Source organism: Pseudomonas sp. JAI115 (assembly GCF_014200835.1).
In the GTDB taxonomy this organism is placed as follows: Bacteria; Pseudomonadota; Gammaproteobacteria; order Pseudomonadales; family Pseudomonadaceae; genus Aquipseudomonas; species Aquipseudomonas putida_A.
Genome location: NZ_JACHCY010000021.1, coordinates 1 through 57,430, shown reverse-complemented (window position 1 = coordinate 57,430; position 57,430 = coordinate 1). Strand labels below are relative to the sequence as shown.

The following is a 57,430-nucleotide window of genomic DNA, read 5'->3' as shown; positions in this document are numbered from 1 at the left end:
ATATCGAATCCGGGCGCGATGCCGGCACCAAGACCTGCGCCGTGACCTATGGCTACATCCATCCGGACGACAACCCGCGGCACTGGGGCGCGGATGTGGTGGTGGATCATCCGCTGGAGTTGCGCAAGGTGCTCGACAGCGCGCTGTGCAGCTGCTGAAAACGGCCTTTGTGGCGAGGGGATTCATCCCCGATGGGTTGCGAAGCAGCCCCCGCAATCTTTCAGGTCGATTCGATATGCAGGTTTACGACTGCTTCGCAGCCGGTCGGGGATAAATCCCCTCACCACAAGGAAGCAGGTCTTCATGAATGGATTGTGAGGTTCTTATGTTCGATTACACCGCCCGTCCCGAATTGCTCAAGGATCGGGTCATTCTGGTCACCGGTGCCGGTCGCGGCATCGGTGCGGCTGCCGCGAAAACCTACGCCGCCCACGGCGCCACCGTGCTGCTGCTGGGCAAGACCGAAGCCAATCTGACTCAGGTCTACGACGAGATTGAAGCGGCGGGGCATCCACAACCGGCAATGATCCCGTTCAACCTCGAGACCGCCCTGCCCCATCAATACGATGAGCTGGCGGCGATGATCGAAACCGAGTTCGGCCACCTCGACGGCCTGCTGCACAACGCCTCGATCATCGGCCCGCGCACGCCGATCGAGCAGCTGTCGGGCGAAAACTTCATGCGTGTCATGCAAGTCAACGTCAATGCCATGTTCATGCTGACCAGCACCCTGCTGCCGCTGCTCAAGCTGTCGCAGGATGCCTCGGTGGTGTTCACCTCCAGCAGTGTCGGGCGCAAGGGCCGGGCCTACTGGGGCGCTTACGGAGTATCGAAGTTCGCTACCGAAGGCTTGATGCAAACCCTGGCCGATGAAGTCGATGGCGTGGTCCCCGTGCGCTCCAATAGCATCAACCCGGGCGGCACGCGTACCAGCATGCGTGCACAGGCCTATCCGGGAGAAAACCCGCTGAACAATCCGACCCCGGAAGAGATCATGCCGGTTTACCTGTACCTGATGGGTCCTGACAGCGCAGGCATCAACGGCCAGGCATTCAACGCGCAATAACTGCCATACGTCGCTTTTGTTGCCGTGGCGGATTACCGTCGCGGCACGCAATTGCCGCTTCCCACCGTCACACTTCAGTCAAATATCCGCCACCCGCCCTCAAAGCAAAAAGCCATCCTGTTGATTCATAAAGGTTTTAATAAACATGAACCGAATGGCACGACTTTCGCTCTAATTTTCCTCAAAGCATGCCGTGTGAAGGCACTGGGGCAAGGCCGATTTCGATAGCTGACTAATCGTCATCAGGCAGACTAAACTTACGCCAAATGTCCTACGGGACTGATGGATCAGTATGACGCGCAGCCCATAGCCGCTCTCACCCAGCCTGTAAGACAGACTTACTGCTTAGGGGCTCACGCCATATGAAATCACCCTCCCAGACCAATGCAATTGACTTTGACAGTGCCAAATTGCAACGCCTGGGCTTTGGTCAGCTGCCTCCGCTTCTGGAACGCCCGGCCAGCCTGGCGCAATTGCGCCAGCAAATGAGCCTGCAACTGCAAACCAGTCTTGAGCCGCAACGAATCCTCGGTCTGTTTTTCCGCGAAGTTCAGCGTCTGGTGCCGCTGGATGCCTTGAGCTACGTGCATTCGGGCAGCGACTTGCGCCTGGAGTTCGGTGCCCGCGGTCACCATTCGGTCAGCTACAGCCTCAGCCACGAAGGCGAGCACCTGGGTGAACTGGTCTTCCGCCGCAACCAGCGCTTCAGCGAGCAGGATCAGGGCAACCTCGAATCGCTGCTGTCGTCGCTGTTGTTCCCGATGCGCAACGCCCTGCTCTACCGCGCCGCAACGCAAAGTGCATTGCGCGACCCGTTGACCGGAACCGGCAACCGGATCGCCATGGAGCAGACCCTGCAACGCGAGATCGACATGTCCCGCCGGCACTTGCAACCGTTGTCGGTGCTGATGCTCGACATCGACCACTTCAAACGAGTCAACGACAGCCACGGCCACAGCGCCGGGGATGACGTACTCAAAGCGGTGGCAGCGTCGATCAAGGGCCAGCTGCGCAACGTCGACATGGTGTTTCGTTATGGCGGGGAAGAGTTTCTGATCTTGCTGTGCAACACCGGCCGGGAAGCGGCGGCGATGGTCGGCGAGCGTCTGCGCCATGCCGCGCAGACTGCGGAATACTTCGCGGACGGTCAATTGATCGACCTGACTGTCAGCCTTGGCTGTTCGACGCTGTTGCCGGGGGAATCGGCTGACAGCCTGCTGCGCCGGGCCGACAGTGCGCTGTATGTGGCCAAGCGCGAGGGGCGCAATCGGTTGGCGATGGCTGGCTGAGTCCTTCCAGACACCCAAAAACCACTGTGGGAGCGGGCTTGCTCGCGAAAGCGGTGTGCCAGTCAAACAATTGCTGACTGACACACCGCTTTCGCGAGCAAGACCGCTCCCACATTTGCTTTGGCGTTTTGCCGAGAATCAGCTCTCTACAAGTGCCCGGCGTTCACGCCCGTGCAACGCCCGCTCGGCGGTTTCCAGTTGCATGCAACGCTCCAGAAACAGGTACATGTAGTCGTAGCTCTTGCACACCGCCTGGCGCAACTCGGTCTGCAGCGCCTGGCTCGGATTCATGCCTGCCAGCGTGCAGATGATTTCTAGCGCTTCCCATGGGTGAGCGTCGTCGTACTGGGCATGCATCTTCAGCCACTTCATTGCACGCTTGCGCTCTTCTTCCGGGAACGCTGCCGCGTACACGCCAGTGGAGCAGACCAGCGCCGACCACTCCCCGGTCGCGCCCTCGATGGCGTAGTTGGTCGCAGCGATGGCGACGATCAGCGAATCCGCCGAACTCGTATGCCAGCACCAGTGACTCAGCGCATGCAGTTCCGGCGGTACTTGCTGGGCCTGCAGATCCTTCAGGCTGACGCCATGCGCGCGACTCCAGTTCAGCCAGTAGTCGGCATGATTGAGTTCGACGCGGATGTTGCGCATCAGCCAGCGGCGCGCCATGTCCTCCCCAGGATGGCGGGCAAACTTGGTTTTGGTCAGGTTCTGCGCCATATACAACGCAAACTGTTCAACTACTGGCCAGCCCCCGATCAAGTACTGGCGCATGGTTTTGGCGCTGAGCTTGTTATCGCGCATGCGCAGGTACAGTTCATGTTCGACAACCCGGCGCTTGCTCTCGCTGCAATCTGCAATGAGCTGTTGTGCCCAGGCAGGATAACTTGCAGCTTCCATGAGTGGTCCGGTTCGGTTGAATGTGTCGATCACTGTTCGGCTCCTTTTGATTTGTGATTGTAAGGATCGGCAAGAGATTTCAACGGAACGTGCCAGGCGCCTTGAACAACAGCGGCTGCGGTCTGGCGGGCCGACTTTGCAAACTGTCGCAGGTAAACAACTGCGGGCGTTCGATGACATAACCCTGAGCGTAATCCACCCCGATTTCAAGCAATGCCTGCTCGATCTGGGTTGTTTCAACAAACTCGGCAATTGTCTGCTTACCCATGACATGCCCGATGTGATTGATCACCTCGACCATTGCACGGTTAATCGGGTCGTCCAGCATATCCTTTACGAAACTCCCGTCGATCTTCAGGAAGTCTACAGGCAAATGTTTCAGATAAGCGAATGAAGACATTCCGGCACAAAAATCATCAAGTGAGAAGTAACAACCTAAGCCTTTGAGTTCATTAATAAATCTAATTGCGCTGCCGAGATTGGCAATGGCGCTGGTTTCAGTAATTTCAAAACAAATCATTTCAGGAGGTATAGCGTAATTAACAAACTGTTCACGCAGAAAGTGCAAGAACGCGTCATCTCCGATAGTAATGCCTGAAAGATTAATCGCACACATTGCCAACGGACCTTCATGTTGTTCGGTAATACATTGGGCAATCACTTTAAAAACATTCTCGACGACCCAACGATCCAGTTGACTCATCAGACCATAACGTTCGGCCGCCGGAATGAAACTGTCCGGCAGGATCATCCGTCCGGCTTCGTCATGCAGACGCAAGAGTATTTCGATGTGCCCCCCGCCATGGGCTGTAGCGCCCAACGGAGCAATTTCCTGGGCATAAAGGCAGAAGCGGTTTTCCTCCAGCGCCATGTGCAGGCGCTGCACCCAGGCCATTTCGCCGAAGCGCAGCGACAGCTCGGAGTCGTCGGCATGATAGACCTGCACCCGGTTGCGGCCCTTTTCCTTGGCCATGTAGCAAGCCATGTCGGCGGCGCGCAATGACGCTTCGAGGGTGGTCGGGGTCTGGGCGATGTGCACCAGGCCAATGCTCACAGTGGTCAAAAACGGCCGCCCCTTCCACACGAAATGCAGGTTCTGCACGGTCTGGCGCAGGCTCTCGGCGATTTTCTCGGCGGCATCCGGGGCGCAGTTCTCCAGCAGAATGCCGAACTCGTCGCCGCCCAGCCGCGCGAGGGTGTCGCTCTCGCGCAAGCCCGATTGCAACAGCGTGCAAATGTGCCGCAGCAACTCATCGCCGGCGGCGTGACCGCAGGTGTCGTTGACCAGTTTGAACTGGTCCAGATCGAGGAACATCAGCGCATGCCGACCGGGCTGGCGCGTCAGATTGTGCAGGGCCTGCTCCAGGCGATATTCGAACTCGCGGCGGTTGGCCAGACCGGTCAGGGCATCGTGGGTCGCCTGCCACGACAGGTTGGCGATGTATTGCCGTTCCTGAGTCATGTCATGCAGCACCAGCACCGTACCGATAACCTTCTCGGCGTTGCGGATCGGCGCGCCCACCAGCGTCACCGAGACCGTACTGCCATCCAGGCGCTGAATCAGTTTGGAGTGCTCGCTGCCACCGATCAGTTGCCCGCTGAGAATGTGCTCGATCAGCGTCAGCCCTTCGGTCTGCGCATTGTCATCGAGCAGATTGAACAGCGCTGCCAATGGCAACCCCGCCGCGTGCTCGGACTTCCAGTGCGTCATCGCCTCCGCCGCCGGGTTCATGTAATCGATCGCGCCGTTGACGTCGGTGGTGATCACCCCGTCGCCAATCGATTGCAGGGTGATGTGTGCCCGATCCTTCTCCAGCTGCAGCGCCTGGGCAAAGGCATGCCGCTGCTTGAGCAGTTTGTGGGTGCGCAACAGGGCCAGCACGATCAACCCCAGCGCAGTGGCCAGGTTGGTGAACAGCAGCAGGCGCAGGATCATCCGCGAGCCTTCGCCCAAGGCATCGCTGAACGCCTTGGCCGCCGGCGTCACACCGTCGTTGATGGCAAAAATCTGCGCTTTCCAGTGCTGTATATCAGCCGGCGTCGCGATGTTTTCGCTGATGCCCTGATGCATCTCGCGCGCGACATTGTCCAGTTGCACCAGATAGGCGTCGCCGATGGTCCAGCGGTCGATCGCGGTTTCCAGATAACTGAAATGGCGGAAATTGAGGTACAGCCAGATCAGGCTCGACACATCATCGGGATGGTTGCCGCCCTTGAGGATCCCCTCCCGTGCCGCCTGCAGATCCGGCGGCTGACGATCCAGCGCCAGACGCAACTGGTGACCGCCCTGAGGCACGGCAATCGCTTGCTTGTATTTGAGGAAGATCGCCTCGTCGCGGCTGTCGGCATACAGGTTCAGGTAATAGATGGCGTCTTTCTGGCCCTTGGACCAGAGGCTCTCGCCGGCGACATAGCCGCGAACGGCCGACAGGACGTAAAGACTCACGCCCCCCAATAACGCCTGAAATAACACGACGGCGATAAATGGCCAGACGATGCCCAACAACCGTGGCGTTCCGAGAGTCCTTTTATGCTTCATGAGGTCCTTTGCGCACGCACTGTCATCTTCAAGGGGAGATCGCCAGAGCCAGACAAGGGAGCGACCCCTTCCAGCAAACCAGGACATTTTTCAACCGGCGATACGTATGTACCGCACCCGCTGTTCGCCATGCTTCGACACTGACGGCTTTCAATCATTCCAGAGCCGTTCTCCATGCAGTCACCTTCCGCCACGCTGCAACGCCATACTGCCCAACAGTGCGAATACAGGGCAATGATCACCGCCCTGCGCGCCGTGCTCGACGCATCGACCTCACTGCAGACCTACTACCTCACGCCCCAGACACATTCACGCCTGGGTACTGCACACGACCAGGCGCAAAACCTTCTGCAAGCACTGTTCGATGACAGCGGCGAGCCACAATTGGCGGCCTACCTGCAAACGTCCAGAGGATCATTGCTGCAAGTCGACGCCGCGCCCGGTCACTGCAGCTTTTCCTTCAATCGTCCCGATGGCAGTTGCGCCCGCTTCACCATCGAGGATGTCACCCGGGCCTCCAGCACAATTCAAGAATTTCAGCGAGCGTTGCTGAGTATAGGCGCACACCTGCGTTCCGACAGGCTGCTGCCGTTGTCACAACTGCTGCGTGAGTCCGGGTTCACATTTGCCGACGTACAGGACGCCACAGCACTGGCCCGGCTGATCGGCAAGGTCGAAGAACAACGCGCCAGCCATCGACTGAATCTGCGACATCACCCGGCGCTGACGGGACTGATGAGCGACGATGACAAAGCCGCGATTCACGACCTGATTGGTGACTGGCTTACCGGCAAAACCCTGTCGGCCATCGACAGCCTGGCCAGCGAAGTAACGCCCCCATTCACCCGCCAGCAACTGGAACAGCAGCCTGCCGCCTGCCTGGAACGCCTGCTCGACACCCCCAAGGCGCGTGACCTGGGCCAGCGCTTGCTGCAGAAACTGCAATGGTATGGCGCGCGGCCCGATGAACTGACCGTGCCCGATATCGGCCTGCGTTTACTGCTCGAGGCGTTGTGTCTGTGGTACGAACTGCCCGTCGAAGGCAGCTCGACCGAAGTGGCCGGTTTTGCGCTGGAACAGCGCGCTCACCACGGCGCCAGCTACGCCAGCATTCGCCGGGACTTTTTACAGCACCTGGAGGATTCTCACCGAACCTCGACCCCGACCGAAAAACATGTGCTGGGATGGGTATGCCTGACGCAGTTCGGACTGGATTTTCAAGTGCGCGACATTCCTGACGACCTGCCGTACGCCAGCTCGGTGGTCTGGGTCAATTTCGTGCATGGCGTGCACCTCGCCCATGCCCTCGATCCACAGTTGCTGGAACATCTGAGCTTTCAACAACTGGTCGATCTGCCGCTGCACAAAAGTGAAAACGCCAGCACCGACCTGCAAACCCTGATCGCCATGACCCGAGTGGCTGCCGCACAGACCTGGACACTGGCCACCGGAGCCCAGGCCGCAGCGAACGAGACATCCGGCGATGACGCTGCCCTGCAAGCGCTGGAAGACCACAAGAAGCAAATGAACGCAGCGATCCTGCAACTGGACATCGAGCCGCCACGGCGACTCGCCCTGGCAAAACAGCAACTGGACAAGGCGCTGGCCAACGAGCTGTACGATCACACGACGATTCGCCTCAAACGCCACCATCCTTCAACGCCCAACCGTAGCCGACGCAGCATTATCGACACCCCGGATGTGGTATTGCCGACCTGGCCGTTGCTGGAGGTCTATGCCGCCGGCGGGTTGAGCAGCGACACACGCTGGTACGTCAGCAACGATGGCCGCAGTGCCAGCGAATGGATCAGCCTCAACGCAGCAGGCAAACTGCAAAGCGGTTTTGTCGATACCGGACATCCAGGCCGACGCCTTTCACGGTTTCCGAGCAACTGCACCTTGCCCGAGATCAGGCTCTTGTTCGAGCAGCAGTTCGATGACTATCTGAGCGAGACCCGCGAAGCCTATGAATACCTGATCAAGTCGCTGCTGGTCACACTGCCGTGGCCCGACCGCCGGGCACTGGAGCACGGCGAAGTGCGGATTCACAGCCTCAGGGATCCGACACGGCATATCGAAGCTCACCTGGAGACAGCGGAAAACATCCTGCCGTACCGGGCTCGCATGGGCTTCGTGTTGCAGGCGACGTATCAGGGCCCGCCACAATTCTACGAATGCCTGCCACGCGCCGGCATCCTTCGCAAACGCCCGGATCTGAATGACACACATGTGGGCGGTCTGTTATTGCCACCCCTGCCGCCCAAACGTGGACGGACCAAGGGCCAGAGCATCAGCCGCATCGTCGCCCGCCGCCTGCCGTTCGATCGAAAAGCACACTGGGACGGTTCGACACCTGCCCCCGACGCCAAATGCGTCGCGATCCTCGAACCGCTGGGCGACTCCCTCCCGGTTTCGATGATCCCGGCGGCCCATCACGACAGTTCGCCGAACCTGACCTTCAGCTCACCGCGCACGGCGCACATCGCCTCGTTCATCGCGACCCGGTTGTTCTATGCCGATGAGCAAGCGCTGCGCAGTGAGGCCTGGGGTGATACCCGTTTCGAGCGCGACAGCCGCAAAAAGCACTGGACCCATGCCCTCAAGGGCTTTATCCCGTTCTGGGGCAGTCTCGAAGACCTGCAGTCGGACAGTCCGGGCAAACGCGCGCTGGGCGTACTCGGGCTGCTCCTCGATATCGTCTCGTTCGCGATTCCCTTGGGCAAGTTCGTCGCCGGCAGCATTCGCCTCGCGGCCGTGGCCGGGAAAATGGCGATTCGCGTCGCCCTGCCACGCATGGCGCAATTGTCGAAAAACCTGCTGATTTCGAGCTTGAGAAACCTCAATCCGCTGGACGCTGCGCCTGCTTTGCTCAAGCTCGGTGGTCGAGGCGCGATCGGCGCAGTGCGGGCCGTGGCGCATCTGGAACACCGCGCGGTTGCACGTCTGAAAAGGCTGGCCGGCAGAAGCGCTGACTATGACCTGCTGCACAGTCTGCCCCAGGCACTGGATGCCGGGCGCTGGAAAGCGCTGAACCCTGCCGATCATCTGGCCGTGGTCAGAGGCATTGACGATGTGCCGGTGCGCAACGTCGGCGGCTCGCGGCATCACTTGCTCGATCCGCTGTCCGACCGCCCTTATGGGCCGCAGTTGCTCGCACACGAGCATGATTTTTCGCTGGGGCGTTCGCACTACCGCACCGTGAAAAAAACCGACGATCAGATCGATATCGAAGTAGCGCCGAACACCCGCGTCGAGCTTGTCCCCGAGGCTGGCGGACGCACCACGGTCTTGATCGATGATGTGCCCTATCGACTCGACGGTGATGAACTGCGCCGGGTCGATCTGCTCGATGACAGTCAGCACTGGACGCTGCTGCCGTGTCGGATTCGTCGTGCACCGGGCGCGGGCGACTGCCGCGTCAGCTACATCACCGCAGAACCCGCCCCGACGCCCGCCGTCGGCACCATCGACAAGGAAAAGGGTTACGCACCGTGGTTCGGCGAGCGGGTTTCGGAGCCGGCCATGCTGCCCCATCAAGACGGAATGTTCCTGGCGGTCGATGCCAGGCTTTATCAAATCATCGATAACCGCCCGAGGCTGTTCACCGGTGATCTGCGACTCCTTGGATTCCATCAAGGCAGGCTGGTACCAAGACAGCAGATTCAAGCCACGCTGCAGTTTCGCAAAGGCATTTATGCGCGGATAAAAACCGGCGGCAGCTATGACGGGATCAATGACTCACATCAGGTTGGTGCGGTGCTAATGCCGGCCATCGACGACTCGGCCTCCTACGTGTTCTTCCGAATCAACATCCAGGAGTACTACCTGGCCACCATCGCCAAGGGTAAAAAAGCGCCCGATCAATTGACCTTCAGGCGCCTGGCACCCGCCGAACTGGCCGACGGCACCCTCGGTGCTGAACTGCTGACCGTCTACACCGGCTCGCTACACGCCAACAACATCGTGCGCATCCATGGTCTGGAATCGGTGCAGCGCGCGATGCACACCATGGAACAGATCGCGATCCCCATCGGCACCACGGCCATTCCTGCAAACAATATGAAATGGCTGAAGGTCGACACCAGCCCGGGCGAAGCATTGATGTTCGATAATTCGACACGGATGATCGTCACCCGCCTGCCCGAAGGCGCCACCACCTGGACGCGCAGCAGCGAAGCGCCGGAGCTCTTCCGGCAGAAAACCGCAGAGATTTTCGACACGTTGTTTCTGTCACCGACGATCAACCCGGCCAACACCAACGCGCCCCTGCGTATCAACCGTGCCATGCAGAAACTGCACAAACGGTTGCCCGCGCATCAGCAGTCACACAATCCGCGCAACATTGCCTATGCAGAAGTCACCACGACCAGCGGCAAACGGGAGGTCTACGTCAGTGTCTCCGGCGCTCAGGGCAGCACACAGTGCTTGCCGCTGTTTAGCCGCATCAACGCCGATCACGTGCGGATCGGCGACACCACTTACATCAACATCGACTACAACCCAGACTTCCCGCGCACCTCGCTGGAGGTCACCGAGCAAGGGCAACTGCTGGCCGTACCGCTGACCATCAAGGAGCTGAAAACCTATCAGCCGACGCAAACCAGCCGGCCGACCTCGCTGGACAGCGAAAGCAAACTGATCAGCGTGCTGCGCGAGAAATATCCCGACCCGACAGAGATCCGCGCGGTCGACATCGCAACAACGATGCGCCCGTGCGAATCCTGTTCGGTGGTGATGAAGCAGTTCGGCCATGACGGCGGCGAGGCGGCGTTGCAGGTGCTGTGGGGCTGATTACAGGCGCTGCAGATGGCCGTAGAGTTTGGCGTAGAGGCCGCCATCGGCGATCAGTTGCTGGTGGTCGCCATCCTCGGCCACTTGCCCGCCATCGAACACCAGCACCCGATCCGCCTGCTTCACCGCCGACAGGCGATGGGCAATGATCAGCGTGGTGCGGCCATTGAGGAAGCGCGCCATGGCCTGATGCAGGTTGTATTCGGTAGCAGCGTCGAGGGCTGAAGTGGCTTCGTCGAGAATCACCACTTTCGGCTCGGCGAGGATCATCCGCGCAATTGCCAGACGCTGACGCTGACCACCGGACAGACGCACGCCGGAACGTCCGACGATGCTGTCGAGACCGTCCGGCAGCGCCCGGATGGTCGCCTCCAGCTGGGCGATTTCCAGCGCCTGCCAGCAGGCTTCGTCACTGCGGGTGCGGCCCATGGTCAGATTGGCGCGGACGGTGTCGTTGAACAGCGCCGGATGCTGCAGCACCACCGCGACGTTTTCACGAATCAGCTCCAGGCCGATCTCCTGCTGGGTCGAACCGCCGAAACGAATGGTCCCGGCCGACGGCGTGTACAGCCCCAGCAGCAACTGCACCAGAGTACTTTTGCCGCCGCCACTGGCACCGACAATCGCGACTTTTTCACCGGGGGCGATGGACAGGTTCATCTGATCCACCACCAGCTCATCGCCGTAACCGAAGCTCAGCCCCTGCACCTCGATACCCACGGTTTCGCGACCCTTGAACGGATCGACGCCACCGGGGTATTGCGGCTCGTCGGCCCGCGCCAGCAGTTCGTTGATCCGCGCCAGTGCGCCACCCGCCGCGTAGTAGGCGTATTGCAGATTGAGCAGTTGTTCGACCGGGCCGATCATGAACCACAGGTAACTGAACACCGCGAGCATCTGGCCGATCGACAGGTCGGAGAACAGCACCGTGAGCATCGCCGCTGCGCGGAAGATGTCGATGCCGAACTGGAACAGCAGACCGCTGGCACGGTTCGACGCATCGGTCTTCCACTGCGAGTTGACCGCATAGTTACGCACTTCCTGCGCGCGCAAGCCGAGTCGCCCGAGGAAGAAGCCCTGACGGTTGCCGGCGCGCACTTCCTGGATCGCATCGAGGGTTTCGCTCAAGGCTTGAGTGAAACGCGAGGTGCTGTCGTTCTCCAGTTTCTTCAGGTGCTTGACCCGCTTGCCCAGTTGCACCGTGGCGTAGATCACCAATGGATTGAACAGCAGGATCAGCAGCGCCAGCTTCCAGTGCATCCACATCAGGATGCTCGCGGTGCCGACCAGCGTCAGCATCGCCACCAGAAACCGGCTGAGGGTTTCGCCGACAAACTTGTCGAGGGTGTCGAGGTCAGTGACCAGATGCGTGGTCACGGTGCCGCTGCCGAGGCTTTCGTATTCGCCGAGGGAAATCCTTTTCAGGCGCTCGATCAGCCGCACGCGAATGCGGTAGACGATGTCCTTGGCCAGCCGCGCAAACAGCCGCGCCTGCAACACGCCAAAGCACAGGGCACTGCAACGCAGGGTCAGAGTGACCACCAGCATCAGGCCGATGTAACCCGCCGCTTGTTGCCACATCGACGGCAGCACGTGGTTCATGACTTTCAGCGCAGCATCGCCATGCCCGAGCAGGACTTCGTCCACCAGCAAGGGCAACAGCAACGGAATCGGCACACTGCACAGCGTCGCCAGCACGGCCACGCCGTTGGCGATCCACAGGGATTTTTTGTGATGCAGTGCCAGGCGCCGGACTTCTGCCCAGCTCAGCCGGTCGACACGCTTTACGGCTGGCGTGTCATCGGCCCGGTCAGGCACAGGCGGCGCGCTCTAGCCAGCGACCAAGCAGCGGCGAGAGTTCGCTGAGCGGTTGATAGCCGTTGGTCAACAGCGCCAGTTGGCCGTTGCGCTCGGCGAGCAGGGTCGGGAACCCGGCGATGCCCAGATCCTGCACCCAGCTGAAATCAGCCTGAGTCGCTTTGTGTTGGTCGGCATGATCGAACAAGGCAGCAAATTCGATGCGCGGCACGCCAGCCTTCTCAGCCAGCTCCACCAGCACACTGGCCTGAGTGACATCGCGACCTTCAGCATAAAACGCCTGCTGGATCAGGCCGACCAGCGTCCACGCGCAATCCGGCGCCAGGCTGCGCGCGGTGACGATTGCCCGACAGGCCGGCTCGGTGTCGTAGACAAAACCGTCGGGCAACGCCCCGTCGAACTTGAACGGCTGGCCGGTAGCCTCAGTGACCGCCTGCCAGTGCTCGAGGATGTAGCGACGTGTAGTTGGTTCCAATGCTGCACCACTACCGGTGCGCAACCCGCCGACCACCAGGTGCAACTCCACCCCGGCTGCCTGCGCCTGCTCGACCAATGCCTTGGCAACCGGAGCGAACCCCCAGCACCAGGAACACATCGGATCCATCACATAGAGCAGGCGCGCAGTCATGATCAGGCCTCGGTGGATGCTTGTTTATAGTTGTAGCCGATCGGGTGCGGCATGTTGCGCGCCTTGGCCAGTTCGATCTGCTTCTGCCGATCGATGGCGCTGCGGCGGGTTTTCTCGCTCAGCTTGTCCCAGCAATGCGGGCAGCTGATGCCGGCCACGTAGTGCTCGGAGGCGCGATCTTCAACACTGACCGGTGTGCGGCAGGCATGACATTGATCGTAGTCGCCTTCGCTGAGGTCGTGACGCACGGTCACGCGGTTGTCGAACACGAAGCAGTCACCCTGCCACTTGGTTTCTTCCTGAGGCACCTCTTCGAGGTACTTCAGGATGCCGCCCTTGAGGTGGTAAACCTCTTCGAAACCCTCACCCAGCATGTAGCTGGAGGCTTTCTCGCAGCGAATGCCGCCGGTGCAGAACATCGCGACCTTCTTGTGCACGGCCGGGTCGAAGTGTTCTTTGATGTAGTCGGGGAATTCGCGAAAACTGGTGGTTTTCGGATCGATGGCGCCTTCGAAGGTGCCGATCGCCACTTCGTAGTCGTTGCGGGTGTCGATCAGCAGCACTTCCGGATCGCTGATCAGCGCGTTCCAGTCCTGCGGTTCGACGTAGGTGCCGACCTTTTTGTTCGGGTCCACGCCTTCGACGCCGAGGGTGACGATCTCTTTCTTCAGCTTGACCTTGGTGCGGTAGAACGGCTGCTCGTCGCAGTACGACTCTTTGTGGTCGATGTCGATCATGCGCGGGTCGTTCTTCAGCCAGGCAAGAAGGCCGTCGATGCCTTCGCGACTGCCGGACACGGTGCCGTTGATGCCTTCTTCGGCGATCAGCAGGGTGCCTTTGATGCCATTGTCGACCATCGCTTGCAGCAGAGGCTCGCGCAGGTCAACGTAATCTTCGAGGGTGACGAACTTATACAGTGCCGCCACGACAATCGGTTGTGTCATGGGTATTTCTCCAGGTGGCTACCCTCGCAAAGGGTGAACCGGATTCAAAAAAAACGCGCCGGGTGAGCGGCGCGTTGCGGATTCTAGCAAAAACACGGTGGATTTAGGATCTGTCAAAACTACTGTGGTGAGGGGATTTATCCCCGATCGGCTGCGCAGCAGTCGTAAATCCTGAGAATGCGGTTTAACGGTTGTAAATGGATTGAATGGTTTCAGGGCTACTTCGTAGCCCATCGGGGATAAATCCCCTCACCACAAAAGCCCCTGCCACAACTGCATCCAATATCAGTGTTTGCTACCGCCGGCACAGGTCGGCGACGCCGGGGCGGCGCCCACTTCTGCCCATTCCTGCGGGGTGTAGGTGTGCAGCGCCAACGCATGGAACTCGCCCATCAGCTCGCCGAGCGTGCCGTAGACTTTCTGGTGGCGCTTGACCCGGTTCAGGCCTTCGAACTGCGCGCTGACCACCACTGCCTTGAAGTGCGTCTGTAACCCGCGACTGTGCATGTGGCTTTCGTCCAGCACTTGCAGATGCTCAGGCTGCAGCAGGCCCAGCGTCGATTCGATGCGTTGTTGCATGGTCATCACGAACTCCGCTTACTTCTTCTTGGCCGGCGCAGCGCCTTTCGGTGCCAGCTCGTTGGTCATGTCGTCGAGCAACTTGTTGACGACAGGCACGGCGCTTTCCAGCTTGGCCTGGGTCATCTGGGCCGATTGCTGGGTCAGCTGCGGCATTTTCTCCAGGACTTTCTTGCCCAGTGGCGACTGGTAGAACGCGACCAGGTCTTTGAGCTCCGATTCGCTGAAGTTGCTGGTGTAGAGCTTGACCATGTCAGGCTTGAGCTTGTTCCAGCCGATGGCCTGGTCCAGGGCGGCGTTGGCCTTGGCCTGGTAGGTTTCCAGTACGGCTTTCTTGGATTCCGGGGCTTTGGTCTGTTCAAAACGCTGAGCGAACATTTGCTGCACTTGCATGTACACCGGAGTGCCCAGCTTGTCAGCGTGCGCCAGGGTCAGGAAAGCTTCAGCACTGGCGTTGTGGCTGGCGGTATCGGCAAGCACCTGGCCGCTGGCGCAAACCAGTGCAACCGCGGTGCAGATGGCACGAAGACGAGTCATCGAGTTTCCTTTTCAGCTAGGCGAGGTAAAACCCCAAGGGCGACCATTCTGCGCCTAAAAAACCTCGTGGCTCAACCCCCGAGCCTTGCCGCGCTTGATTGCCCGGGTTTTACCGGTCAACAATCGGTTCGAGGGAACCACCTGGGCCTGACCGGGCCTAAACTGCGCAAACGAACCAACAGGAGTGTGCACGATGAGCCGTATCGAAACCGACAGCCTGGGCCAGATCGAAGTCCCGGACGACGCCTACTGGGGTGCTCAGACGCAACGCTCGCTGATCAACTTCGCCATTGGTCAGGAACGCATGCCGCTGCCGGTACTGCACGCCCTGGCCCTGATCAAGAAAGCCGCCGCCCGGGTCAACGACCGCAACGGCGACCTGCCCGCCGACATCGCCCGCCTGATCGAACAAGCCGCCGACGAAGTCCTCGACGGCCAGCACGACGACCAGTTTCCGCTGGTGGTCTGGCAGACCGGCAGCGGTACCCAGAGCAACATGAACGTCAACGAAGTGATCGCCGGTCGCGCCAACGAACTGGCCGGCAACCCGCGCGGCGGCAAGACGCCGGTGCACCCCAACGATCACGTCAACCGCTCGCAAAGCTCCAACGACTGCTTCCCCACCGCTATGAGCATCGCCACTGCCAAAGCCGTGCAGGAGCAATTGCTGCCGGCGATCGCCGAGCTGTCTGGCGGCCTGGCCGAATTGGCCGCGCGCCACATGAAACTGGTGAAGACCGGTCGCACGCACATGATGGACGCGACGCCGATCACCTTCGGTCAGGAATTGTCGGGCTTTATAGCGCAGCTGGATTACGCCGAACGGGCGATCCGCGCCGCGCTGCCGGCGGTGTGTGAGCTGGCGCAGGGCGGCACGGCGGTCGGCACCGGTCTGAATTCGCCGCACGGCTTTGGCGAAGCGATTGCCGCTGAGCTCGCCGCGCTGTCCGGCCTGCCCTTCGTCACTGCGCCGAACAAGTTTGCTGCGCTGGCCGGGCATGAGCCGCTGACCAGTCTGTCCGGCGCCTTGAAGACCCTCGCCGTGGCGCTGATGAAAATCGCCAACGACCTGCGCCTGCTCGGCTCCGGCCCTCGCGCTGGCTTTGCCGAAGTCAAGCTGCCGGCGAACGAACCGGGCAGCTCGATCATGCCCGGCAAGGTCAACCCGACCCAGTGCGAAGCGTTGTCGATGCTCGCCTGCCAGGTGTTGGGCAACGACGTCACCATTGGCATCGCGGCGAGTCAGGGCCACCTGCAACTGAACGTGTACAAACCGGTGATCATTCACAACCTGCTGCAATCGATCCGCCTGCTCGCCGACGGTTGTAGCAACTTCCAGCAGCACTGCATCGCGGGTCTTGAACCCGACGCCGAAGTCATGGCCAAACACCTGGAACGCGGTCTGATGCTGGTGACCGCGCTGAATCCGCACATCGGTTACGACAAGTCGGCGGAAATCGCCAAGAAGGCTTACGGTGAGGGCCTGACCTTGCGCGAGGCGGCGCTGCAGCTGGGGTATCTGACCAGTGAAGAGTTCGATGCCTGGGTGCGGCCGGAGAACATGATTGAGGCTGGCGCCAAGGGCTGAGATTTGTAGCGCCTGAAAGTCCGTCTTCGCGAGCAGGCTCGCTCCCACAGTGGACCGCATTCCCATGTTGGAAAAGCGTTCAAATGTGGGAGCGAGCCTGCTCGCGAATGGGAGAAGCGCGGTCTAACTGGCTGCAATCCGCATCCGCCGCGCCTTCAACCCGGCAATCAACGACGGCCCCAACGCCACCAGCGCCGACCCCAGCACCACCAGCACCGCCCCGCCATAACCCAGCCCATTGATCTGCTCGGCATGCACATATTCCGGCCACACCCCGGCGGCAATCGCCACCGCGCCAAAGGTCACCAACGGCGTGATCGCCAGCGTCGCACTGACCCGCGAGGCCTCCCAGTGCGCCAGTGCTTCAGCAAAGGCACCGTAGGCAATCAGCGTGTTCATGCAGCACGCCAGCAACAGCCAACCCTGCACCGGGCTCAGTTCCAGTGCTTCGAGCGGATGCACCCACGGTGTCAGCAACAGCGCGCAGAACAGGTAGATCACCATCATCACCTGCAACGAATTCCACACCGTGAGCAATTGCTTCTGCCCCAGTGCGTAGAAGGTCCAGACTGTCGAGGCCAGCAGCACCAGCAACACGCCGGCGGTGTAGTCCGACAATGAGGTGAGCAGTTCAGCCAGACGCTGATTGAAGAACAGCACAAAGCCGATCAGCAGCACCGCCAGGCCAATGCCCTGACCGATGCTGAAGCGCTCCTTGAACACAAACAGGCTGGTGATCAGCAACATGATCGGCCCCATCTGCACCACCAACTGCGCGGTGCCGGGGCTGAGCAGGTTAAGGCCCATCAGGTACAGCACGTAGTTGCCCACCAGCCCGAGCACCGCCATCAGCACCAGCCAGCCGCCTCGAGGACCGAGCACCTGGCGGCTCGGCAGGCGGCGCGTGGCCGCCAGGTAGATGAACAGGCAGCCGCCCGACACCAACAGGCGAAACCAGGTCACGGTGATCGGGTCCATCACCAGCAGCACCTGTTTGAGTTTGATCGGCAGGATGCCCCACAAAAACGCCGTCAGCAGCGCCAGGAACAGACCGTAGACCCAGCGACCGGATGAAATGTGCATGCGAACCCCAATGCCTGCTGACAAGAGCGGTTATTCTAGGCCCGCCGACAGACGCAACACAGGGACAGTTCGGGCCAGGCCGCGAATGAAACTGTGCAGGTCGCAGCATTAAATTGACGCTTTGCCGTTGATCGGCTGACGAGGCGCGCCAAGTGCTTCAGGCATAAGCTGATTGGATCCCTCAAACGGATCACTCAAGGAGCCCCGATCATGTACGGAATGCGCGCCGATGACAGCGCCCCCGCCACGCACTTTCGCAGCGACCGTTTGTGCCGGGTCAATGGCGAACTGTTTTTCAGCACGCGGGAGAACACCCTTGAGGGGCCGTTCGATTCCCCGGAGAAGGCTGAGCAGGAAATTCAGGCGTATATCGCGCGGATGCAGCTTCTGGATTCCAACCGGTAAATCCGGTCGATCTCTTCGCGAGCAGGCTCGCTCCCACAGGTGAATGCATTCCAATGTGGGAGCGAGCCTGCTCGCGAAAGCGGTAGATCAACCACCCCACCTTCCAGGGTTCAGCGCACCGCCTCAAACAACCCCGTCGCCCCCATCCCGCCCCCCACGCACATGGTCACGATGCCGTAACGCAGGTTACGCCGCTGCAACTCACGCACCAGATGCCCGACCTGCCGCGACCCGGTCATGCCGAACGGGTGGCCGATAGAAATCGAGCCGCCGTTGACGTTGTATTTGTCGTTGTCGATTTCCAACCGGTCCCGGGCATACAGGCATTGCGAAGCAAACGCCTCGTTGAGTTCCCACAGATCGATATCCGCCAACTGCAAGCCTTTGGCCTTGAGCAGTTTCGGCACCGAGAACACCGGGCCGATGCCCATTTCGTCCGGCTCGCAACCGGCGACGGTGAAACCACGGAAAAACGCCTTCGGCTTGAGCCCCAGTTGCAGGGCTTTTTCCAGGCTCATCACCAGCGTCATCGAGGCGCCGTCAGACAGCTGCGATGAGTTGCCAGCGGTGACCGAGCCGTCCTCGGCAAACACCGGTTTCAGTCCGGCGAGACTTTCGTAAGTGGTGTCCGGGCGGTTGCAGTCGTCGTGATCGACGATGCCATCGAGGATCTGCACCTCACCACTGTTCTTGTCCTCGACCCGGTACTTGACCGCCATCGGCACAATTTCATCATTGAACAGCCCGGCCGCCTGCGCCTGGGCGGTGCGCAACTGGCTTTGCAGCGCGTAACGATCCTGGGCCTCGCGGCTGACGTCATAACGGCGCGCGACCACTTCGGCGGTCTGGCCCATGGTGTAGTAGATGCCCGGCACCTGCTGCTTGAGCAACGGGTTGATCAGGTGATCGGTGTTGACGCTTTTCAGGGTCAGACTGATTGATTCGACGCCGCCGGCAACAATGATGTCGCTGCAACCGGAGGCGATCTGGTTGGCGGCAATCGCGATCGCCTGCAACCCCGACGAGCAGAAACGGTTGAGGGTCATGCCGGCCACGCCGGTGCCCAGCCGCGAGAGCACCGCCACGTTGCGGCCGATGTTGTAACCCTGCGCGCCCTCGTTGGAGCCGGCGCCGACAATGCAGTCCTCGACGCTGGCCGGGTCGATGTCATTGCGCGACAGCAGCGCGTTGACGCAATGGGCCGCCATGTCGTCGGGACGGGTCTGGTTGAACTTGCCGCGAAAGGACTTGGCCAGGCCGGTCCGCACGCTGTCGACGATCACCACTTCACGCATGGCATACCTCAATTGTTGTTGTCGGAGGAGAGTGAACCGAGCATAAGTCCACCTCACCGCCGACCGCGACAATCATTCACCCCGCGTATGCGGGTCCATCGGCTCAGTCCTTGTGTTTTTTCGCGCGTTTGTCGGACTTCGCGAAAGCTTCCTCAAGCGCTCGGTTAATCGTGCGCAAGACCTTGACCCGGGCCCAGCGTTTGTCATTGGCCTCGACCAGCGTCCACGGCGAAATCTCGGTGCTGGTGCGGTCGACCATGTCGCCCACGGCGGCGCGGTAGGCGTCCCACTTGTCGCGGTTGCGCCAGTCGTCCTCGGTGATCTTGAAGCGCTTGAATGGAATCTGCTCCCGGGCCTGGAAGCGCTCCATCTGCGTGTCCTTGTCGATCGCCAGCCAGAACTTGACGACGATGACCCCGGCGTCAGCGATCTGCTCTTCGAAATCGTTGATCTCGCTGTAAGCCCGCAGCCAGTCGGCCGGGCTGCAGAAGCCCTCGACCCGCTCCACCAGCACCCGGCCATACCAGGAGCGGTCGAACACGGTGAACTTGCCCCGCGCCGGCAAATGCCGCCAGAAGCGCCACAGATACGGCTGCGCGCGCTCCTCTTCAGTGGGCGCGGCAATCGGCACGATGCTGTACTGACGCGGATCGAGCGCCGCCGCCACCCGGCGAATCGCCCCGCCCTTGCCCGCCGCATCGTTGCCTTCGAACACCGCCACCAGTGCGTGGCGGCGCATGCGTTTATCGCGCATCAGCCCGGACAGCCGCGCCTGCTCGGTGATCAGTTGTTCTTCGTAGTCTTTCTTTTCCAGCCGCTGGTTCAGGTCGAGGCTGTCGAGCAGGTTGAGTTGATCGACCGCCGTGCCCAACGGCGCCGCGTTGACCTCTTCGGTATGCACCTCGGGGCGCTTGAGCGCATTCTGCAGGCCTTCGAGCAGGATCTTGCCGACCGCCAGACTGCGGTAATTGGCGTCCATGCCTTCGATGACATGCCACGGCGCGTAGTCGCGGCTGGTGCGGCGCAACACGCGCTCGCCGTATTTGACGAACTTGTCGTAGGTCTGCGATTGCTGCCAGTCCAGCGGACTGATGCGCCAGCTGTGCAACGGGTCATCGGCCAGCGCCTTGAGGCGGGCCTTCATCTGCTTCTTGGACAGGTGAAACCAGAACTTGAAGATCAGCGCGCCTTCATCGCAGAGCATTTTTTCCAGACGCTCGGCGGCGTTGATCGCCTGGTCCAGGCGTGGATCCTTGAACAGACCGTGGACCCGCCCTTGAAGCATCTGGCTGTACCAGTTGCCGAAGAACACGCCCATCCGCCCCTTGGCCGGGAGCATCCGCCAGTAACGCCACGCCGGTGGCCGCGCCAGCTCTTCATCGGTCTGCTGATCGAAGGTGCGCACTTCGATCAGGCGCGGGTCCATCCACTCGTTGAGCAACTTGACGGTCTCGCCCTTGCCGGCGCCCTCGATGCCGTTGATCAGAATGATCACCGGAAAACGCTTCTGCTGCTGCAACTCGAACTGCGCTTCCAGCAGTGCTTCACGCAAGGCAGGTACAGCCGCGTCGTAAGTCTCTTTGTCGATGGCATGGCCGATTTCGGCGGATTCAAACATGGGGACGGCTCCTTCCAGGATTCAGCAAGACTAGCGGATTGGGCATGGGCGCGGCGGAGAAATTCCGCTCCTTTTGGCTTCAAGAAAAACTCTGTGGTGAGGGGATTTATCCCCGATGGGCAGCGCAGCGGCCCCAAAGCCATTCAACGCCAGATGCACGCTGGTAGCGGGATTGCGACTGCTACGCAGCCGATCGGGGATAAATCACCTCGCCACAGGTTGCTCTGATCCGCGCCCAAATCGTTAATTGTCTTCGAGGCTGCACAGCCAGGCCTTGCCATGGATCAAGCACCCTCCGCCCGATCAGCTAGAATGGCCGCCTTGTCGTTGCCGAGCCTGCCATGAAACCTGTATTGCCCCACGCCCAACTCGACTGGGATGACCAGGGACGCCCACGTTCGCGGGTGTTCGATGATGTGTATTTTTCCGACCAGTCGGGGCTGGATGAAACCCGTTACGTGTTCCTCGAACAGAACCGTCTGGCCGAGCGCTTTGCCGCGCTGCCGGCGCACGGGCGGCTGGTGATCGGCGAAACCGGCTTCGGCACCGGGCTGAATTTCCTTTGCGCCTGGCAGTTGTTCGAACAGCACGCGGTGGCCGGTGCGCGGCTGCATTTCGTCAGCGTCGAAAAATACCCGTTGAGCCCGGCCGATCTGCAACGGGCGCTGGCCTTGTGGCCGCAGCTCAAGCCACTGGCCGATCAACTGCTGACGCAGTACGTGGCGATCCATCAGGGCTTTCAGCGGATCATTCTCGGCAATGGCCGCGTGACGCTGACGCTGCTGATCGGCGATGCGCTGGAGCAACTGCCGCAACTCGATGCGCAGATTGATGCGTGGTTTCTCGACGGTTTCGCCCCGGCGAAAAACCCCGACATGTGGACCGCTGAACTGTTCGTCGAACTGGCTCGACTGGCCGCGCCGGGTTCGACCATCAGCACCTTCACCAGCACCGGTTGGGTGCGGCGTCTGCTCAACGCCGCCGGGTTCAAGATGAAACGCACGCCGGGCATCGGCCACAAGTGGGAGATCCTGCGCGGCGAGTTTCTCGGCTGGCCGCAGGACGTCGCGCCACCACTGCCGGACAAACCGTGGTTCGCTCGCCCTGCCCCGCTGACCGGCGAGCGTCGGGCGCTGGTGATCGGCGCCGGGCTGGCCGGTTGTGCGACCGCTGCCAGCCTCGCCGCGCGCGGCTGGCAAGTCAGTCTGCTGGAGCGTCACGAGGCCGTGGCACAGGAAGCGTCGGGCAATCCGCAGGGCGTGCTGTACCTGAAGTTGTCGGCCCACGGCACCGCGTTGTCGCAACTGATTGTCAGCGGCTTCGGCTACACCCGCCGTCTGCTGGAAACCCTGCAACGCGGCACCGACTGGGACGATTGCGGCGTGCTGCAACTGGCTTTCAATGCCAAAGAAGCCGAGCGTCAGGCGCAACTGGCCGCGGCATTCCCGGAAGATCTGGTGCACTGGCTTGATCAGCCGCAAGCCGAAATCCAAGCCGGGATTGCGCTGGCACACGGCGGGCTGTTCTACCCCGAAGGGGGCTGGGTGCATCCACCCGCGCTGTGCCAGGCGCAAGCCGCGCAAGCGAACATCGAACTGCTCAAGCATCACGAAGTGCTGGAACTGCGCAAGGTCGAGGGTGAGTGGCAAGCCCTCGACGGCGAGCGCGTGCTCGCCAGCGCGCCGGTGGTGATATTGGCCGGCGCGGCGGAGATCAAACGCTTTGCGCAAAGTGCCGAGTTGCCGCTCAAGCGCATTCGCGGGCAAATCACGCGCCTGCCGCAAACCACTGATAGCCAAGCGCTGCGCACCGTGGTCTGCGCCGAAGGTTATGTCGCGCCGGCACGCTTGGGCGAACACACGCTGGGTGCGAGTTTCGACTTCAACAGCGACGACCTGACCCCGACCACCGCCGAACACCTGGGCAATCTGGCGATGCTCGAAGAGATCTCCAGCGATCTGGTGGCGCGCCTGCACATCAATCAACTGCCCCCGGAAACTCTGGAGGGACGCGCCGCGTTCCGCTGCACCAGTCCCGACTATCTGCCGATCGTCGGCCCCCTCGCCGACCGCACAGCCTTCACTCAGGCCTATGCCGCGTTGAGCAAGGATGCACGACAAGTGCCGGACATTCCTTGTCCGTGGCTCGATGGCCTGTACGTCAACAGCGGCCACGGTTCACGCGGGCTGATCACCGCGCCGCTGTCGGGCGAACTGCTCGCGGCATGGCTGGACAACGAGCCGCTGCCGCTGCCCAGAAGCGTCGCCGAAGCCTGCCACCCCAACCGTTTCGCGCTGCGCACGTTGATTCGCGGCAAATGAAAAATCGCGACTGGCCGCTGGTCAGTCGCCCCCTCTTATAACTCATCGTTCTAAAACTCCCACATCTGCAGCGGGTCAGTTTCTGAGTACCGGCCATTTTGGCCTGACTTGAATCACCCCTCCCCAACGGAAAAACCGGTAAGGACTTTATGTGCGGATTAGCTGGCGAGTTACGTTTTGATCATCAACCTGCAGACCTTGCAGCGGTAGAGCGAATCACCCATCACCTGGCTCCTCGCGGCCCCGATGCGTGGGGCTTCCATGCCCAAGGGCCGATTGCCCTGGGCCATCGTCGCCTGAAAATCATGGACCTGTCGGACGGCTCGGCGCAGCCGATGATCGACAGCCAGCTCGGTTTGTCCCTGGCCTTCAATGGCGCGATCTACAACTTCCCGGAACTGCGCGCCGAACTCGAAGCGCTCGGCTACGCCTTCTATTCCGGTGGCGACACCGAAGTGCTGCTCAAGGGCTACCACGCCTGGGGTGAAGCGCTGCTGCCGAAACTCAACGGCATGTTCGCGTTCGCCATCTGGGAGCGCGATGCCCAGCGCCTGTTTATTGCCCGTGACCGTCTCGGCGTCAAGCCGCTGTACCTGTCGCGCACCGGCCAGCGTTTGCGCTTTGCCTCGGCCCTGCCGGCGCTGCTCAAGGGCGGCGACATCAACCCGATCCTCGATCCAGTGGCGCTCAACCACTATCTGAATTTCCACGCGGTGGTGCCCGCTCCACGCACCTTGCTCGCGGGCATAGAAAAGCTGCCGCCAGCGACCTGGATGCGCGTCGAAGCCGATGGCCGCACCGAGCAGAAAACCTGGTGGACCCTGCCCTACGGCCCACAGGACGACGAGAAAAACCTGACCCTCGAAGACTGGCGCGACCGCGTGCTCGACAGCACCCGTGAAGCGGTGGCAATCCGTCAGCGCGCGGCGGTGGATGTCGGCGTGCTGCTTTCCGGCGGTGTCGATTCGAGCATGCTCGTCGGCCTGCTGCGAGAAGTCGGGGTGGAGAACCTGTCGACCTTTTCCATCGGTTTTCAGGATGCCGGCGGCGAGCGTGGCGATGAATTCCAGTATTCCGATCTGATCGCCAAGCACTACGGCACTCAACATCATCAATTGCGCATCGACGAAAAAGAGATCATCGAGCAACTGCCCGCTGCGTTCCGTGCGATGAGCGAGCCGATGGTCAGCCACGACTGCATCGCCTTCTACCTGCTGTCGCGCGAAGTGGCCAAGCACTGCAAAGTGGTGCAAAGCGGCCAGGGCGCCGACGAACTGTTCGCCGGTTATCACTGGTACCCGCAAGTCGACGGTGCGGCGGATCCATACGCAGCCTATCGTGCGGCGTTCTTCGACCGCAGCTACGACGACTACGCCGCCACCGTGCAACCGAAATGGCTGACCGCGAATGACGCGGCCGGCGACTTCGTGAAAGAACACTTCGCCCAACCCGGCGCCGATGCCGCAGTCGATAAAGCCTTGCGTCTGGACAGCACGGTGATGCTGGTGGATGACCCGGTCAAACGTGTCGACAACATGACCATGGCCTGGGGCCTGGAAGCGCGCACGCCGTTTCTCGACTATCGCCTGGTGGAACTCTCGGCGCGGATTCCCGGCCAGTTCAAGCTGCCGGACGGCGGCAAACAGGTACTCAAAGAAGCTGCACGTCTGGTGATTCCAAGCGAAGTGATCGACCGCAAGAAAGGTTACTTCCCGGTGCCGGGCCTCAAGCACTTGCAAGGCGACACCCTGAACTGGGTGCGTGAACTGCTGCTGGATCCGAGCCAGGATCGTGGCCTGTTCAACCCGGCCATGCTCGACAAATTGCTGACTGATCCGCAAGGCCAACTGACGCCATTGCGCGGCTCGAAACTGTGGCAACTGGCGGCTCTGAACCTGTGGCTCAGTGAACAAGGAATCTGATTGATGAAACCTCACGCCACAGCGATCAATCAGCGCCTGTTACGCGGTCAGACACCGTCGTATGAACGCTTGCAGGCGCGTCTGGCCGAAGACGGCAGCGAACTCGGCGCCGACCCCATCGCCGTACATTGCGGTTGGGGTCGGCTGCTGATCGGCCACACCTTCCCTGACCCGGCGACGCTGGCGCAGGAACTGCTCAACGAGCAGCCCGGCGAACGCGATATCGCTCTGTACGTTGCCGCACCGCAACAGATTCTCGGTCTGGAACCGACGCAGCTGTTTCTCGACCCATCCGATACTCTGCGCCTGTGGTTCAGCGATTACCGCCAGGCCACCCGCGTGTTTCGCGGCTTCCGCATTCGCCGCGCGCAAAGCGAAGCGGACTGGCAGGCAATCAATCTGCTGTATCAGGCACGCGGCATGTTGCCGATCGATGCGACACGGCTGACCCCGCATCATCAGGGCGGTCCGGTGTACTGGCTGGCCGAAGATGAAGATAGCGGCGCGGTGATCGGCAGCGTCATGGGCCTCAATCATCAGAAAGCCTTCAACGATCCGGAACACGGCAGCAGCCTGTGGTGCCTGGCAGTGGATCCGCAGTGCTCGCGGCCCGGTGTCGGTGAAGTGCTGGTGCGGCATTTGATCGAGCACTTCATGAGTCGCGGCCTGAGTTATCTGGATCTGTCGGTGCTGCATGACAACCGTCAGGCCAAAAATCTTTACGCCAAGCTCGGTTTTCGCAACCTCTCGACCTTCGCCATCAAACGCAAGAACGGTATCAATCAGACGCTGTTCCTCGGGCCCGGGCCGGAAGCCAACTTCAACCCTTATGCGCGGATCATCGTCGAGGAAGCGCACCGGCGCGGCATCGATGTGCAAGTGGACGATGCCGAAGCCGGGCTGTTCACCCTCAGCCATGGCGGGCGCCGGGTACGTTGCCGCGAATCGTTGAGCGACCTGACCAGCGCGATCAGCATGAGTCTGTGTCAGGACAAAAGCCTGACCCACAAAGTGTTGAAAGGCGCCGGACTGAAGCTGCCTTCGCAGCAACTGGCGGGCAACGCCGACGACAACCTGGCGTTTCTTGACGAGCATCAGCGTGTGGTGGTCAAGCCGCTCGACGGTGAACAAGGCCAGGGCGTGGCGGTGGATCTACAGAGCATCGAAGAGGTGCAGCAGGCCATCGAAGCCGCCAAGCGTTTCGACAGCCGCGTACTGCTGGAAAGCTTCCACGAAGGCCTCGACCTGCGGATTCTGGTGATCGGTTTTGAAGTGGTGGCGGCAGCGATTCGTCGTCCCGCCGAGGTGGTCGGTGACGGCCATCATTCGATCGGTGCATTGATCGAGGCGCAGAGCCGGCGTCGGCAAGCCGCTACCAGTGGCGAGAGCAAGATCCCGCTGGATCACGAAACCCAACGCACCCTGCACGCGGCCGGGTATGACTACAGCAGCATCCTGCCGGCGGGCGAGCACCTGTTCGTGCGTCGCACGGCCAATCTGCACACCGGTGGCACGCTGGAAGACGTCACGGCGATTCTGCACCCGACCCTGGTCGATGCCGCCGTCCGTGCAGCGCGGGCGCTGGACATTCCGATGGTTGGCCTCGACTTGATGGTGCCGGCGGCGGATCAGCCGGAGTACGTGTTTATCGAAGCCAACGAACGCGCCGGCCTGGCCAATCACGAGCCGCAGCCGACGGCGGAGCGGTTTGTCGATCTGTTGTTTCCGCACAGTCAGCCGGCTGTTTCTTGATTCTGCTTTGTCTGGACTGACGCCTTCGCGAGCAGGCTCGCTCCCACAGGGGAACTCATCCAAATGTGGGAGCGAGCCTGCTCGCGAAGGGGCCGAATCAGGCACCACAAATCCCTTCTCATCGAAACCATCGATGCGCCTCAACTCATCAGGAGTTTCCATGACCACTCAAATCCCTGAACCGGATCTGAACTACCTGCAAAAAGTCCTGCTGGAAATGCTCGCCATTCCCAGCCCTACCGGGTTCACCGACACCATCGTGCGCTACGTCGCCGAGCGTCTGGAAGAACTTGGCATCCCTTTCGAAATGACCCGTCGCGGCACCATTCGCGCCACCCTCAAGGGCAAGAAAAACAGCCCCGACCGCGCCGTCTCCGCGCACCTCGACACCATCGGCGCCGCCGTGCGTGCAGTGAAAGACAACGGCCGTCTGACCCTGGCCCCGGTCGGTTGCTGGTCGAGCAGGTTCGCCGAGGGCAGCCGGGTCAGCCTGTTCACCGACAACGGCGTGATTCGCGGCAGCGTGTTGCCGCTGATGGCCTCCGGGCACGCGTTTAACACTGCCGTAGACGAGATGCCGATCAGTTGGGATCACGTCGAACTGCGTCTGGATGCCTACTGCGCGACCAAGGCCGATTGCGACTCGCTGGGCATCAGCGTCGGTGACGTGGTGGCGTTCGACCCGCTGCCGGAGTTCACCGACAGCGGTCACATCAGCGCCCGTCACCTCGACGACAAGGCCGGGGTCGCGGCATTGCTCGCTGCGCTCAAAGCCATCGTCGAGAGCGGTCAGGAGTTGATGATCGACTGTCACCCACTGTTCACCATCACTGAAGAAACCGGTAGCGGTGCGGCGGCGGCATTGCCGTGGGACGTCAGCGAATTCGTCGGTATCGACATCGCGCCGGTCGCGCCCGGCCAGCACTCCAGCGAACACGCGGTGAGCGTGGCGATGCAGGACTCCGGTGGCCCTTACGACTATCACCTGTCGCGGCATTTGCTGCGTCTGGCCGGTGAAAACGAACTGCCGGTACGGCGCGACCTGTTCCGCTATTACTTCAGCGACGCGCATTCGGCAGTCACCGCCGGGCACGACATCCGCACCGCCCTGCTGGCCTTCGGCTGCGACGCGACCCATGGTTATGAACGTACGCACATTGACAGTCTCGCGGCGCTCAGTCGTTTGCTCGGGGCGTACATTCTGAGTCCGCCGGTATTCGCCAGTGATGCGGCCCCGGCCAATGCTTCGCTGGATCGCTTCAGTCACCAGATCGAACATGAGACACAGATGGAGAGCGATACGCGAGTGCCGTCGGTGGACAGTCTGGTGGGGCAGCGATCCGACAGTTGATCCGGGATTCTGTGGTGGCTGGACTGACCCCATCGCTGGCAAGCCAGCTCCCACAGTTTTCGAGGTGGATCACCTGTTTGTGTACATCAACAAACTCTGTGGGAGCTGGCTTGCCAGCGATGGGGCCAGACCCGCCCACACAAAACTGGCAGCCAGCCACCAATCGCCGTAGCATCCCGTCATTGATTTAGCCGAGGTGCCCATGCTGATTCCCTACGACGCTCTTGAAGTCGACACCCTCACCCGCCTGATCGAGGACTTCGTCACCCGCGACGGCACCGACAACGGTGATGACACACCGCTGGAAACCCGCGTGCTGCGCGTGCGCCAGGCGCTGACCAAAGGCCAGGCGCTGATCGTCTTCGACCCGGAAAGCGAGCAATGCCAACTGATGCTCAAGCACGACGTGCCCAAGCACCTGTTCGACTAGCGGACCTTTTCGGTGACCTGTTTGCGCTGGATCCGCTGATAGACTTCAGAACGGTGCACATTGACCTTCTGCGGCGCCTCGACACCAAAGCGCACGCTGGAACCGTTGACTGACAGTACGCGCACGGAAATGTCGTCACCGATGGAAATCAACTCGCCCACTACACGGCTGAGTACAAGCATGGAATTTATCCTTCAGGGTTAGCCAGCCCTGAAGATGCGCGGTGGGCGCGCGCTCGACAATACGTCGTGAGCAATTCAGTCTTGCCCTACACCCACGAGCGCTGCGCCCGTCAGACATTTCCTGCAAATCGCTAAACAGTCTCGCCTCAAACCGCGGAAAATCGCGGCCCGAACAGAATCACGCTCGCGCCGATCACGCACAGCGCCACGCCGATCCAGTCCGAACCCAAAGGGCGAACGCGCTCGACCACCGCCAGCCAGCCGATCGACGCGACGATATAGATCCCGCCATAGGCGGCATAGGCGCGCCCGGCATAAGCCGCTTCGACGCGGGTCAACAACAGCGCGAACAGGGTCAGGCTGAGCAGCGCCGGGATCACCCACAAGGCACTTTTGCCCTGACGCAGCCACATGAAAAAGGCGAAACAGCCGGCGATTTCAAACAGCGCCGCGAGGAAGAACCACAGGTAATTGAGCATTGATGCGTCTCGACAGGGTGACCATTGCGGCCACCCTAACGACGCAACATCCTCGGGGCAAGTTCAGCCGTTGGTTTGTCTGGCCTTGGCGCGCATTTTATCGGCCATGGTGGTCATTTCGTTGTAGATCAGTTGCGGGTTCTTCTGTTTGATCGCCCAGGCCATGCGCCCCTGCTCGTGCGGCAGGATCATGAATTCGCCGGCGGCCACTTGCTGGTAGATATAGTCTGCAATGTCGGCAGCCGTGATCGGCGAACTTTCCAGCAACTTGCCGACCTGGGCTTTCATGGCCGGGGTCGGACCACGGAACGAGTCGAGCAAGTTGGTCTGGAAGAACGACGGGCAGACCACATGCACGCTGACTTCCTGCTGCGCCAGTTCGATCAGCAAACTTTCCGACAGCGCCACTACACCGGCCTTGGCCACGTTGTAGTTGCTCATCGCCGGGCCCTGCATCAGTGCAGCCATCGAAGCGATGTTGATGATCTTGCCTTTGCTCTGCTCCAGCAGCGGCAGGAACGCCTTGCAGCCCTTGACCACCCCCATCAGGTTGATCGCGATCTGCCAGTCCCAATCCTCCAGCGACAGTTCGCTGAAGAACCCGCCGGACGCCACACCGGCGTTGTTGACGATGACATCGATACCGCCGAGCTTCACTTCGCAAGCCTGGGCAAACGCGGTGAGCTGGCTGTAGTCACGCACATCGCAACGTTGGGTGAAACCGTCACCACCGGCCTCGCGCACCCGCTTCAGGGTTTCCTGCAGGCCAGGTTCGCTGACGTCGGACAAGGCCAGCTGCCAGCCTTCACGCGCCCAGCGCAGCGCGATTTCGCGACCCAAACCTGAGCCCGCACCCGTGATCATCATGCGATTTTGCATAGCAGACAGCCTTGTTGTTCCGTAGGAGATGCACGGAGTGTAGCGAAGGAACACTGGCCACCCACGCTCCATCAGATTGCTGAATACAGGATCAAAAGATCGCAGCCTTTGGCAGCTCCTGCATCAGTTCCCTGTAGGAGCTGCCGAAGGCTGCGATCTTTTGATCTCGCGCTTTAAAGGAAATAAACGAGTAATCCAAATACATTAAAAAAACATTGAATTTTCTTTCATCCGCACCGGTCGGAATTTGTAAGCCGTCTGGAATTAGTTAGCCTCCAGTCGCCCTTGAACACCAAGTCTTCTCGAACGCTATAAACAAGGAAATCGACATGGGCACAATTCTTATCATTATCCTGATCCTGTTGCTGATCGGTGGTCTGCCGGTCTTCCCGCACTCCAGAAGTTGGGGTTATGGTCCTTCGGGCATTATCGGCGTGGTGTTGGTGGTGCTGTTGGTCTTGCTGTTACTTGGCAGGATATAAAACCCCAAGACAAAAAAAAGAGGCCCTCAGGGGCCTCTTTTTTATGCAGCGGTTTTATCAGTCCGGCTTGCCGTTGATCACACCGGCGGTGTTGTCCATCAGGCTCTTGGTCGCCGTTTGCAAGAACGCCTCAAGCTTGAGCTTCAGTTCGGCGGTACGCGGTGCGTCCGGAATGATCTCGGCAGAAGGGTTCGCGCCCAGTTGGTACTGGTAGATCTTCGGCGCCATTTCCTTCTCTTTCGGCAGCACCAGGATCTGGTCGGCAGTGACGATGGCGGTGGTCTGCTCGCTGCCCGACGGCTTGATCACACCGAAACCGGTGTCGCCGGCCGGCAGGTTGAGCAGGTCGCGACCCCAGCACTGATGACGCACTTCGCCACCCAGACGACCCATGATGGTCGGCACGATGTCGATCTGCGTACCCACGGTGTGGTCACGGGTGCCGAATTTTTCCTGAATGCCCGGGGCGATCATCAGCATCGGCACGTTGAAGCGGCCCAGGTCCATTTCGGTGATCTGGCGTTCGTTGCCGAAACCGTGGTCACCGACGATGACGAACAGGGTTTCCTTGAAGTACGGCTCTTTGCGTGCCTTCTCGAAGAACTGACCCAGCGCCCAGTCGGCGTAACGCATGGCAGTCAGGTGTTCGTTGAGGCTGCCACGATCGGTCACGCGCTCGACCGGCAATGGCGTCGGCAAGGCGTACGGCGTGTGGTTGGACAGGGTTTGCAGCAGCGCGTAGAACGGCTTGCCGTTTTCCCGTGCCTTCAGCTCCTGCAGACCACGGTCGAACATGTCCTGGTCGGACACGCCCCAGGTCGGATCGGAGAACACCGGATTGACGAAGTCGTTACGGCCAACGAAGTTGGTCATGCCCTGGTTACTGAAGAAGCCCGACTGGTTGTCCCAGGCGAAGTCGCCGTTGTAGACATACACGTCGTCATACTTGCGCGCGCTGAGCAGCTGCGGCAGACCGGACAGCTTGTGGCTGCCTTCCGGGGTCTGCATCAGGTATTCGAAACCTGGCAGGTTCGGGAAGCACGCCATGGTCGCAAACATGCCCTGGTGGGTATGGGTGCCGTTGGAGAAGAAGCGGTCGAACAGCAGGCCTTCCTTCGACAGTTTGTCGAGGTACGGCGTGATGTTGCCCGGTGCGCCCAGGGCGCCGACCGAGTGACCGGCCATACTTTCCATCAGGATCACGACCACGTTCTTGATCGGCAGGGTCTTGTCGGCCGGTGGCGTGTAGTCACGACGCACGGCAGCGATGTCGGCATCGACCAGTTTGTCGTCCGGCATCACCAGCATCTCGCGCACCACTTTCTGCGCCTGTTCCTGCGGCAGGGTGGCTTTCCAGATGTTATCGCGGTCCTCGCCCATGCGGTCCTTGGCGGCGGCGATCAGCGACAGCGTGCCGTTGAGGCCGAGCTGGTTGGCGAAGTTCGATTCGGTGGTGTACACGTCACCCCAGCGCAGCGGCGGGCCCTGACGCAGGGTGCCACGGGCGGCCACGACGCAGATCAGCAGGCAGACCACGAACACCGCCAGGCGGGTGTACCACGGCGCCACCTGACGGGTGCCGACGTTGCCGCCGCTGAACGGGCCGCGTGGACGGGTCGCACGGTCGGCGCCCTTGAAGGCCAGAGTCAGGATCACGGTGCCGATGACCCACGCCAGCAGGTAACGCACTACCGGGAAACCGTACCAGAGCATGCTCATCACGGTTTTCGGGTCTTCCTTCACGTACTGGAACACCAGGCCATTGAGGCGCTGGTGGAACTCGCGGTAGAAGTCCATTTCCATCAGGCCGAGGAACAGCGCGATGCTCGACGCCACGGTCAGCCACAGGCGGAAGAAGCCACGCGCAGCCATCGCCCGGGCACTGAACAGCGCCAGCACCAGCGGAACGCAGACGTAGACCACCAGGCGCAGGTCGAAACGCAGGCCGTTGGCGAAGGCTTCGAGGAAGGTCGAAGCCGGGGTATCGAGGATCATCTCGCGGTTGTAGACCAGCAGCGCGAGGCGCAGCACGGAAAACATCACCATCATGACCAGAGCACACAGCAGCGTGTAGGCCAGATGCGATTTGACGGTCGGTTGCAGCAGGCGAGTGGAAGATCGCTGCTGATTCAGGGCGTCCGGGTTTGCCATGTCGTTTTAGGACCCATTGGAAGTTGAAGTTGCAAAATACAGCGGCGCCATGCCCTCTATTGGCCATTCCAGACCCTGGGGCGTGCGCGGTGCGCAAATGTTGCACGATCAACGGCAGCATTGCCATTGATTACTGCCCCATTGCCCGACTCTTTCATACAAGCATTCGGGCGGGGACAAGCTGAATTGCGCGGGCGAATTGTCTGGAACACTTTGTGAAAATTTCGTCCAACGCATATCTGGAAACACAATATAACGACAAAATAAAACGCCCCGAATCGGTCGGGGCGTTTTGCTGTCAGCGCGAAGAATTACTTCTCGGCGCGTTCTTTCAGGGCTTTCAGCGTATTGAACGGCGCATCGACCACGAACTTGTTGGCAATCATGCTCGGCACGCTGCCGCCGGGCTCGGTGTGCACCTGATAGGTCACTTCGACTTGATCACCTTTGGGTACGAACTTCCAGAACCCTTTGACCTGAGCGACACGGACAAAGCCTTTCTCTTCGGGAAGGTACTTCGGCACGCCTTCGAGGTTGCGGGTCAGGCTGCCATCGGCGCCCTCAACGGTGGTGATGTGCAACACCGAATCACGTGGGGTCACTGGCCACGGCGTATTGAACTGGGTGTAGGTCCAGCTCTGATCGCCCTCGTGCTTGAGCAGTTTCTGGGTTTTGCATTCGTGAATCCAGGCGCAGGCTCCGGCCACGTCTTCCTGCAAGGCACGCAGTTTGGCAACGGTGGTCTTCATCAGGGCAACACCCTGATAGGACTTGTAATCGGAACCCGGCACTTCGGCCAGCGAGACCTTGATCCCGTCCTGTTCCTTGGCGACCTTCCAGTCTTCGGCCTGAGCCATCGAAGTAGCCAGCACAGCGGTCAAACCACACAACACAGCGATACGATGCAGCGAACCCATAGTCTTATTCCTTATTGTTGAAGTTCCGTTCGTTTGACACATCACGCCGCCGTCATCTGCTCCCACCAACCGATCAACCTGATCGCTTCTTCCGAGCTGCTGCCGCAGACTTCGACATCGGCGGCAAATCCCGAACAGACCGCCGGGCGCTCCGGCTGGCCGAAAATGCTGCACAGGTTTTCGACCGAGAGTTGCACGCAACGTTCGCCGGCAGGTTTGCCGTTGGGCATGCCCGGAATGGCAGAGCTGATGGACGGGGCAATGCAGCAAGCGCCACAGCCTTCACGGCATTTCATGACGAGCAAGTCCTCGCGACGGGCAATGTGTTAAAGAGACACGGACAGAGTAACCGCTAAAACGGTTGTTTCAAATTCCCTGCACCGGGGTTTTTACCGATAACTGAATGTGACTGACCAGTCTCCGACAAAGCGTCTGGTCTGCGGGTCACGGGTCGATTGAATTTATTGCTTGAACTCGAAATCCAGCGCTGCGCCTTCGACTTCGCGGCGCTCTTCGTTGCGCAGCTGCAACTGCATTTCATTGCTGAGCAGGCGGCCATTGAGCTGGAAGCCGCTGTTCTTCTCGCCAAACATCTGCGGCAGGATCGCCTCGTGTTTGGGCATCGGCACGGTACCGGCAGGTTTGAGCTGCTGGACCATGTCTTTGGGCAGGCTCAGGTCCAGTTTGGCCGGCGGCAGCCTGGTTTTAGCCACTTCACTGGCCGGTTTTGACTTGGAGGCAATCGGGGGCCGCTTCTTCACCGGGGCCGCTTTCTTCTGGGGGGCTTTCTTCGTCTGAGCTTTCTTGTCCGCAACGGCTTTGTTGCTGGCCGTTTTACTCGCCGGAGCTGACGCCGCAGGCTTTTCCTGAACGGCGGCTGCCATGACACCGGGCGCATGGCCCATCGTCAACACACCAAGCAAAATCCAGGCAGCAGGCAAAATCGCTTTCATGAGCCCCACAACACTAACGGCAGAGGGCCATATGCTCGCCTGTTGAGCGTCACAAGACAAGCACGGTGCGCCACTCGTTCAGAAACCGCCTGCGGTTTCCTGACACAGTTGAGTCGCCAGCAAACCGAGGGTCATCAGCGCCCTTTCCGCCTCGCGATTCCACGGCGTGCCGCAGTTCAGGCGGATGCAGTGGTTGAACTGCTCGGTATTACTGAAGATCAGCCCCGGCGCAATACTGATGCCCTGCTGCAAGGCGCGGACATGCAATTCCTGTGTATTGACCCTGCCCGGCAGACTCACCCAGAGAATGAAACCGCCCGTGGGCCGGGTCATTTGCGTGCCTTCGGGGAAGTACTGCTGCACCGCCAACTGGAACGCGCTGAGGTTTTTTCGGTATTCCTGGCGGATGTACCGTAAATGCCGGTCATAACCGCCATTTTCCAGATAAGCGGCAATCGCCATTTGCGTGACGCTGCACGCCGAATGCGTGGTGAAGGTCTGCAGACGCTGGATTTCCTGCTGATACTTGCCGGCGATCATCCAGCCGACGCGCACACCCGGCGACAACGTCTTGGAAAAGCTCGAGCAGTAGATCACCCGATCCAGTCGATCGTAGGCCTTGAGGGCTTTGGTGCGGCCCTGTTCGAACATCAACTCGCCATAGATGTCGTCTTCGACGATCTGGATATCGAAGTCCGAGGCCAGGCGCAGCAGTTGTTTCTGCCGCTCTTCCGGCATGGTGCCGCCCAGTGGATTGCTCAGCCGCGTGGTCAGCACCAAGGCCTTGATCGACCATTGGTTGGCGGCCAGTTGCAGGGCTTCGAGGCTCATGCCGGTGGCCGGATCGCTGGGGATCTCGATCACTTTCAGGCCCAGCAGGTCGGCCAGTTGCAGTAAACCGTAATAGGTCGGCGACTCGGCAGCGATCAGATCACCCGGACGGGTCAGCACCCGCAGCGACATCTGCAAGGCATCGACGCAACCGTGGGTGATCACCACTTCTGACGGATCGACCACCACCCCGGCGTCGCGCATGCGGATCGCCACTTGCCGGCGCAGCGGTTCGAAACCGGGGCTGAACATGTAGCTGAACGCCCGCGGGCTATGGAATCGGGTGACCTTGGCCAATTGCTGATGCAGCGCGCGAACCGGAAGGTAATCGACACTTGGCACCGCAGCGCCCAACGGGAACACCCCTTCGCGCCGCGATTCGACCAACACTTGCTGAATGATGCTGGCGCGGGTGACCAGTCCTGGCCGCTCGACCCGGGCGATGTCCGGGGTCGGCGCAGTCAGTGCCGGGGTCTGGTGCACGTAATAACCGGACTGCGGCCGTGCACGGATCAGGCCCTGATCTTCGAGATTGGCGTAAGCCTGCAACACCGTTGCATGGCTGACATTGAGCTGCGAACTCATCTTGCGCACCGACGGCACGCGTTCTCCGGGCTGATAGACACCACGCCGGATGTCTTCCGCCAGTTGTTGAGCAATACGTTGGTAGAGCAAGAGGTTGGTCATGACGCAGCACTCGATTTCACGGGCATTTTATTCTTGTGTGAAACAATACCGGAACAGTTTAGAAGTGTACTGGGACAGTTGCCACCATAGTCGACCATACAGTGCAGTGTCAGCTACAACTGTACGGATTTGCGTGCCAATCGACAGACGTAAAAAAGCCCGGCGCTGCATGACAGGCCGGGCTTTCCAGAGACGCAGCCCTCAGCGGGCGGCGCCGAGCTGGCCTTTTTCGTCTGAGAACACGATTTCCACCCGACGGTTCTGTGCCCGCCCGCGCTCGGAAGCGTTGGCGTCCACCGGGTACTCATCGCCGTAACCTTCGACCTGAATGCGCTTGTCCTCAATCCCGAGGTCCATCAGCACATCAGCCACCGCTTGCGCGCGATCACGCGACAGCTTGAGGTTGTCCTGTTTGCCGCCGGTGCTGTCGGTATAACCCTCGATGCGCACCACGCGTTTCGGGTTGAGCTGCAGGAACTGCACGATCTTCAGGACCACGCGATTGGCCGAATTCTTCAGCTCGGCCTCGCCGGTGTCGAACAGTACGTCACCCAGGGTCATGACCAGACCGCGATCGGTTTGCGTGGTGGCCAGCGCGACGATTTGTTCTTCGAGCCACTTGCCCTGCTGCTGCACGCTCAGCAGTTTGGACTCGCGCAGGGCCAGCTGCAGGCGCTGGCGCTCCAGCTCCAGCTTCGCCGCGCGCTCTTCGTTGAGCACCAGATTGGTGTGTTCGCGGGCGATTTCGCTGTAACGCTGACTCAGGTAGGCGTAATGCGCGACGTCCCAGCCGCTGCCCCAATAGGTCGACAGGCGATCGGCACGGGCCAGCGATTCACCGGCGCGGATCACGTCCTTGGGCGCGATACGCAGCACGTTGGAATCTTCCTTGACCTTCTGGAAGTCGCTGCTGGCCTGTTGCAAGGCGGCTTCGCTGTGTTGACCGGCGCAACCGTAGAGGCTCGCGCAACCGGCCAGAATCAACCCGCCGAGGGCTTTGGACTTGAGGCTCATTGGGCATCTCCCAGTTGCTTGCGCAGACGGATGATGCGGGTGTTGAGCACGTTCAGTTGCTCTTCGCTCTTTTGCGTCAGCACCTTGGCTTCGGCCAGACGTGCATCCAGCTCGGCTTGTTCGGAACGCATGCGCGCGTTCTTGTAAGACTCGTCGGTCATGTTGCCCTTGGCCCGGTTGAACTTGTCTTCGGCCAGTTTCATTTCCGGCATTTCATCGGCGGTCGCACCGACAGCCTTGGCTTGGGTGATGGCCTGCTCGGTCAGGCGCATTTGCTCAATGGGCGCAGGATCGTTGGCGCAGCCGGCCAGGGCCAGAACGGCCATGGCCGCGAAAAGAGGTCGAATACTCACTAAGAATCCCTACTGTTTTGGGGCACTGACAGGTGGCTGCGGCTGTTGCTGCTGAGCCTTCCAGCGCTCGATGTTGCGTTGCAGCGCGGCTTCGGTCAGTCCGGACGCGGGCAATTCTGTCATCTTTTTAGCGAGCTGTCCGCGCAACCACGGATCGTTGCAGGCCGAGTTGTGCGAAACCGCGAGGAACAGTCCCGGGCGGTCGATCGGTTGCTCGAAGGCCAGCAGATCATTGGCCATGCCCAATGCCTGCGCGGCGGCCATGCCCGAGTAGCGACCGGCGAGTACATATTCCACTTCACCCAGCAGAAGTTTCTGAAAGGCCTGGGTGATGTTTGCCGTCCGGGTCAGGGTCAGATTCTGCTCGGCGAAAGTGCCGAATGCCTGGGTCATTCGAGACTTTTCCGACATCCCGCCGGTGTGCCCGTGCAAGTCTTTGGCTTCGCTGTAGACCAGCGTCGAGCCTTTGCGCGTCCATACCAGGTAGTCGTTTTCCAGCAACGGCGGATAGATGTAGTCGAGGTTTTCCAGTTCATTGAACATCAGCGGTGTGTCGGTCAGCATGTCCATGCGCCCGCTGCGCACTTCATCGAGGGCCTGCGAGCGTTTGCCGGCGTAGAGCAGCTCGACCTTGATCCCCAGATCCTTGGCCACTTGCTGCAACAGGTCGGCACTGGCGCCGATCAACTGCTTGGGATTCTGCGGATCCTGCCACAGGTACGGCGGCGCATCCGGGCTGCCGGTGACGACGAGGCGCTCGCATTTGCCGGCGGCCGCAGCCATGCCCGGCAAGAGGATCAATCCCGATAACAGCCAGCGGCGCAGATCCATGGCAAAACACTCCCACTCAAATTCGAGACAAAAAAAAGCCCGACCACAAGGCCGGGCTCTTTATAAGTGAAGCCGCCGGATTAGACCAGCTTCTCCAGCTCAGGGACTGCTTCGAACAGATCCGCCACCAGACCGTAATCGGCCACCTGGAAGATCGGCGCTTCTTCGTCCTTGTTGATCGCAACGATCACTTTGGAGTCTTTCATACCGGCCAGGTGCTGGATCGCCCCGGAGATACCGACGGCGATGTACAGCTGTGGTGCAACGATCTTGCCGGTCTGACCGACCTGCATGTCGTTCGGGACGAAACCTGCGTCGACCGCGGCGCGCGAAGCACCGACGGCAGCGCCCAGCTTGTCTGCCAGGGCGTACAGGTGTTTGAAGTTGTCACCGTTCTGCATACCGCGACCGCCGGAAACGACGATCTTGGCAGCGGTCAGTTCAGGACGATCGGACTTGGCCAGTTCTTCGCTGACGAAGCTGGACGTGCCGGCGTCGTGCGCAACAGCAACGGCTTCAACAGCCGCCGAACCACCTTCAGCGGCAACCGGGTCGAAACCGGTGGCACGCACGGTGATCACTTTGATCGCAGCGGTCGATTGCACGGTAGCGATGGCGTTACCGGCGTAGATCGGACGCTTGAAGGTGTCGGCACTTTCTACCGAGATGATCTCGGAGATCTGGTCAACGTCCAGTGCAGCGGCAACGCGCGGCAGGATGTTTTTGCCGTTGGACGTGGCGGCAGCCAGGATGTGGCTGTAACCAGCGCCCAGCTCTGCAACCAGCGGCGCAACGTTTTCCGGCAGCTGATGCGCGTAAGCGGCATTGTCAGCGTTCAGGACTTTGCTCACGCCAGCGATTTTCGCAGCGGCTTCGGCCACGGCGCCAGCGCCTTGACCTGCAACCAGAACGTGGATGTCGCCGCCGATTTTGGCAGCAGCGGCCACGGTGTTCAGTGTGGCCGGGGCCAGCACTTTGTTGTCGTGTTCAGCGATTACCAAGATAGTCATTTTTAGATTACCTTCGCTTCGTTTTTCAGTTTCTCGACCAGTTCAGCCACCGACTTGACCTTGATCCCCGCGCTGCGTGCAGCCGGCGCTTCGACTTTCAGGGTCTTGTTGGTGGAGGCGGTGGAAACGCCCAAAGCGTCCGGAGTCAGCACTTCGAGAGGCTTCTTCTTGGCTTTCATGATGTTTGGCAGAGACGCGTAGCGCGGCTCGTTCAAACGCAGGTCGGTGGTGACGATGGCCGGCAGTTTCAGGGAAACGGTCTGCGCGCCGCCGTCGATTTCGCGGGTCACGGCAACGCTGTCGCCGGACACTTCGACTTTCGAGGCGAAGGTGCCCTGACCGTAGCCGCTCAGTGCAGCGAGCATCTGGCCGGTCTGGTTGTTGTCGCTGTCGATGGCCTGTTTGCCCAGGATCACCAGCTGAGGCTGTTCCTTGTCGACCACAGCCTTGAGCAGCTTGGCCACGGCCAGCGAAGTCAGGTCTTCAGCGGATTCGACGAGGATGGCGCGGTCGGCACCCAGAGCCAGTGCGGTACGCAGCTGTTCCTGAGCGGTGGACGGGCCGATGGAGACGACGACGATTTCAGTCGCAACACCTTTCTCTTTCAGGCGTACGGCTTCTTCCACTGCGATTTCGCAGAACGGGTTCATCGACATCTTGACGTTGGCGAGGTCTACGCCGGAATTGTCCGCTTTGACGCGAACCTTGACGTTGTAATCCACAACGCGTTTGACAGCTACAAGAACCTTCATGGATTCCTCGTTACTCTCCGGTGAAAAGAAAGTCGCCTAGGCGAACCTGGCGGATGATGCTCATCGGGCACAAGGGCACCTCTAAAAACGCCGGCTGGGGCCGATGACCGTTCGTCAGTGGTGACCAACGGGTCATTGATTCGCACGGTGTGTAAACTGCGCGCCGGACTTGCGATGCGCATCACCTTGTACTGCCTGTGCCCTGTCTTTAGAGGTGCTCTTGAAACCGCCAGTCTGCCTACGGCGAGCGCAAAACCGCCCGTATCTTGACCGGAACGCCTATTCCGGTCAATACGGCAAAATGGCCGTTCATAAGCCGCGCTTCTTTGATTTCTCTGGGCTGGAGCCGATTCAAACAAACGTTTGTATTGGACGCTCGGAGTGGTGTAGATATAATGCGCCGCCTAGAGAGAAAGGTGGTTTGCCCATTATTACCCTTGACGTTAACGTAAAGGCAATAACGGATACGACACCGAACCTCCAAATTAGAAAAAAAACTGTTGAGCCTTGAGTAGGAGATAGCCTGTGGAACGCGAATACATGGAATTCGACGTGGTCATCGTCGGTGCCGGCCCCGCTGGCCTGTCCGCCGCCTGCCGTCTGAAGCAGAAGGCCGCCGAAGCCGGTAAGGAAATCAGCGTCTGCGTGGTCGAAAAAGGCTCCGAAGTCGGCGCACACATCCTTTCCGGTGCCGTGTTCGAACCACGCGCTCTGAACGAACTGTTCCCGGACTGGAAAGAACTCGGCGCCCCGCTGAACACCCCAGTCACCCGCGACGATATTTTCGTGCTGAAAAACGCCGACAGCGCGCAGAAGATTCCTGACTTCTTTGTGCCCAAGACGATGCACAACGAAGGCAACTACATTATTTCCCTGGGCAACCTGTGCCGCTGGCTGGCCCAGCAGGCTGAAAACCTTGGTGTGGAAATCTACCCGGGCTTCGCCGCTCAGGAAGCCTTGATCGACGAGAACGGCATCGTACGCGGGATCATCACCGGTGATCTGGGCGTCGACCGCGAAGGCAATCCGAAAGAAGGCCTGTACACCCCGGGTATGGAACTGCGAGGCAAGTACACGCTGTTCGCCGAAGGCTGCCGTGGGCACATCGGCAAGCAACTGATCAAGCGCTACAACCTCGACAGCGATGCCGACGCCCAGCACTACGGCATCGGCCTGAAAGAAATCTGGGAAATCGACCCGGCCAAACACCAGCCGGGCCTGGTGGTGCACACCGCCGGCTGGCCGCTGGACATCATGGGCACCGAAAACACTGGTGGCTCGTTCCTCTATCACCTGGAAAACAACCAGGTAGTGGTCGGCCTGATCGTTGACCTGTCCTACAGCAACACTTACCTGTCGCCGTTCGACGAGTTCCAGCGCCTCAAGCATCACCCGGTGCTGGCGCAGTACCTGGAAGGCGGCAAACGCGTCAGCTACGGCGCCCGCGCCATCTGCAAAGGTGGCCTGAACTCGCTGCCGAAAATGGTCTTCAAGGGCGGCGCGCTGATCGGTTGCGACCTCGGCACCCTGAACTTCGCCAAGATCAAAGGCAGTCACACCGCGATGAAGTCCGGCATGCTCGCCGCCGAGTCGGTGGCCGACGCGCTGTTCGCCGAGAAGGATGGCACTGAAGAGCTGACCACTTACGTCGACGCGTTCAAGAAGAGCTGGCTCTACGACGAACTGTTCGCCAGCCGCAACTTCGGCCCGGCGATCCACAAGTTCGGCGCGATCGTCGGTGGTGGTTTCAACTGGCTGGACCAGAATATCTTCGGCGGCAAACTGCCGTTCACCCTGCACGACACCAAGCCGGACTATGCTTGCCTGAAACTGGCGGCCGACTGCAAGAAGATCGACTATCCGAAGCCGGACGGCAAACTCAGCTTCGACAAACTGAGCTCGGTGTTCATCTCCGGTACCAACCACGAAGAAGAGCAACCGTGCCACTTGAAGCTGACCGACCCGAGCATCCCGATCAGCAAGAACCTGCCGCTGTACGACGAACCGGCGCAGCGCTACTGCCCGGCCGGCGTGTATGAAGTGATCACCAAGGAAGACGGCGAAAAACGCTTCCAGATCAACGCCCAGAACTGCGTGCACTGCAAGACCTGTGACATCAAGGACCCTTCGCAGAACATCACCTGGGTCACGCCGGAAGGCGCTGGCGGCCCGACTTACCCGAACATGTAAGCCGTATCGCTGAACAACGAGGCTCCCGAAACGGGGGCCTTTTTGTTGCCCACGTTTTCTGTTTCACCACAAAACAACTGTGGGAGCGGGCTTGCTCGCTCCCACAAGGGATCTTAATCGACTCAGGCAACGCGTTCGTCGCCAGGGCTACGCTCGAAGTAGCGCTTGTACTCACGACTGAACTGCGACGTACTCTGATACCCCACCCGATGCGCCACCTGCGCCACGCCCAGCCCTTCGGCGACCAGCAAGGTCTGCGCCTTGAGCAGGCGCAAGCGCTTCAGATACTGCACCGGCGACAACAGCGTGCTACGCTTGAAGTGCTCGTGGAAGGACGACACGCTCATGTTCGCGCAACTGGCCAAAGTCTCGACGTTCAGCGGCTCAGTGTAGTGCGCATGCAGATGACTGATCGATGCCGCAACCCGGGCGAACTGCCCCTGCTGTTCCACCAGCGCGCGCAACACATCGGCCTGCGGCCCGCGCAGCGCAGTGAACAACAATTCACGCACTCGCGCCGGCCCGAGAATCTGCCGCTCCAGCGGATCGTGCAGACAGCGCAGCAAGCGTTCAACGCAGCCACGCATGTCATCGTCGAGCACCACCGAGGTCATCGACTCCGGCGTTTGCGCCGGGATATGCCGCCCGGGCGCCAGCCCCATGGCCAGCACCAGCTCGCCGAGCAGCACCCGGTCGATGGCCACCGACACACCCAGCAACGGCGCATCCGGCAAGGCAAAGGTTTCGCACTCGAACGGCACCGGCAGCGCCTGAATCAGGTAATGCCCGGCGCCATATTCCATGGTGCGCGGGCCGAGGAACGCCAGTTTGCTGCCCTGGGCGATGATCATCAGGCTCGGCTCATAAATGTGCGGGCCACGCGCCACGTCGCAACTGGCGCGCAACACCTGCACGCCGGGCAGCCCGGTCTGGCTGTAACCATCGCAAAGCGCCAGCGGCTCGATCAGCGAAACCAGCGTGGCATTGGCATCAAGGTGACGGGTCAACTGCATCGGAGGGGTCTTCAAAAAAGTCACGGAAAAAGGCATGCAAGCATCATCGCAGATCCTTTTGCCAATGCGCTTACCCAGACCTGCATGCCGGAGGATTAGGCATGAGACCCGGAGGAATCGTCATGGCCGCAGCGGCAGACGGCGCCCAAAATGCGCCACCTCACCTGTCACTGCTTCTGCGAGGTTTCTTATGTACACCGCTATCGGTTATGCCGCTCAATCGGCCACCACTCCCCTCGCCCCGATGAAATTCGAACGCCGCAGCCCACGCGCTGACGACGTGGCGATCGAGATCCTGTACTGCGGCGTCTGCCACTCCGACATCCACCAGGCGCGCAACGAATGGGGCATCGCGGTTTATCCGTTGATGCCCGGCCACGAGATCGTCGGCAAAGTCACCGCCGTCGGTGCGAACGTCACTCAACATAAAGTCGGCGATCTGGTCGGGGTCGGCTGCATGGTCGACTCCTGCCGCACCTGCGCCGCCTGCCAGCAGAACCTTGAGCAATACTGCCTCGAAGGCCCGACCATGACCTACGCCACCCCGGACCGGGTCGATGGCAGCAACACCATGGGCGGCTATTCGGACAGCATCGTGGTCAGCGAACATTTTGTGGTGCGCATCCCGGAGAAGCTCGACCTGGCCAGCGCCGCGCCGATCCTCTGTGCCGGCATCACCACCTATTCGCCGCTCAAGCACTATGGAGTCAAGGCCGGCGACAAGGTCGGGATTCTCGGCATGGGCGGCCTCGGCCACATGGGCATCAAGTTCGCCAAGGCGATGGGCGCGGAAGTCACGCTGTTCACCCGTTCGGCGAGCAAGGCTGAGGAAGGTCGTCGGCAGGGCGCCGATCACGTGATCGTCTCCACCGATGCCGAGCAGATGGCTGCCGCTGCAGGCCGGTTCGACTTCCTGCTGGACACCATTCCGGTGCAGCATGATCTCAATCCATACCTGCAAACCCTGCGCTTTGATGGCGTGCACATTCTGGTCGGCCTGATCGAACCGATCGATCCGCCCGTGCACGCCGCCAACCTGGTGCTGGGGCGCCGCGTACTGGCCGGTTCGCTGATCGGCGGCATCGCCGAGACCCAGGAAGTGCTGGATTTCTGCGCCGAGCACAACATCACCTGCGACATCGAAATGCTCGACATCCGCCAGATCAACGAGGCTTACGCGCGGATGATTGCCGGTGACGTGAAGTATCGCTTCGTGATCGACATGGCGACGCTCAAGGTTTAAGGCCTCAGACCTTCAAGCCAAGCTCCGCCGAGAGCCGGGCTGTGACCCCTTTGATCAGGGGAATCAGCTCGGCCATTTTTTCCAGCGGCATGTACGGCACGGTGCTGGCGATACTGATCGCCGCCACTATGCGCTTGCTCGCATCACGAATCGGCGCCGCCACGCAGCGGATCGACGGTTCGTTATCCTCCAGATCGAAGGCGTAGCCACCGGCCACGTACTCGGTCATGCGCTGCTCGAGTTGTTCCCACGATTGCTGGGGATGCTGCGGCCAGAACTGACTCTTCCCACCCGCCGGCAGGCTGATGTCGTACAGGCGCTGCCAATCCTGCGGCGCATCATCGAGCATCAACGCCTTGCCGATCCCGGTGCGCGCCAACGGCATCCGGTGGCCGACCCGCGAGCGCATTTCCGGGCCGTTACGCCCCGGATTCTTCAGCAGATACAAGACCTCGTCGCCCTCACGAATGCCCAGGTGCACGGTGTCGCCGGTCAGCGCCGACAACTCGTCTAGATACGGCCCGGCCAGACTCACCAGCGGCAACTCTTCGCGCGCCTGAAACCCCAGTTCGATCAACTTCGGCCCCAGCAGATAGCCGATTTGTGGCACCACGCGCAGGTAGCGCTCATCGACCAGGCAACTGGCCAGACGATGGGTGGTGCTGCGCGTGGTGCCGATCAACCGGGCGATCTCTTTCAGGTCGCGGGCACCACTGGCCACCGCCTGCACCACACCCAGGCCGCGAAGCAGCGTCTGGGTGCCGGTGGGTGCGGCGTCCTTGGTTTTTTCCGGGGCGTCTTCCTGCATATCCAGCCTTTACCGTTGAGCGAGGGAACGGGCGGCATTATGGTCGCCCGACGCAGACGACTACAACTCGATACGTTCGACCTTGCCCACCAGCAGCACGTAGGACAATGCACCGATCAGCGCCAGCACCGCGATGTAGGTGATCGCCGGGGCGAACGAATCACCACTGGCGAGGAGACCGATGACAATCGGCGTGGCAATTGCCGACAGGTTGCCGATGAAGTTGAACACCCCGCCGGTCAGCCCCAGCAAACGCGCCGGAGCCAGGGTCGAGACCAGCGACCAGGTGATCGAGGCCAGACCGTTGCCGAAAAAGGCCAACGCCAGGAAGGCAATCACCAGCGGTGTCGATTCAACGAAATTGGCGCCGATGATCGAGGTGGAAATCAGCAGCCCGCCAATGATCGGTAGCTTGCGCGCAAAACCCACGCTGCAGCCACGGCGGATCAACAGGTCGGAAAAGAATCCCGAGCACAGCACGCCGACAAAGGCCGCGAGAAACGGCAGCGATGCCAACAGGCCGGACTTGATGAAGTCCATGCCGCGATATTTCACCAGGTAGGTCGGGAACCACGTCAGGAAGAACCACAGCGTCGAGTTCAGACAGAACTGGCCGAGGTAGATGCCCCACAACTTGCGTTTGCTCAGGACGATGCCGAGATCGGTCCAACTGAACGAGGCCTTGGATGCTTGCGCCTGAATGTCTACCAGTCCGCCACCCTCGCGGATCAGGTCGATCTCCGCGTTGTTGGCGCCCTTGAAATCCCGCGGTTCGCGGTACACCGCGTACCAGATCGCCGCCCAGATAATGCCCGCCGCACCGGTCGCGACGAACACCATGTGCCAGCCGAACTCATGTTGCAGCCAGGCCAGCACCGGCGTCAGAAACGCCAGGCCGACAAACTGCCCGGAGGTGTAGAAACCAATCGCCGTGGCCCGCTCGCGCTCGGGAAACCAGGTGGTCACCACGCGGCTGTTGATCGGATAGGCCGGTGCTTCCAGCGCGCCGACCGCCATGCGCAGCACAAACAGCGCAATGAAACTCGCAGCGAAACCGAGCAGCACCGTGGCCAGCGACCACAGCAGCAGCGCGACACCGTAGAGGATGCGCGGCGGCACCCGATCCACCAGCCAGCCGCCGGGAATCTGCATCGCGGCGTAGGTCCAGCCGAATGCGGAGAAAATCAGCCCGACGTGAACCGGGTCGATGCCCAGTTCACTGGTCAGCGCGGGCGCGGCAATCGACAGGTTGCTGCGGTCGAGGTAGTTGATGACCACGGTGATGAACAGCAACACCATGATGAAAAACCGCTTGCGGCTAGGCGTGACTAAAGACGCCTGCCCGGTGAGGGTTTGCGTTGGCATGGGGGGTGCCTCTTCTTATGATTATTTGAGGTCATTGACGCAAATCTCCCATCCATGGAGATCAATTGTGGGAGGGGGCTTGCTCCCGAATGCGGAGTGTCAGTCGACATCTCTTTAGCTGACATGCCGCATTCGGGAGCAAGCCCCCTCCCACAAGGATTTGTGGTGGGTCAGAAGGGACTCACCACTCGGCAAAACTGCCATCGGCATGGCGCCAGATCGGGTTGCGCCAGCGGTGGCCGACCGCCGCGCGTTCGATCACGTATTCCTCGTTGATCTCGATGCCCAGCCCTGGCCCGTTCGGAATCTTCACGAAGCCCTGGTCGTAGTCGAACACTCGCGGATCCTTCACATAGTCGAGCAGATCGTTGCTCTCGTTGTAATGGATACCCAGACTCTGCTCCTGAATGAACGCGTTGTAGCAAGCCGCGTCGAGTTGCAGGCACGCCGCCAGCGCAATCGGCCCCAGCGGGCAATGCAGCGCCAGCGCCACGTCGTAGGCTTCAGCCATGTTGGCGATCTTTCGGGTCTCGGTGATACCGCCGGCATGCGAGGCATCCGGCTGGATGATGTCGACGTAGCCTTCGCTCAGCACCCGCTTGAAATCCCAGCGCGAGAACAGCCGCTCGCCAAGGGCGATCGGCGTGCTGGTCAACGGTGCCAGCTCTTTCAGCGCTTCGTAGTTTTCGCTGAGCACCGGCTCTTCGATGAACATCAGTTTGTACGGGTCGAGTTCCTTCATCAGCACCTTGGCCATGGGTTTGTGCACCCGGCCATGGAAGTCGACGCCGATACCGACGTTCGGCCCGACGGCATCGCGCACAGCGGCGACGTTGGCCAGGGCCAGATCGACTTTCTCGAAGGAGTCGAGGAACTGCAGCTCTTCAGTGCCATTCATTTTCACCGCAGTAAAACCCCGGCTCACCGCCTCTTTCGCGGCGCGTGCGGTGTCGGCCGGACGATCGCCACCGATCCACGAATACACACGAATCTTGTCGCGCACCTGACCGCCGAGCAGATCGCTGACCGACACGCCGAGGGCCTTGCCCTTGATGTCCCACAGCGCCTGATCGATGCCGGCCAGCGCACTCATGTGGATCGCGCCGCCGCGGTAGAAGCCACCGCGGTACAACACAGTCCAGATGTCCTCGATGTTGCGTGGGTCTTTGCCGATCAGGTAGTCGGACAATTCCTCAACGGCAGCGGCGACAGTGTGGGCGCGGCCTTCGACCACAGGCTCGCCCCAACCGGTCACGCCCTCATCGGTTTCGACCTTGAGGAAGCACCAGCGCGGCGGGACGATGAAGGTGGTGAGTTTGGTGATTTTCATCTGTTTGTCTCTCTTGTTAGATGCAGCGCACGCAGCGCCGGATAAATCTCAGCGAAGGGCCTTCCAGGCAGCCACGTAGGCCTTGGCATTGGCCGCCACTTGCTCAACCGTCATGCCCGGTTTGAACAGGCCGGAACCGAGGCCGAAACCTTTCACACCAGCGTCGATGAACGCTTGAATGTTGTCCGGGGTGATCCCGCCGACCGGCGCCAGCACCGTCCCGGAAGGCAACACCGCGAGCCATGCCTTGACCACCGCCGGGCTCATCTGCTCGGCCGGGAACAGCTTGAGAATGTCCGCGCCCTCCTCCAGCGCCGCGAACGCTTCGGTCGGCGTCGCTACTCCCGGCGACAGGTACAGCCCCGCCGCTTTCGCTGCGCGCAGCACCTTGGCGTCGCTGTGTGGCATCACGATCACCTGGCCGCCGGCCTCTTTCACCAGCTCGACCTGCTCCGGGGTCAACACCGTGCCGGCACCGATCAGGCAATCGGCGGGCAAGGTCTGACGCAGGATGCGGATACTTTCGTACGGCGACGGGGAATTGAGCGGTACTTCGATGACGCGAAATCCGGCGGCATACAGGACTTCTCCGACAGCAGCGGCTTCCTGCGGATGCAGGCCACGCAGGATTGCGATCAGACCGTTTTGTGCCAATGCTTGCTTGAGCATGTCAGGCCTCCAGTCAGGGTTAACGGGATAAGGAATCGAGCAGCCCGGCGGCCAGCGCCAGTTGCCACAGGCCACGCTCGGTGGCCTGCTCGGCCAGCGTGACGCGCGCGAAACCGCAGGCATCGAGGGCACGGCCGTAACGGGCGCAGAGTTGCGCGTTGCCGATGAGGATGATCGACGGCAGATGCGCACTATTGCGTCGGCGCCGCTGGGCTGCGGCAAGCGCCACCAGTTCATGGCCGATCATCAGGCCAGAGAGGTAATCCGCTTGCGCCGTCGGCGCCAGTTCGCCGGTCAGGCCCAGGGTGCGGGCGCTGAATAATGTGGAGAGCACGCCCAGTTCGCCGTCCGCCGACAGCGCCACTTGCACGCCACGGTCGAACGCCAACCCGTCGAACGCCGCACCCTGTTGCTGGGTACGCCCGAGAATGCTGTGTTCACTGAGCACGGCGAACACTTCGCCGGTCATGAAAGTATCGAAATGAGTGATGCAGCCCTCGACCACTTCGACCCACTTGGAATGGCTGCCCGGCAGACCGATCAACAGATCGCCGCCCGCCTCGGCCGACAGGTTCTGCAGCACGCCGAGGACCTGGGTTTCTTCGCCGCGCATCACATTCGGCAGACGCGAACGCTGGATCACCCCCGGCACGATATGTACCCGCGTGCCGCGCAGACTGACCAGTGTTTGTAAGGAATTTCCGAGATTGGCGACGTTCGCCGGCGTCTCGCAGTAGGCCGCTTCGCGCCAGCCCTGGGCGCTGCCGACCATGCCGCAGGCGATCACTGGCAGATCCGGCTGCGCATCGAGCCAGTCGCCGCACGCCTCTTCGAAGGCCAGTTCAAAGCCGTCGGCGCATTCACCACCGTGGATGACTCGCGGCGTCTTCGGTAACTGCATGATCCCGGACGACAGCGCACGCTGCTCCAGCACCACCCCGCCCGCCGCGAGTTTGTAAGCACGTAATGAGGTCGTCCCCCAGTCGAGCGCGATCAATTGCGCCTGCATCGCTTCACCTGTTTTGTTTTTGGCAGTGAGTGCGACGGACTATAAACCTTGGCGCAGGAAAATCTCAATATATAAATATCATTCCCATATTATGGGATTTACAAGTGTAACAGCCGTTTCTTCGCCAAATCTCTAAAATGCCGATCCCATTCACGCGACGACCGCTCTCGACAGGTTCAAGGAAGAAAAAATGAAAACCGCTTTAAAGGCGTTACTGCTCTGCAGCGCACTCTGCTTCGCGGCGATTGCCAGCGCCTTGCCCGCTATCAAGGAGGGTGATATCTGGGCTTACAACACCCGGCCGGGTGAAGAAGCCTCGACCTTGACCATCCTCAAAATCGAAAGCTATCCGCACTACGGCACCGTCGTGCATATCCGCGTTGATGGCATTCGGATGATCAACCCGGTCACCGGAGGCGAGTTCACCGCAATGCCCCACCTGCCTTTCCAGGCCGAGGCTTTGCAGCGCAGCCTGACTCGTCGCGTGGGAGAGACGGCGCAGATTCCGGATTTCAGTCAGGGCTACACCTACTGGAAAGCAGCCTTCGATGAAGAGAAGGCCGGGGCTTTCAAGATTTCCGTGCGAAAGACACTTGATGGATTGCTCAGCGGTCATTGGGAATCCGCAGAGAAGTGAGCATCAGAACAAGGCTTCCTGTGATCAGGCAAGAAGCCCGATCTCAATACTTGTCAATTTCCTTTAGCAGCTCAGCAACAGGAATATTCATCACTTCTGAATAGTAGATTTTGTAGGAGTAGGAGTTGATTCTGACTTTGCATGCGATTGTTTTTCGCCCCGCTAATACAGTGCTTAAGTCCTTGCTGCTCATCAGCGTTTCACTCGTTGAGTCTTTCACACGATAAAACATGAGATCCGCTTTGAAAGTGGATCCGTCTGCAGGCTTCAGAGGCTCAATCCATCCTTCACCATATTCATTCAGATTGCGCGACTGCGAAAAATCTCTACTCTCCCCCAAAGCACAAAGCAGCGACTGACTTATCTTGGACTTGAAGAGTTTGTCGACATCGACGTCGGACGAAAAACTGACTTGGTAAATGTTTCGATCCAAGTAGCGCTCCACCCCCAAATACTCGATTTTTGCAGTAGGTTTTCCGTGGCTGATCGCACATGAAGCACACATCGAAAACATCAAAATCAGAATTAACTTACGCACATTTCCTTCCTTTAAAATGCAACACCACCGATTCCATCAGAACATCTCTGGCTGACAGCCCGGCGCCAAGATCGGCAATATAAATGGCCCATGCATCAGCGTGGTTAACGTCAACCCTGCCATTCATGTTCGGACCGCTCTTCATATCCCACTGTTCTCCGAAATCAGCCACCAGGTCGGAAAAATTCCAGTCCTTGGCATCGGCTCTCACATTCACCCAATATTCAGCCTTAGGCGCGGGCTCTTTTTGATGCTCGCTCGCCCATCCCGTCGTCGTACCCACGTTCTGTCCTCCAAGCGTGAAACCGTCGAGCCGTCGCTTTGGCTGCTCAAGCCGTTGGCACACGCGGTGGCGTTGTGTCTGGTGGCGGGCAGTGCGCAGTCACTACGAAATCCTTTTTGAAATGGCGGTCCCATAAAGAGCCCGCCATTGAGTTTCAAGATTTTTAGTTCAGAGGACGGCCAATGCCGTTGCAAACGCTGGGGTTGTTGATATCGAGGTTATTGCTTGCCACACTTTGGTTGCCAAAGATGCCGCAGGCCTGCAAAAACCTGCTGTTACGTCATAGGCAGTTGGCGGAGGGCGCGACCGAACGGATGTCACGGCTGCAGCCGTTGCGGGGTGGTTGCAGATGACAGAAAGGAGAACCCGAGGATGGTGCTTTTGAGGGTCGGGTGATGCTGAAGTCCTGGTAAAAAAGTCTGAATTATTTGTTGTTCTGACGGGCGCCTTCGCGAGCAAGCCCGCTCCCACAGGTTCTTGCGGTGTGACATATATTGCATTAACAACTCTGTCCCCTGTGGGAGCGGGCTTGCTCGCGAAGAGGCCAGACCAGACGACCTCGGAATCAGCTACTGCACCAACTGGTTGATCTCAATGATCGGCAACAACACCGCCATCCCGGTGGCGGCAATCACTTCAGCATCGGATTGCCATCATCTCCTCAGCCTTCGGCAAACTCACGCAACACCTTGCCATCCATGCGATAGCGCACCCACTCTTCTTGCGGCTGCGCACCGAGGGATTTGTAGAATTCGATGGCCGGGGTGTTCCAGTCCAGCACGCTCCATTCGAAGCGTCCGCAGTCATTGTCGCAGGCGATTTTCGCCAGATGCCGCAACAGGGTTTTGCCGGCACCGCCGCCGCGTTGTTCGGGGGTGATGTAGAGGTCTTCGAGGTACAGGCAGTTGCTGCCGAGCCACGTCGAATAGCTGAAGAAGAACACTGCAAAACCGATAGGCACACCGTCACGCAGGCAGATCAGGCCGTGGGCGGTCGCGCCTTCGCTGAACAGGCTGCGCTCGATGTCGGTGACACTCGCAATGACTTCATGGCGGGCCTTTTCGAAATCTGCCAGTTCGGTGATGAAGGCGAGGATTTGCGGCGCATCGCTGGGGGTCGCCGGGCGGATTTCGATCGTCATGAACGGGCCTTGTCGGAAGTTGGAAAGCGCCATACTAAGGCCGGATGCGGCGCTCGTCACATGGCAACACAGAGAATATCCTGCGCCGATATTGCAATGTGTGTGCGGGCTTGCTCGCGAAAGCGCTCTGACAAACAACAATGATGGTGACTGGATTGACGCCTTCGCGAGCAAGCCCGCTCCCACAGGAACTTCGCCAGTCTGAAAGGATGCTCATGAACACTGAGATTTTTATGCCCGTGGAGGCGCTTGCAGCAGCACTGCTGCCCCACGCCCTCGAACCCGGCGACGACGGTGCCCACGACCTCGCGCACCTGCAACGGGTCTGGCACAACGCGCGCACCTTGCAGGCTGACGAAGGTGGCGACCTGGAGGTGTTGCTCGCTGCCGTGCTGCTGCACGATTGCGTGTCCGTGGAAAAAAACTCGCCGCTGCGCTCGCAGGCTTCGCGTCTCGCCGCAGAAAAAGCCGCCAGCGTGCTGGCCGATCTGGACTGGCCCGAAAGCAAAATCAGCGGCGTCACCCACGCCATCGAAGCCCACAGTTTTTCCGCCAACATCACCCCGCTGACCCTCGAAGCGAAACTCGTTCAGGACGCCGACCGGCTCGACTCGCTGGGCATGCTCGGCGTTGCCCGCACCTTCTACGTCGCCGGGCGCATGGGCAGTGCGCTGTATGACCCGCTCGACCCTGAAGCCAAAGAGCGCGACTACGACGACACACGCTTCTGCCTCGACCACTTTCAGACCAAGCTGCTGCACCTCGCCGACGGTTTCCAGACTGGCGCCGGTCAGCGCCTGGCGCAGATCCGCCATCAACGCCTGAAGGGTTTCATGGAGCAGTTCAAGGAAGAAATCGGCCTCGACTGATAATCCTGTGTCTCGACCGTTCGTCGTTCATCAGGCACCAATCCGATTCAAGGGCAGACCAAACACAGGTAAGGAATTCAATCACTGGAGAAGCCCTATGATCCCGTCAAGGTTGACTGCCCTCGTATTCAGCGCCCTGCTCTGCCCAGCGGTGTTCGCCGCGTCCACCACCGCAGCGGGCACAGGCCCCACCGATCCGGTTCCATCACCGCGCGCCCCTGCCATTAACAGTGCCCCAGGCATGAACACCGATGGCTCCGGCGTACCCTTGATCAACCAGCCACCTGCCACTGGCACCGACCCACGCACCCAAGGCAGCGACCCCGGCCGCCAGGGTGGCATGAACACCCCTGACTCCCCCGCCACACCCGATAACGCCGGCCCCGGCATCGGCTCGAAAACCACCACCGGTGGCTCGGGCTCCGAGGGCGGCAGCCAGTAGTTCGCCGACGCGAGCGTCCTATTCACATCGATGAAGAGGTAACCATGAACGTCGATAAAAACCTGGAAAAAGAAGTCCTCACCCGCCTGCTGCACGCCCATCCGAGCGGACTGGGCAAAGAGGTGCTGGACAATTATCGCGGCGAGAAAGTGGTGGCCAGCGCCCTCGCCTCTCTGCAGGATCGCGGACTGATCCACCACGGTCATGTGACCTGCAACGAGGCCGGCGAACACTCGTTGAATTTGCCGATCAAGCTCAGTGCGGCTGGCGTCGAAGCGGCGCGCAAGCTGGATCTGCAGTAGTCCTCAGGCCACTCGCTGCCGGTGCGGCGAGCGGCCGAATCTGCACACAAGAGGAGAAATCCCATGCCTCGTGGAAGCAAAGACAAATACACCGCCGAACAGAAGCGCAAGGCCGAACACATCGAAGACAGCTATGAGAAAAAAGGCTTGTCGAAGGATGCAGCCGAGGCGCGGGCCTGGGCGACGGTCAACAAACAGTCGGGCGGCGGCGAAAAGGCTGGCGGTTCCGGACGCAAGAAACCGGCGAGTGCCAAGTCCGAAGATCGCAAGGAGTCGTCACGACGCGCAGTGGCCAGTCGCGAGGGACATGCGCGTGACAGCAAGGCCTCCCGGGATACTCAGACCGTAGACAGTCTGCGCAAGGAGGCGCGGGCGAAGAACATTGCCGGGCGTTCTTCGATGCGCAAGGATGAGTTGATTGCGGCGTTGCGCAAAGCGGGCTGATCCATATTTTTTGTGCTGAGCCGTATGGCCTCTTCGCGAGCAAGCCCGCTCCCACATTGGAGTTGCGAACGACGAAAATCTCATTGTGGGAGCGGGCTTGCTCGCGAAGGCGGTTGATCAATCGCCGCAGGATTCGCGGATAAAAATATCCACTTCAGCAACTCCCGGCGCAGTCGCCGGCCCCCATCGCGTCACTGCCAAAGCCGCCGCCGCATTCGCCCGCCGCGCCGCCTCATGGGCTGTCAAACCCTGCGCCAACCCGGCGACAAACACCCCGGCATGGGCATCACCCGCCCCGTTGCTGTCCACGGCTTTTACCGCAAACCCCGGAACATGCCGTCGCTCGCCACGCTGCTGAATCCAGCAACCCTGTGGTCCATCGCGCACCACCATCAGCACATCCTTGGGCAGATGATCCGCCAGCCGGTCCAGCGCTTGATCAATGTCCGCCGCCCCGGTAAACCGCAGCGCTTCGACGCTGTTGCTGGTCCACACGTCGATGCGCGGCAGCAGCGCCTGCATCAGCGCCGATTCCGGCGACTCCACCAGCGGCCCCGGATCGAACACCACGTTGATCGCCTGCGGCAGCGCCAGCGTCCAGTCCAGCAGGGCTTGCGCCTTGCCTGCGTGCAGCAGGCTGTAACCGCTTACATAAACGTAGTCGCCCGCCTCGGCCGCCACGCTGTTCAAGTCCTCTCCGGTCACCTCACCTTCAGCGCCGATGTAGGAAATGAAACTGCGCTCGGCCGATGAGTCGGTCAGCGCCACACACAATCCAGTGTCGCGCTGTGCGGGTTGTTCGATACCGATTTGAATGCCTTCAGCGTTCATCGCCTGACGCGCCAGATCACCAAAACGCCCGGTGCCATGGCGACCGAGATAAACCACCGGCAAACCATTGCGTACGGCTGCGGCCATCACGTTGAAGCCGCCGCCAGCCTCGAAAGCGGCAGACTGCGCCAGCACATCGCCGCCGATTTGCGGCAGCTGATCCACGGCCATGACCAGGTCGATGATGACCTGGCCGGTGTGCAACATCTTAGGCATGAGCATTCTCGACTTGCGCGGCGCGACGATCTTTCGCCCCGCCGAGGACGAAGTAAATGCCACCGGCCACCACGAAGGTCACGATCCAGCCCAGACCGTTATGCCCCAGCCACGAGTCGGACAGGAAGCCCTTGAACCAGACGTTTTCGGCGGTGGTGCCGATGGTGGTGAAACTGAAGCCGAGCACGATGGCAATCGCCCACGCGCCGAACGCGCGCCACTCGATGCCGCCGCGATACCAATAGGCGCTGCTCGGGCTGACATCGAGCAGGTCTTTGGGGCTGTAGTAGTGACGGTGAATCAGATCGACCACGAAGATCCCGACCCACGCGGTGATCGGCACCGCCAGCAGGGAAATGAAGGTGATGAACGGGCCGTAGAAGCTGTCGGCGATCAGCATGAAGTAGATCGAGCCGGCGAAGATCGCCACGATGTCGACCACCACCGCGTACACGCGTTTGACCTTCAGACCGAGGGTCAGCGTGGTCAGACCGGCGGAGTACACCGACAGGTTGTTCGACAGCAGCAAGCCACCGAACGCGGTGATCAGGTACGGCACGGCCATCCAGGTCGGCAGCATGTCGCGGATGGCCACGATCGGGTCAGTCGCCGATGCCAGATCGTTGTTGCCCACCGACAGCAGGCCGCCGAGGGTGATCAGCAGCACCAGCGGAATCCCCGCACCGAACGCCGCCGAGGCGACCAGCCGTACAGCCTTGACGCTGCGGTGCTGATAGCGCGACATGTCCGCACCGGCGTTAGCCCAGCCGATCCCGGTGCCGGCGGCCATGGTGCCGATGCCGATGATCATCGCGCTCAGCGGCGCTGGCGTGGCGTTGAACACCGAGCTCCAGTCGATGGTCGCGCAGAGGAAGCCGCCGACCAGAATGTTCAGCGCGCCGAACACGTAGGTCGCCCACTTCTGGATCACCAGCAAGGTGGCGTGACCGAGGCCGGAAACCGACAGAGTCAGCAGGACGAAAATGGCGATGAAGATCAGCGTCAGCACTGGCGCACTTTTCGCTTCAACCGGCGAGCCGAACAGGATCGAACACAGCGACAGCAGCACGAACGCCGCGGTGGTGGTGTTGACCGTTTCCCAGCCCAGACGCGACATCAGCGAGACCAGCGTCGGGCCGATATTGCCACGCACACCGAAGATCGCTCGCGACAGGGTCAGACTCGGCGCGCGGCCACGGCGGCCGGCAATCGAGATGATCCCGACCACGGCGAATGAACCGGCGGCGCCGACGATGGCAACGATGATCGCTTGCCAGATCGCCAGCCCGCGAAACGCCACCAGCGTGGCGCCCAATGGCAGGCCGAGAATGGAAATGTTGGCGGCGAACCAGACCCAGAACAGTTGCAGCGGATGACCGTTGCACTCGGCTTCCGGCACCGGCTCAATGCCGCGGGTTTCCAGTTGCCCGGCGCTTGGCCCGGCGTTTGATGAACTCATGAACAGTGCTCCTGTTTGCCTTTATTGTGGTTGTGGCAATGACTCAAAACGACAAGACATCCCGGCCATCCTCGGCCTGTCTGTGCGATCCATTGCGGGTGAATATTCAAGATTTGCAGTGCGGCCTTCGCGAGCAGGTTCGCTCCCACAGGGGATAGGTGAACGCCATAAATCCAATGTGGGAGATTCTATGTTGCTCAGCAACCCTAGAATCTCAAACTGATCGGTATTCGCCCTGATTCTTCATCAGGGTGAATGCCACTC

The 57,430-nt window shown here is 60.6% G+C and carries 53 protein-coding genes (1 of these 53 cut by a window edge); 19 read left to right on the top strand and 34 right to left on the bottom strand.

All coding sequences use genetic code 11. The features are described 5' to 3' along the window. The 3 genes from mupP to HDC30_RS27525 all read left to right on the top strand — a co-directional run. A protein-coding gene (gene mupP, locus HDC30_RS27535; protein ID WP_183785971.1) for an N-acetylmuramic acid 6-phosphate phosphatase MupP crosses the window boundary here: on the top strand, positions 1–158 show its 3' end. The gene continues 514 nt to the left of window position 1, outside the view; only the last 158 of its 672 coding nucleotides appear in the window; its start codon lies off the left edge, out of view; the stop codon is at positions 156–158. Between the two features lie 167 nt (positions 159–325). Further along, a complete protein-coding gene (locus HDC30_RS27530; protein ID WP_183785969.1) occupies positions 326–1,066 on the top strand; it encodes a YciK family oxidoreductase in 741 nt (246 codons plus the stop codon). A gap of 362 nt (positions 1,067–1,428) precedes the next feature. After that, positions 1,429–2,355 carry a GGDEF domain-containing protein gene (locus HDC30_RS27525; protein ID WP_097088386.1) on the top strand — a complete coding sequence of 309 codons (927 nt, stop codon included), beginning with the start codon at positions 1,429–1,431 and terminating at the stop codon, positions 2,353–2,355. 138 nt (positions 2,356–2,493) lie between these two features. Here the strand turns inward: HDC30_RS27525 and HDC30_RS27520 are convergent, their stop codons facing one another. Then, the gene (locus HDC30_RS27520) at positions 2,494–3,255 is read right to left on the bottom strand and encodes an iron-containing redox enzyme family protein (protein WP_221303528.1); all 762 of its coding nucleotides are present in this window, start codon (positions 3,253–3,255) and stop codon (positions 2,494–2,496) included. A 79-nt stretch (positions 3,256–3,334) separates the two neighbouring features. Continuing rightward, entirely contained in the window at positions 3,335–5,794 is a 2,460-nt protein-coding gene (locus tag HDC30_RS27515) for an EAL domain-containing protein (RefSeq protein WP_097088389.1), read from the bottom strand. Between the two features lie 174 nt (positions 5,795–5,968). Here HDC30_RS27515 and HDC30_RS27510 point away from each other — a divergent pair, with 174 nt between their 5' ends. Then, positions 5,969–10,585 carry a deaminase domain-containing protein gene (locus tag HDC30_RS27510; protein ID WP_183785965.1) on the top strand — a complete coding sequence of 1,539 codons (4,617 nt, stop codon included), beginning with the start codon at positions 5,969–5,971 and terminating at the stop codon, positions 10,583–10,585. Here the strand turns inward: HDC30_RS27510 and HDC30_RS27505 are convergent, their stop codons facing one another. From HDC30_RS27505 to HDC30_RS27485, 5 genes are all read right to left on the bottom strand, one after another. After that, positions 10,586–12,403 carry an ABC transporter ATP-binding protein gene (locus tag HDC30_RS27505; protein ID WP_183785963.1) on the bottom strand — a complete coding sequence of 606 codons (1,818 nt, stop codon included), beginning with the start codon at positions 12,401–12,403 and terminating at the stop codon, positions 10,586–10,588. Then, on the bottom strand, positions 12,396–12,998 hold the full coding sequence (locus HDC30_RS27500) for a DsbA family protein (RefSeq protein ID WP_183785991.1): 603 nt from the start codon (positions 12,996–12,998) through the stop codon (positions 12,396–12,398). Before HDC30_RS27500 ends, HDC30_RS27505 begins: the two co-directional genes overlap by 8 nt. A 35-nt stretch (positions 12,999–13,033) precedes the next feature. Further along, complete coding sequence (locus HDC30_RS27495; protein ID WP_027612407.1) at positions 13,034–13,975, bottom strand: rhodanese-related sulfurtransferase; 942 nt, start codon at positions 13,973–13,975, stop codon at positions 13,034–13,036. Between the two features lie 285 nt (positions 13,976–14,260). Next, on the bottom strand, positions 14,261–14,560 hold the full coding sequence (locus HDC30_RS27490) for a BolA family transcriptional regulator (protein WP_003226935.1): 300 nt from the start codon (positions 14,558–14,560) through the stop codon (positions 14,261–14,263). Between the two features lie 12 nt (positions 14,561–14,572). Further along, the gene (locus HDC30_RS27485; RefSeq protein WP_003226938.1) at positions 14,573–15,091 is read right to left on the bottom strand and encodes a DUF2059 domain-containing protein; all 519 of its coding nucleotides are present in this window, start codon (positions 15,089–15,091) and stop codon (positions 14,573–14,575) included. Between the two features lie 193 nt (positions 15,092–15,284). Between HDC30_RS27485 and HDC30_RS27480 the strand changes: the two genes are divergently transcribed. Next, complete coding sequence (locus HDC30_RS27480) at positions 15,285–16,679, top strand: class II fumarate hydratase (RefSeq protein ID WP_150368281.1); 1,395 nt, start codon at positions 15,285–15,287, stop codon at positions 16,677–16,679. A gap of 123 nt (positions 16,680–16,802) precedes the next feature. Here the strand turns inward: HDC30_RS27480 and HDC30_RS27475 are convergent, their stop codons facing one another. Then, entirely contained in the window at positions 16,803–17,762 is a 960-nt protein-coding gene (locus tag HDC30_RS27475; RefSeq protein WP_183785961.1) for a DMT family transporter, read from the bottom strand. A gap of 210 nt (positions 17,763–17,972) precedes the next feature. Between HDC30_RS27475 and HDC30_RS27470 the strand changes: the two genes are divergently transcribed. After that, positions 17,973–18,167, top strand: coding sequence for a DUF6316 family protein (locus HDC30_RS27470; protein WP_183785959.1), 195 nt, complete (start codon positions 17,973–17,975; stop codon positions 18,165–18,167). A 110-nt stretch (positions 18,168–18,277) separates the two neighbouring features. Here HDC30_RS27470 and HDC30_RS27465 read toward each other — a convergent pair whose 3' ends face one another. Together HDC30_RS27465 and pap are read right to left on the bottom strand one after the other, a co-directional pair. After that, a complete protein-coding gene (locus HDC30_RS27465; RefSeq protein ID WP_183785957.1) occupies positions 18,278–19,462 on the bottom strand; it encodes a thiolase family protein in 1,185 nt (394 codons plus the stop codon). A gap of 103 nt (positions 19,463–19,565) precedes the next feature. After that, entirely contained in the window at positions 19,566–21,080 is a 1,515-nt protein-coding gene (pap, locus tag HDC30_RS27460; RefSeq protein ID WP_139054910.1) for a polyphosphate:AMP phosphotransferase, read from the bottom strand. 341 nt (positions 21,081–21,421) lie between these two features. On the opposite strand from pap, the gene mnmC reads away from it, so the two are divergent. The 5 genes from mnmC to HDC30_RS27435 all read left to right on the top strand — a co-directional run bounded on the left by mnmC (position 21,422) and on the right by HDC30_RS27435 (position 28,856). Further along, positions 21,422–23,401, top strand: coding sequence for a bifunctional tRNA (5-methylaminomethyl-2-thiouridine)(34)-methyltransferase MnmD/FAD-dependent 5-carboxymethylaminomethyl-2-thiouridine(34) oxidoreductase MnmC (gene mnmC / locus HDC30_RS27455; protein ID WP_150368283.1), 1,980 nt, complete (start codon positions 21,422–21,424; stop codon positions 23,399–23,401). Between the two features lie 149 nt (positions 23,402–23,550). Next, positions 23,551–25,323: an N-acetylglutaminylglutamine amidotransferase gene (locus HDC30_RS27450; protein ID WP_150368284.1), complete on the top strand. Its 1,773-nt coding sequence runs from the start codon at positions 23,551–23,553 to the stop codon at positions 25,321–25,323. A 3-nt stretch (positions 25,324–25,326) separates the two neighbouring features. Further along, entirely contained in the window at positions 25,327–27,075 is a 1,749-nt protein-coding gene (gene ngg, locus HDC30_RS27445) for an N-acetylglutaminylglutamine synthetase (RefSeq protein ID WP_135296320.1), read from the top strand. Positions 27,076–27,235: 160 nt separating this feature from the next. Then, a complete protein-coding gene (locus HDC30_RS27440) occupies positions 27,236–28,426 on the top strand; it encodes an osmoprotectant NAGGN system M42 family peptidase (RefSeq protein WP_027612398.1) in 1,191 nt (396 codons plus the stop codon). 202 nt (positions 28,427–28,628) lie between these two features. Then, entirely contained in the window at positions 28,629–28,856 is a 228-nt protein-coding gene (locus HDC30_RS27435; RefSeq protein WP_003192759.1) for a YheU family protein, read from the top strand. On the opposite strand, the gene csrA is transcribed toward HDC30_RS27435, so the two are convergent. The 3 genes from csrA to HDC30_RS27420 all read right to left on the bottom strand — a co-directional run bounded on the left by csrA (position 28,853) and on the right by HDC30_RS27420 (position 30,396). Then, positions 28,853–29,038, bottom strand: a complete 186-nt coding sequence (gene csrA / locus HDC30_RS27430; RefSeq protein WP_027612397.1) for a carbon storage regulator CsrA — start codon at positions 29,036–29,038, stop codon at positions 28,853–28,855. The genes HDC30_RS27435 and csrA overlap by 4 nt on opposite strands. A gap of 146 nt (positions 29,039–29,184) precedes the next feature. Beyond that, positions 29,185–29,517, bottom strand: a complete 333-nt coding sequence (locus tag HDC30_RS27425) for a YnfA family protein (protein WP_183785955.1) — start codon at positions 29,515–29,517, stop codon at positions 29,185–29,187. 63 nt (positions 29,518–29,580) lie between these two features. After that, positions 29,581–30,396 carry an SDR family oxidoreductase gene (locus HDC30_RS27420; RefSeq protein ID WP_097088415.1) on the bottom strand — a complete coding sequence of 272 codons (816 nt, stop codon included), beginning with the start codon at positions 30,394–30,396 and terminating at the stop codon, positions 29,581–29,583. Between the two features lie 323 nt (positions 30,397–30,719). On the opposite strand from HDC30_RS27420, the gene HDC30_RS27415 reads away from it, so the two are divergent. Next, entirely contained in the window at positions 30,720–30,878 is a 159-nt protein-coding gene (locus tag HDC30_RS27415) for a DUF3309 family protein (RefSeq protein WP_169432680.1), read from the top strand. A gap of 57 nt (positions 30,879–30,935) precedes the next feature. On the opposite strand, the gene HDC30_RS27410 is transcribed toward HDC30_RS27415, so the two are convergent. The 10 genes from HDC30_RS27410 to HDC30_RS27365 all read right to left on the bottom strand — a co-directional run bounded on the left by HDC30_RS27410 (position 30,936) and on the right by HDC30_RS27365 (position 40,377). Continuing rightward, positions 30,936–33,029, bottom strand: a complete 2,094-nt coding sequence (locus tag HDC30_RS27410) for an LTA synthase family protein (protein WP_027612395.1) — start codon at positions 33,027–33,029, stop codon at positions 30,936–30,938. Positions 33,030–33,340: 311 nt separating this feature from the next. After that, entirely contained in the window at positions 33,341–33,946 is a 606-nt protein-coding gene (locus HDC30_RS27405; RefSeq protein ID WP_027612394.1) for an START domain-containing protein, read from the bottom strand. 41 nt (positions 33,947–33,987) lie between these two features. Then, entirely contained in the window at positions 33,988–34,242 is a 255-nt protein-coding gene (locus tag HDC30_RS27400) for a YkgJ family cysteine cluster protein (RefSeq protein WP_027612393.1), read from the bottom strand. 165 nt (positions 34,243–34,407) lie between these two features. Next, positions 34,408–34,899, bottom strand: coding sequence for a translation initiation factor 2 (locus HDC30_RS27395; RefSeq protein ID WP_183785989.1), 492 nt, complete (start codon positions 34,897–34,899; stop codon positions 34,408–34,410). Between the two features lie 78 nt (positions 34,900–34,977). Further along, positions 34,978–36,417: a PLP-dependent aminotransferase family protein gene (locus HDC30_RS27390; protein ID WP_003226969.1), complete on the bottom strand. Its 1,440-nt coding sequence runs from the start codon at positions 36,415–36,417 to the stop codon at positions 34,978–34,980. Between the two features lie 201 nt (positions 36,418–36,618). After that, entirely contained in the window at positions 36,619–37,431 is an 813-nt protein-coding gene (locus tag HDC30_RS27385; RefSeq protein WP_025113055.1) for an OmpA family protein, read from the bottom strand. Beyond that, positions 37,428–37,784 carry a DUF4398 domain-containing protein gene (locus HDC30_RS27380; RefSeq protein WP_177325746.1) on the bottom strand — a complete coding sequence of 119 codons (357 nt, stop codon included), beginning with the start codon at positions 37,782–37,784 and terminating at the stop codon, positions 37,428–37,430. The genes HDC30_RS27385 and HDC30_RS27380 overlap by 4 nt, the downstream gene beginning before the upstream one ends. A gap of 9 nt (positions 37,785–37,793) precedes the next feature. Continuing rightward, on the bottom strand, positions 37,794–38,615 hold the full coding sequence (locus HDC30_RS27375; RefSeq protein WP_183785953.1) for an ABC transporter substrate-binding protein: 822 nt from the start codon (positions 38,613–38,615) through the stop codon (positions 37,794–37,796). An 80-nt stretch (positions 38,616–38,695) separates the two neighbouring features. Further along, complete coding sequence (locus HDC30_RS27370; protein WP_183785951.1) at positions 38,696–39,625, bottom strand: electron transfer flavoprotein subunit alpha/FixB family protein; 930 nt, start codon at positions 39,623–39,625, stop codon at positions 38,696–38,698. A gap of 2 nt (positions 39,626–39,627) precedes the next feature. Next, positions 39,628–40,377: an electron transfer flavoprotein subunit beta/FixA family protein gene (locus HDC30_RS27365; protein WP_003226982.1), complete on the bottom strand. Its 750-nt coding sequence runs from the start codon at positions 40,375–40,377 to the stop codon at positions 39,628–39,630. A gap of 525 nt (positions 40,378–40,902) precedes the next feature. Between HDC30_RS27365 and HDC30_RS27360 the strand changes: the two genes are divergently transcribed. Next, positions 40,903–42,567 carry an electron transfer flavoprotein-ubiquinone oxidoreductase gene (locus tag HDC30_RS27360; RefSeq protein ID WP_027612388.1) on the top strand — a complete coding sequence of 555 codons (1,665 nt, stop codon included), beginning with the start codon at positions 40,903–40,905 and terminating at the stop codon, positions 42,565–42,567. A 122-nt stretch (positions 42,568–42,689) separates the two neighbouring features. Here the strand turns inward: HDC30_RS27360 and HDC30_RS27355 are convergent, their stop codons facing one another. Next, entirely contained in the window at positions 42,690–43,580 is an 891-nt protein-coding gene (locus HDC30_RS27355; RefSeq protein WP_007961974.1) for an AraC family transcriptional regulator, read from the bottom strand. A gap of 190 nt (positions 43,581–43,770) precedes the next feature. Between HDC30_RS27355 and HDC30_RS27350 the strand changes: the two genes are divergently transcribed. Further along, entirely contained in the window at positions 43,771–44,823 is a 1,053-nt protein-coding gene (locus HDC30_RS27350; RefSeq protein ID WP_183785949.1) for an NAD(P)-dependent alcohol dehydrogenase, read from the top strand. A 4-nt stretch (positions 44,824–44,827) separates the two neighbouring features. Here HDC30_RS27350 and HDC30_RS27345 read toward each other — a convergent pair whose 3' ends face one another. The 5 genes from HDC30_RS27345 to HDC30_RS27325 all read right to left on the bottom strand — a co-directional run bounded on the left by HDC30_RS27345 (position 44,828) and on the right by HDC30_RS27325 (position 50,004). Next, a complete protein-coding gene (locus HDC30_RS27345; protein ID WP_096794901.1) occupies positions 44,828–45,631 on the bottom strand; it encodes an IclR family transcriptional regulator in 804 nt (267 codons plus the stop codon). 60 nt (positions 45,632–45,691) lie between these two features. Next, complete coding sequence (locus HDC30_RS27340; protein WP_183785947.1) at positions 45,692–46,996, bottom strand: MFS transporter; 1,305 nt, start codon at positions 46,994–46,996, stop codon at positions 45,692–45,694. 181 nt (positions 46,997–47,177) lie between these two features. Next, positions 47,178–48,326 (bottom strand): galactonate dehydratase, encoded by a 1,149-nt coding sequence (gene dgoD, locus HDC30_RS27335; protein ID WP_007961968.1) that lies wholly within the window; start codon positions 48,324–48,326, stop codon positions 47,178–47,180. A 48-nt stretch (positions 48,327–48,374) separates the two neighbouring features. After that, positions 48,375–48,995 (bottom strand): 2-dehydro-3-deoxy-6-phosphogalactonate aldolase, encoded by a 621-nt coding sequence (locus HDC30_RS27330; RefSeq protein WP_115989167.1) that lies wholly within the window; start codon positions 48,993–48,995, stop codon positions 48,375–48,377. A gap of 19 nt (positions 48,996–49,014) precedes the next feature. Continuing rightward, complete coding sequence (locus HDC30_RS27325; RefSeq protein WP_115989166.1) at positions 49,015–50,004, bottom strand: 2-dehydro-3-deoxygalactonokinase; 990 nt, start codon at positions 50,002–50,004, stop codon at positions 49,015–49,017. A gap of 190 nt (positions 50,005–50,194) precedes the next feature. On the opposite strand from HDC30_RS27325, the gene HDC30_RS27320 reads away from it, so the two are divergent. Continuing rightward, positions 50,195–50,641 (top strand): hypothetical protein, encoded by a 447-nt coding sequence (locus HDC30_RS27320; RefSeq protein ID WP_103369245.1) that lies wholly within the window; start codon positions 50,195–50,197, stop codon positions 50,639–50,641. A gap of 43 nt (positions 50,642–50,684) precedes the next feature. On the opposite strand, the gene HDC30_RS27315 is transcribed toward HDC30_RS27320, so the two are convergent. The 3 genes from HDC30_RS27315 to HDC30_RS27305 all read right to left on the bottom strand — a co-directional run bounded on the left by HDC30_RS27315 (position 50,685) and on the right by HDC30_RS27305 (position 52,603). Beyond that, positions 50,685–51,179, bottom strand: a complete 495-nt coding sequence (locus HDC30_RS27315) for a hypothetical protein (protein WP_095137229.1) — start codon at positions 51,177–51,179, stop codon at positions 50,685–50,687. Continuing rightward, a complete protein-coding gene (locus HDC30_RS27310) occupies positions 51,172–51,462 on the bottom strand; it encodes a hypothetical protein (RefSeq protein WP_027612380.1) in 291 nt (96 codons plus the stop codon). The genes HDC30_RS27315 and HDC30_RS27310 overlap by 8 nt, the downstream gene beginning before the upstream one ends. Before the next feature lie 661 nt (positions 51,463–52,123). Continuing rightward, positions 52,124–52,603 (bottom strand): GNAT family N-acetyltransferase, encoded by a 480-nt coding sequence (locus HDC30_RS27305; protein WP_007961964.1) that lies wholly within the window; start codon positions 52,601–52,603, stop codon positions 52,124–52,126. A 215-nt stretch (positions 52,604–52,818) separates the two neighbouring features. On the opposite strand from HDC30_RS27305, the gene HDC30_RS27300 reads away from it, so the two are divergent. The 4 genes from HDC30_RS27300 (at position 52,819) to HDC30_RS27285 (ending at position 54,660) form a co-directional block, all read left to right on the top strand. Next, entirely contained in the window at positions 52,819–53,472 is a 654-nt protein-coding gene (locus tag HDC30_RS27300) for an HD domain-containing protein (RefSeq protein ID WP_027612379.1), read from the top strand. A gap of 97 nt (positions 53,473–53,569) precedes the next feature. Continuing rightward, positions 53,570–53,914 carry a hypothetical protein gene (locus HDC30_RS27295; RefSeq protein ID WP_096794893.1) on the top strand — a complete coding sequence of 115 codons (345 nt, stop codon included), beginning with the start codon at positions 53,570–53,572 and terminating at the stop codon, positions 53,912–53,914. 44 nt (positions 53,915–53,958) lie between these two features. Beyond that, positions 53,959–54,216, top strand: coding sequence for a hypothetical protein (locus tag HDC30_RS27290; protein ID WP_096794892.1), 258 nt, complete (start codon positions 53,959–53,961; stop codon positions 54,214–54,216). 63 nt (positions 54,217–54,279) lie between these two features. After that, positions 54,280–54,660: a Rho termination factor N-terminal domain-containing protein gene (locus HDC30_RS27285; RefSeq protein WP_027612376.1), complete on the top strand. Its 381-nt coding sequence runs from the start codon at positions 54,280–54,282 to the stop codon at positions 54,658–54,660. 117 nt (positions 54,661–54,777) lie between these two features. Here the strand turns inward: HDC30_RS27285 and HDC30_RS27280 are convergent, their stop codons facing one another. Continuing rightward, positions 54,778–55,707 (bottom strand): PfkB family carbohydrate kinase, encoded by a 930-nt coding sequence (locus HDC30_RS27280; protein WP_183785945.1) that lies wholly within the window; start codon positions 55,705–55,707, stop codon positions 54,778–54,780. Next, a complete protein-coding gene (locus HDC30_RS27275; protein ID WP_183785943.1) occupies positions 55,700–57,166 on the bottom strand; it encodes a cytosine permease in 1,467 nt (488 codons plus the stop codon). Before HDC30_RS27275 ends, HDC30_RS27280 begins: the two co-directional genes overlap by 8 nt. Positions 57,167–57,430 lie beyond the last annotated feature (264 nt).

Coding starts and splice junctions, on each gene's coding strand:
- HDC30_RS27400 (WP_027612393.1), bottom strand. CDS start 34,242: ATGAAATGCCGTGAAGGCTGTGGCGCTTGCTGCATTGCCCCGTCCATC.
- HDC30_RS27405 (WP_027612394.1), bottom strand. CDS start 33,946: ATGGGTTCGCTGCATCGTATCGCTGTGTTGTGTGGTTTGACCGCTGTG.
- HDC30_RS27340 (WP_183785947.1), bottom strand. CDS start 46,996: ATGCCAACGCAAACCCTCACCGGGCAGGCGTCTTTAGTCACGCCTAGC.
- csrA (WP_027612397.1), bottom strand. CDS start 29,038: ATGCTTGTACTCAGCCGTGTAGTGGGCGAGTTGATTTCCATCGGTGAC.
- HDC30_RS27285 (WP_027612376.1), top strand. CDS start 54,280: ATGCCTCGTGGAAGCAAAGACAAATACACCGCCGAACAGAAGCGCAAG.
- HDC30_RS27375 (WP_183785953.1), bottom strand. CDS start 38,615: ATGGATCTGCGCCGCTGGCTGTTATCGGGATTGATCCTCTTGCCGGGC.
- HDC30_RS27355 (WP_007961974.1), bottom strand. CDS start 43,580: ATGCAGTTGACCCGTCACCTTGATGCCAATGCCACGCTGGTTTCGCTG.
- HDC30_RS27475 (WP_183785961.1), bottom strand. CDS start 17,762: ATGCACATTTCATCCGGTCGCTGGGTCTACGGTCTGTTCCTGGCGCTG.
- HDC30_RS27495 (WP_027612407.1), bottom strand. CDS start 13,975: ATGACACAACCGATTGTCGTGGCGGCACTGTATAAGTTCGTCACCCTC.
- HDC30_RS27500 (WP_183785991.1), bottom strand. CDS start 12,998: ATGTGTTCCTGGTGCTGGGGGTTCGCTCCGGTTGCCAAGGCATTGGTC.
- HDC30_RS27300 (WP_027612379.1), top strand. CDS start 52,819: ATGAACACTGAGATTTTTATGCCCGTGGAGGCGCTTGCAGCAGCACTG.
- HDC30_RS27465 (WP_183785957.1), bottom strand. CDS start 19,462: ATGCGTGAAGTGGTGATCGTCGACAGCGTGCGGACCGGCCTGGCCAAG.
- HDC30_RS27450 (WP_150368284.1), top strand. CDS start 23,551: ATGTGCGGATTAGCTGGCGAGTTACGTTTTGATCATCAACCTGCAGAC.
- mnmC (WP_150368283.1), top strand. CDS start 21,422: ATGAAACCTGTATTGCCCCACGCCCAACTCGACTGGGATGACCAGGGA.
- HDC30_RS27305 (WP_007961964.1), bottom strand. CDS start 52,603: ATGACGATCGAAATCCGCCCGGCGACCCCCAGCGATGCGCCGCAAATC.
- HDC30_RS27435 (WP_003192759.1), top strand. CDS start 28,629: ATGCTGATTCCCTACGACGCTCTTGAAGTCGACACCCTCACCCGCCTG.
- HDC30_RS27395 (WP_183785989.1), bottom strand. CDS start 34,899: ATGAAAGCGATTTTGCCTGCTGCCTGGATTTTGCTTGGTGTGTTGACG.
- HDC30_RS27320 (WP_103369245.1), top strand. CDS start 50,195: ATGAAAACCGCTTTAAAGGCGTTACTGCTCTGCAGCGCACTCTGCTTC.
- HDC30_RS27370 (WP_183785951.1), bottom strand. CDS start 39,625: ATGACTATCTTGGTAATCGCTGAACACGACAACAAAGTGCTGGCCCCG.
- HDC30_RS27330 (WP_115989167.1), bottom strand. CDS start 48,995: ATGCTCAAGCAAGCATTGGCACAAAACGGTCTGATCGCAATCCTGCGT.
- HDC30_RS27325 (WP_115989166.1), bottom strand. CDS start 50,004: ATGCAGGCGCAATTGATCGCGCTCGACTGGGGGACGACCTCATTACGT.
- HDC30_RS27295 (WP_096794893.1), top strand. CDS start 53,570: ATGATCCCGTCAAGGTTGACTGCCCTCGTATTCAGCGCCCTGCTCTGC.
- HDC30_RS27410 (WP_027612395.1), bottom strand. CDS start 33,029: ATGGCAAACCCGGACGCCCTGAATCAGCAGCGATCTTCCACTCGCCTG.
- dgoD (WP_007961968.1), bottom strand. CDS start 48,326: ATGAAAATCACCAAACTCACCACCTTCATCGTCCCGCCGCGCTGGTGC.
- HDC30_RS27350 (WP_183785949.1), top strand. CDS start 43,771: ATGTACACCGCTATCGGTTATGCCGCTCAATCGGCCACCACTCCCCTC.
- HDC30_RS27510 (WP_183785965.1), top strand. CDS start 5,969: ATGCAGTCACCTTCCGCCACGCTGCAACGCCATACTGCCCAACAGTGC.
- HDC30_RS27275 (WP_183785943.1), bottom strand. CDS start 57,166: ATGAGTTCATCAAACGCCGGGCCAAGCGCCGGGCAACTGGAAACCCGC.
- HDC30_RS27490 (WP_003226935.1), bottom strand. CDS start 14,560: ATGACCATGCAACAACGCATCGAATCGACGCTGGGCCTGCTGCAGCCT.
- HDC30_RS27280 (WP_183785945.1), bottom strand. CDS start 55,707: ATGCCTAAGATGTTGCACACCGGCCAGGTCATCATCGACCTGGTCATG.
- HDC30_RS27525 (WP_097088386.1), top strand. CDS start 1,429: ATGAAATCACCCTCCCAGACCAATGCAATTGACTTTGACAGTGCCAAA.
- HDC30_RS27385 (WP_025113055.1), bottom strand. CDS start 37,431: ATGAGCCTCAAGTCCAAAGCCCTCGGCGGGTTGATTCTGGCCGGTTGC.
- HDC30_RS27390 (WP_003226969.1), bottom strand. CDS start 36,417: ATGACCAACCTCTTGCTCTACCAACGTATTGCTCAACAACTGGCGGAA.
- HDC30_RS27290 (WP_096794892.1), top strand. CDS start 53,959: ATGAACGTCGATAAAAACCTGGAAAAAGAAGTCCTCACCCGCCTGCTG.
- pap (WP_139054910.1), bottom strand. CDS start 21,080: ATGTTTGAATCCGCCGAAATCGGCCATGCCATCGACAAAGAGACTTAC.
- ngg (WP_135296320.1), top strand. CDS start 25,327: ATGAAACCTCACGCCACAGCGATCAATCAGCGCCTGTTACGCGGTCAG.
- HDC30_RS27440 (WP_027612398.1), top strand. CDS start 27,236: ATGACCACTCAAATCCCTGAACCGGATCTGAACTACCTGCAAAAAGTC.
- HDC30_RS27485 (WP_003226938.1), bottom strand. CDS start 15,091: ATGACTCGTCTTCGTGCCATCTGCACCGCGGTTGCACTGGTTTGCGCC.
- HDC30_RS27345 (WP_096794901.1), bottom strand. CDS start 45,631: ATGCAGGAAGACGCCCCGGAAAAAACCAAGGACGCCGCACCCACCGGC.
- HDC30_RS27480 (WP_150368281.1), top strand. CDS start 15,285: ATGAGCCGTATCGAAACCGACAGCCTGGGCCAGATCGAAGTCCCGGAC.
- HDC30_RS27420 (WP_097088415.1), bottom strand. CDS start 30,396: ATGCAAAATCGCATGATGATCACGGGTGCGGGCTCAGGTTTGGGTCGC.
- HDC30_RS27530 (WP_183785969.1), top strand. CDS start 326: ATGTTCGATTACACCGCCCGTCCCGAATTGCTCAAGGATCGGGTCATT.
- HDC30_RS27425 (WP_183785955.1), bottom strand. CDS start 29,517: ATGCTCAATTACCTGTGGTTCTTCCTCGCGGCGCTGTTTGAAATCGCC.
- HDC30_RS27515 (WP_097088389.1), bottom strand. CDS start 5,794: ATGAAGCATAAAAGGACTCTCGGAACGCCACGGTTGTTGGGCATCGTC.
- HDC30_RS27520 (WP_221303528.1), bottom strand. CDS start 3,255: ATGGAAGCTGCAAGTTATCCTGCCTGGGCACAACAGCTCATTGCAGAT.
- HDC30_RS27365 (WP_003226982.1), bottom strand. CDS start 40,377: ATGAAGGTTCTTGTAGCTGTCAAACGCGTTGTGGATTACAACGTCAAG.
- HDC30_RS27470 (WP_183785959.1), top strand. CDS start 17,973: ATGTACGGAATGCGCGCCGATGACAGCGCCCCCGCCACGCACTTTCGC.